Genomic DNA, 57,671 nt, shown 5'->3' with positions numbered 1-57,671 from the left:
ATCCTTGAATAAAGACAAGGCGTGCTCACCGATCATTCTATTCGTTTCTTCATCTTCACTTTGGATCGCGATAGCTTCTGTCAGCAGGGCAGCTTTGCTTTCCTCAAGAGACAACCCTTGCTCAATGTAGGCTGCTGCGGCAGCTTTCATGCGATCAAGCGCCCAGAACAAATTAACTGCTGTAGGTCGAGAGGTTGCAAGGTATTCCGCTTGTTTGTTTACTTGTGCAAGCCAGGCTTCAGAGGATTGCTCGTCGCGGCTGCCAAGCACTACGCCATAAGCGGCGGAGATGCCAATTGCTGGCGCTCCACGAACCTTCAGATGTCTTATCGCTTCCCATACGTCCTCTGCTGTTACTAGAGGTAAATATATGATTTCCTCCGGCAGTAGCCGTTGGTCTAATAGGTCAAGCTTGTCCTCTTTCCAAATAACGGATTGCAAGCCAGCGTAATTGGTCGTTGTCATGATGTTAGTTCCTTTCTGTCTTAAGTTATTTGCTTACTGCAGTAAAAGCAGCGTCGATAACTTCCTCAATGGATTGTGCTTGACGGTTCGTGCGAATAAGCGTCGTGCCGATAGCAATCGCTATACGCTGTGCTCTCTCGCGAGCGGCAGCGTCAGGAATACGGTCGATGTCGATAACATGCGATAAGCCTACGATGCGGCGCACGATTTTGCAGCCTGCAAAGCCAATTGTATCCTGCAGCAGGCGATTCATGTAATAGTCTTTATACCCAGGCGTTGAAGAAGCAATACGGTCAGTTCCATGCTCATCCCATAATGCTCGGAACTTCTTGTCGAATAAATTCCAGACATCGCGTACCGTATCTGTCAAATAACGACGGAAATCACTCCGTTTGTCCTCATCAGCATTCCAGTGCTCCTGACCAGCAAAGTTAAGCAGCAGATTTGCGATGACCGCGCCAATATCGTAGCCAATCGGTCCATAATAAGCAAATTCAGGGTCGATAACCTTAGTTGATTCAGGTGTTGCAAATACACTGCCCGTATGAAGATCTCCATGAAGCAAGGCTTGTGCATTAGTTAAGAACTTATCGCGCAGTATCGCTACTTCGAGATGAAGGTTATGATCCTGCCAAAGTGCTTCAGCAGCATCTCGTATCGCGGAATCAAAGCTGTTGTTAGGCGAGTCCGTATAAGGATCATCGAATATAAGATCCTCAGTAATTTTGCAGAGCTCAGGGTTGATAAACTCTTTTACAAGCAGCTTCTTGTCTTGTTGATTCATCCCCAGATCAGAGGTGAAGAACAATGTGCGTGCAGTAAAGGTAGAAATATCGTCTGCGAATTTAGGATAGCGCGTGCCTGCAATCAGACCTTGCCGCATAATAGTATGATCGCTGAGATCTTCCATAATCGTTAGGTAGAGCTCAGGGTCGTATTTATAAACGATTGGTACAAGGCCAGGAGCAAGCTTGCCTTCCAAAATAAGCTTTTCGCTCTCAATACGAGCACGGTCGAGCGTAAGCGGCCAAGACTCCCCTACAACTTTCGCATATGGCAATGCTTGCTTCATAATTAGGCTTTTGCCGCTGGCAGGGTCTTTGATATGAAAAACTAAGTTTAAGTTGCCGTCTCCAATTTCACTGCATGTCAAAGCAGCTCCCTCTTGGAAGAACCCGTCTAGCGTTAGTGCTATTCGAGTGGCTTCTTGTTCTGTTAATGGATGATATGCAGACATGTCTGTCCACCTCCGCTTTATAGTAGTAGGGCATCAATGCCCAGTATTCATCTCAACATAGTATAATGTATATTATTTCGCCTTGGAATACCTTCGTTTGATATAATATTATCTATTATAAACAAGTTTTATGGAGGATGCATAATGATGACACTAAATAATAGGCAGCCAGTCGCTCTGAAAGAGTGGGCGGTGAGTGTAAAAGCTCTTTTGGACGGTGACCAAATTATCGTGATGCGAAAAGGGGGCATTATTGAAGAAACGCGGGATTTTCAGTTAATTAGTCCAAGCTTTTATTTCATGCCTGCGTACGAGCATCAGAAAAAACATCTATTGAAAGAAAGTTTTGCAGATGCATTGGATGAGACACTTGCAGCAGCTACCATAGAGACTGTAAAACTCGAAGCGTATGCTGAGGTCGTTCAGGATATCGAAGTAACGGATCAAGAAACGTTGGATCGTTTGCGTGATCTGCATATCTGGACCGATACGTTTGCTGAGGAAAGATTGCGATGGAAAAAGACGAAGCCGCTTCATGTTCTGGTGCTTAGAGTATACCGTGTAGCGGAGCCGATAGAAATTTCGATGCGTCCTGCTTATAATGGTTGCAAATCTTGGGTAAGACTGGAAGAGCAGATAGATACTCCTCATCTGATTCAAGTATTGGATGAAGAAAAACTTCAAGCCGAAATTTTAAAAATCAAGCAGGCGCTCGAATAAGCGCGGTAAATGAGCTCTTTCGTTCACAAAAAAGGACATATTCAGCGAAACAGGGCTTCTCACATTGATTTATAACTAAAACTATATTAAAATGATTATTGAGAATCATTGAGAATCAGTCTATAATAGAAAGTCTATTCTATGTAGATATGACTAGGCGAATATAACCAACCTTGGAGGGATCAGCATATTATGGCAACACATTTTGTCATCGAAGGCCTGAAAGCGGCTATCGACGGAAAAGAGATTTTAAAAGGAATCAACCTTGACATTAAAGGCGGAGAAATTCACGCGATCATGGGCCCTAACGGAACAGGTAAATCTACACTGGCTTCCGCTTTGATGGGACATCCTAAATATGAAGTAACTGAAGGCACAGCATTATTGAATGGTGAAGACATCCTTGAAATGGGTGTTGACGAACGCGCGCTAGCTGGCTTGTTCCTTGCGATGCAATATCCAAGTGAAATTCCTGGCGTAACGAATTCCGACTTTCTTCGCAGTGCATTAAATGCACGTCTTGGTGAAGGAAACGAAATTTCGTTGATTAAATTTATTCGCAAGATGGAAGGCAAAATGAAGGAGCTTGAAATGAACGCTGAGTTCGCTCACCGTTATTTGAATGAAGGTTTCTCCGGCGGCGAGAAAAAACGTAATGAAATTTTGCAAATGATGCTGCTTGATCCTAAAATTGTCGTTCTTGATGAGATCGATTCGGGTCTTGACATTGATGCTCTACGCATCGTATCGCAAGGCGTAAACGCTATGCGTTCAGAAGATCGCGGTTTCTTGATTATTACTCACTATCAGCGTTTGCTTAACTATATTACACCGGATTTCGTACACGTAATGATGCAAGGCCGCATTGTAAAATCAGGTGGTCCTGAGCTTGCAGCGCGTTTGGAAAACGAAGGTTATGATTGGGTTAAAGAAGAACTTGGCATAGTAGATGAAACAGTCGGCCAGGCTTAAGCAGAGGAGGAGGCATAACGGATGAGTACACAATTAACGACTCCGACAAACCGTCAAGCTGCTGAAGCGCTGGCACGCACTAAAGGCGAGCCGAACTGGCTGGTTGAATTGCGCGGAGAAGCGGCTGAGCTTGCCGGAACACTCGGTTGGCCAAAGCCTGAAAAGGTTCGTATTGAACGGTGGAATTTGAACGCAGTAGGCAGCTATGAGCAGCCGACAGCGGTTGGAGCAATTAGCGAGCTTCCAGAGGTTGTTCGCGAATTGGTTACTGAAGGAACTGAAAATTTGCTTATACAACGGAATTCCGGCATCATCTGGAATCAGTTTTCAAGTGAATATGCTAGCAAAGGCATTATTTTCACAGATCTAGAAACAGCTTGCAGAGAGCATGGCGAGCTCGTTCAGAAATATTTGTTTCAAGCAGTAACGAAGGATGAAGATAAGCTGACGGCGCTTCATGCAGCAATTTGGAACGGCGGAGTTTTCGTCTACGTTCCAAAGGATGTTGAAGTAGAGCTTCCGCTGCAAGCTATTTTCTTCAATGATAATGCAGAAGCGACGTTTGCTCCTCATATTCTAATCGTTGCAGAAAGCAATAGCCGCGTAACTTATGTGGACTGTGTTGTATCCGAGCCAGGCGCAAGCAATGCGCCATTCGTTCATCCGTCAGTAGTTGAGGTGTTCGTGAAGCCAGGTGCTCATGTTCGTTTCAGCTCTATCCATCATATGGGCGAGACAGGCGTGGATATGTCCATTCGTCGCTCAGTTATAGAAAATGATGGCCAAATGGAATGGATTATTGGTGATTTGAATGATGGCCATACTTTGTCAGACACTAAATCCATCTTGAAGGGCAAAGGCTCTACATCGGATGCGAAGGTGATCAGCGTTGGCAAAAACGCACAGCAAAACAGCTTGACAACGCAGGCCGTTCATTTTGGCAAAAGCTCAGACAGCAACATGGTTACTCGCGCAGTTATGAAGGATTCAGCTTCCGCGATTATTAACGGTATTACGAAAATCGAGAAGGGTGCGACGAAGGCGAACGGTGTTCAAACCGAGAAGGTGCTCATGCTGAGCCCGAAAGCACGCGGCGACGCCAATCCGATTTTGCTTATAGATGAAGATGATGTAACTGCCGGTCATGCGGCAAGCGTTGGGCAAGTTAATCCTGAGCAGGTCTATTATTTGATGTCACGCGGTATATCTAAGCAAGACGCTGAACGTCTAATTATTTATGGCTTCTTAGCACCCGTCGTATCGGAAATTCCAGTCGAGGCGGTACGCGGTCAGCTTCAGCGTTTGCTCGAAAGGAAGCTAGAGGGATGAATATAAATGCGATACGGGAACAGTTCCCGATATTGCATCAAGAAATAAACGGGCATTCGCTCGTTTATCTGGATAGCGCGGCATCTTCGCAGAAGCCGCGCTCCGTTATTGATGCGGTTAATCGGTACTATGAGCTGGATAACGCTAACGTTCATCGCGGTGTGCACACACTTGGCTCCAGAGCGACTGACGCTTATGAGGGCGCACGCGAGAAGGTAGCGAAATTTCTGAATGCTGGAGCACCAGAGCAAATCATTTTCACACGCGGTACTACGACTGCACTGAATTTGGTCGCATCAAGCTATGCTCGCTCGATGTGCGGTGAGGGTGATGAAATTGTCATCACGCCGATGGAGCATCACAGCAACTTGATCCCGTGGCAGCAGGCAGCGAAAGCTACTGGCGCAACCTTGAAATATATTCCACTGCAGCCTGACGGCACTATTTCTTTAGAGGATGTAGAGAAGACCATAACACCGCAAACAAAGGTTGTTTCTGTATCCTACGTTTCTAATGTGCTTGGACTTATTAATCCAATAAAAGAAATAACGCAAATCGCTCATCGGAATGGTGCGATTATGGTTGTGGATGGAGCACAAAGCACTCCGCATATGAAAATCGATCTCCAAGATTTGGACGTTGATTTTTATGCTTTTTCTGGTCATAAAATGTGTGGTCCTACAGGCATCGGCGCATTATATGGCAAGAAGGCTTTGCTGAACAAGATGGAGCCAATTGAGTATGGTGGGGAAATGATTGATTTTGTTGATCTATATGAGTCGACCTGGAAAGAGATTCCTTATCGCTTTGAAGGCGGAACTCCAATTATTGCGGGAGCAGTTGGGCTTGGCGCTGCTATTGATTTTTTGCAGGAAATTGGACTTGACGAAATTGATCAGCATGAGAGACGTTTAGCTACGTATGCATATGAGAAGCTGTCTTCCATGGATGGGATTACATTGTACGGACCGAAGCAAAATCGTGTAGGGCTTGTAACGTTTAATTTGGATGACGTGCATCCGCATGATGTTGCAACCGTGCTAGATTCCAAAGGTATTGCAGTTCGGGCAGGCCATCATTGCTGTCAGCCTCTTATGCGCTGGCTGAATGTTTCAGCGACGGCAAGAGCAAGCTTTTATCTCTATAATACTGAAGATGAAATTGACCGCTTAGCCGATGCACTACTACAAACAAAGGAGTTCTTCGGTCATGCAATTGGATGATTTATATCGCAGAGTAATTATGGATCATTATAAAAGTCCTAGAAATCGTGGTACAATGGATAAAGAGTCGGTTACGATCGATCTTAATAACCCTACCTGTGGCGATCGCATTTCGCTTCAGCTTCAGGTTATTGAAGGTAAAGTTGTCGACGCGAAATTTAGCGGCGAAGGCTGTTCGATCAGCATGAGCTCTGCATCGATGATGACAGAAGCGGTTAAAGGCAAAACATTTGACGAGGCGCTTGCAATGGCTGAGAAATTCTCGGCCTTAATGAAAGGCGAACCGGTTGAATTTGATGAATATGAGGAACTGGATGCACTTTCAGGTGTAAACAAATTTCCTGCACGGATTAAATGCGCGACACTTGCGTGGAACGCCTTGCGCAAAGGAATTGAGCAGCAGCAAGAATCACATTAAAACGAGATTGATAAGGAGCGTGAATGACCATGGCTAAATCAATGCCGGAAATGGAAGATTATAAGTATGGTTTCCGTGACGAGCACAAAGCCGTTTTTGAATCTGGCAAAGGTTTAACGGAAGAAATCGTACGTACGATTTCGGATATTAAAGGCGAGCCTCAGTGGATGTTGGATTTTCGCTTGAAATCACTTGAGCAATTTTTCAAAATGCCGATGCCAAAATGGGGCGGCAACATGGATGATCTTGATTTTGACGATATTCAATATTATGTGCGTGCATCGGATAAGCAAGGCAAGACGTGGGAAGAAGTTCCTACCGAAATTAAAGAAACGTTCGACAAGCTTGGTATTCCTGAGGCTGAACAAAAGTTTCTAGCGGGTGTATCGGCTCAGTACGAGTCTGAGGTTGTATACCACAGCATGCAAGAGGAACTTGTGAAACAGGGTGTTATCTTCACGGATACCGATACTGCGCTTCGCGAATATCCTGAGCTTATGAAAGAATATTTCGGAACGATTATTCCTCCGAATGATAATAAGTTCGCAGCATTGAACAGTGCAGTATGGTCAGGAGGAAGCTTCATTTACATCCCTAAAGGTGTTAAATGTGAAGTTCCTCTACAAGCCTACTTCCGTATCAACTCGGAGAATATGGGTCAATTCGAGCGTACGCTTATTATCGCTGACGAAGACAGCTCAGTTCACTACGTTGAAGGCTGTACGGCACCGGTTTACAGTACAAACTCCTTACACAGCGCGGTAGTTGAAATTTTAGTTAAGAAAAATGCAAGCGTACGTTATACGACGATTCAAAACTGGTCATCGAACATTTACAACCTAGTTACGAAACGTGCTGTTGCGGACGAGAATGCAACTATGGAGTGGGTAGACGGCAACATCGGCTCGAAGCTGACGATGAAGTACCCAGCAGTCGTACTTCGTGGTCGCGGCGCGAGAGGCATGGTATTGTCAATCGCCGTTGCAGGTAAAGGTCAGCATCAGGATGCAGGAGCGAAGATGACTCACCTTGCACCAGATACGAGCTCAACTATCATTTCTAAATCAATCAGTAAGCATGGCGGTAAAGTAACGTACCGTGGTCTTGCTTCGTTCGGACGCAACTCTGACGGTGCAAAATCGAATATCAAATGTGATACGCTCATTCTTGATAATGAATCGACATCGGATACGATTCCTTATAACGAGATTTTGAACGACAACATCACGCTTGAGCATGAGGCTACTGTATCCAAGGTTTCTGAGGATCAATTGTTCTACCTCATGAGCCGTGGTCTAAGCGAAGCGGAAGCTACGCAAATGATCGTTATGGGCTTCATCGAGCCGTTCACAAAAGAGCTGCCGATGGAATATGCGGTAGAGATGAACCGCTTGATCAAATTCGAGATGGAAGGTTCCATCGGTTAATAATAGCATGAATAAGGTCTTGTGTACTGTGATGTATATCACGGTATGCGAGGCTTTTTTTTTTATACAGGAAAGTATAAGTTTCTTCTTATGTAATAGCGAAATATATCTAGCAGCATTGTGGGGCAGTGTGAAAAATGACTGATGTAATTATAAATCATCGTTGTGGGAGAAGCGAGCGAGGTTTGATAGGATGGTGGGTAGCAACTTAACGTTGAAAGTAGTGTACTTTGTACAACAGAATACGTGACAAAGCCCGTTTCACGGATCTACATTGTACAAAATACAATAGATTCACGCCATTATGGGTTAATTTAGCGCTAGGAGGCTGATTCTATTGCAGAAAGTACACTGTAGACTCTATGGAGCCGCTCAGGCGCCGGTTTCATTGTAAAAAGTGCAGCGTAGAAGTGACGGGTGACCATCCATACGAATAGTATAATATTTGCGCAATATGATTTCTTGATTAGCCTCATCATCTGTTTTTCTGCGCTATAGATAAACATCAAAAATATCCTTCACAACGATCAGGATCATCATGAAGGATAGTATTGAAGGATTAAATGTATACATGTTTAATTTCATAATTTCGCTCAAGCGTCATATCTATAAACTGGTCGTCAACTTGGACGAGCGGTCGGAAAAATTCAGTTGGATGAGTCATTACAATAATGCCGACCTCACCGCTGACCAGTTCGATTTTTTTGCCTATAAAGTTTGGCATCATATGTTTAATAAAGGTATGAGCTGTGAGCGGATCGAGTTCATTGAAGCTAAGTTTATAAAGCTCTTTAAGTACGAATAATAAGTCGCGCTCCTCTTGATAGACACGCTTTGAGATCATGGCACTATAAATGTCAACCACCGCAATAATCTTGGCTATCGGGTGGATTTGATCACCGGTAATTCCCTTGGGATAACCCGTACCATCATTTCGTTCATGATGCTGAAGTGCTCCAATAGCGAGATAAGGCTCATTTAAGGAGTTACTAATAATTTCATATCCGTATAAGGTGTGTTTTTTTACCTCTTCATATTCAGCCTCTGTTAGCTTGCCGGGTTTATTAATAATTTGCTCGTCAATTTGGCATTTACCTATATCATGCAAAAATCCTGCTTTGCCAATTTGGATGGATTCATCATTGGAATAACCAACCCAAGTCGCGAGATAATAGGAGAGCATGCCGACCTGCACAGAATGCTGATAGGTATAATCATCTTTTGTGTTAAGCAATAGGAGCATAGACACAACATCACGTTCAAGGCGAAGATTATTTAATAATGATTCAACGATGCTGCTAACTTCTTCCTCGGCAATCGTACCTTCATCATGCACCTTGTTATAAAGCTCTTCAAATTTTTTGACAGCGTTTTCGTAGATGGGCTGCACCGTAGGAAGCCATTTAGGATTGACAGTAGATTCGAGGGTGCGTGCACTTGGCTCGTTATTAGCTCTTTCCTCGATATTGACATAATCGATTTGATGCTGAAACAGTTTTGAAATTTCATGGCCGTTTAATATTGTTCCTTTAGATAGTACATGAAGTCCATAGACGTTAAACGTATCATTGCTTAACTGGTCTCCATTTAATAATTCAGTAACATGGACCCTCATGAAGACACCTCAATATATTGTAGTAACTAATGTACCTACAATACTAACAACCTTTGATCTAATTGGCAATAAGAGGGTATTGCAATAGTGACTAAATGCCTATTAATTCGACAAAAAACGATTTAATTTTTGAGCGGGATGTGGAGGGGAATAGTAAAAAAGACTATGCCGGTCCCATTCCGCCCATAGATGAGTAGGAAGAAGGAAACTAAAACTCGGATAGTTTCTCGATTGGATTCCAAGGTCCAAGCTGATGACCTTTCCACTCTGAGCCATCCTCCCAAATTTCTTTCTTCCATATCGGTACGATTTGCTTGAGACGTTCAATTGCGTACCTGCTAGCCTCGTAGCAGCTTTCTCGATGGGCTGAGGATACCGCGATGGCAACGCTAGTTTCTGCCAAGCCTACGACGCCAACACGGTGTGTGATGGCGCATAAGGCGCCCTGCCAGCGCTCGGCAATTTCATCGCCTATTTGCTGCATGGTTGCGATAGCCATAGGAGCGTAGGCTTCGTATTCAAGTCGCACAGTACGCTGACCGTGCGTCCATTCTCGAGTCGTTCCAACGAAGGTGAGCGCAGCTCCATGCTCGGGAACAATGACTTTCGCGAGCACATCATCGGCGCTTATCGTATCGGTCGTAATGACATACCGTTGTACCGACTCGGAAGCGGGCGAGGCCTGTCCCTCGCCGCCTGAGACAGGGGGCAGCAGGGCAAGCTCATCTGATGCATTGACGAGTATTTCATCGGCAGCGTAAGCCTGATTGCAGGCGATAAATGAAACGTGAATAATTGCGGCATGAGCAGGATATAAAGCAGATATAGCGGCTTTTAAATCAGCAACACTCATAGCTTCAGCATCGGATTGCATGTTTATAACGGTGGTACCTAGACGCTCAGGCAGCCCTGCAAACAATTGAATAGACCAGTTATATGTCATGGTATGTTACCTCTCATCATGTAGGTTTTTAGCTGCTTCTAGAATATCATAATTTAATAAAAAATGTTATGCTGATAAATAGACAGAAAGGGAGTGAGATTCATGCCTATATTGACGGATCGTTTTGGACGGGTACATGATTACTTGCGAATTTCAGTAACTGATCGTTGTAATTTGCGATGTTTGTATTGCATGCCGGAGGAAGGAATGGAATTCACTGAATCCGAAAATCTATTATCTTATGATCACATCGTCGAGGTAGTCGAGGCGGGCGCAGCGCTCGGCATTACGAAGCTTCGTATTACTGGCGGTGAGCCATTGATTCGCCCTGGCCTTGATCGTTTAATTAGCCGTTTATCTGCCATTCCTGGCATTCGAGATATAGCATTAACGACTAATGGAATTTTTCTAGCGAAGCAAGCTGAAGCGCTTAAAGCGGCTGGCTTGAATCGTGTTAATATTAGTCTCGATACACTGGACTCCTCAAGATTTCGCTTTATAGCAAGGCGCGGCGAGCTTAAAAAGGTTATGGAGGGCATCGAAGCAGCAGCTGCTGTGGGCTTTGAACCAATAAAGCTGAACTGCGTGCTTCTCAAGGAAGTCAACGAGGATGAAATTGCATCATTTCTTAAGCTTGCTTATGAGCAGCCTTTGCATGTTAGATTTATTGAATATATGCCGATTGGTCACGCGGATGAAAATTGGAAAAAGCACTATTTGTCACTCACTCGTGTGCTCGAGGTTGCTGGGCAAGAAGGATATGATATTAGCAGGAGAGCAAATGTACACGGTAACGGGCCTTCCGATGATTGGCAGATGAAGGGTGCACGCGGATCATTCGGACTTATACATCCTATAAGCGATCATTTTTGCAGCAACTGCAATCGATTACGCTTAACGGCAGACGGCTCGATTAAGCCTTGTCTTTATTGGGTCGATGAATTGAATGTAAAGGAAGCCTTTGGCCATCCGGAGGAAATGAAGCAATTGCTCCTTCGAGCGATGGACATTAAGCCGGAGAATCATGAAATGGCAGCGAAGCTCGCGGATGGTGAGCAATCTCACATCCCAACAGAGCGTCGAATGTCGCAAATAGGGGGCTAGCGATAGCCAGTTAGAATAGAAGCTGGGAGGCGTGGATGAACTTGACAGACAGCTTTCGTACACGGGTAGTGCTCCTTCATAGCAATGATATCCATAGTCGTCTGGAGCATGCAGCCAAAATCGCCTCTATTATATCAGAGGAGCGGCGAACCTACGGCAGTGATCGGGTGCTGGCCTTAGACATCGGCGATCATATGGATCGAATGCGGGTAGAAACAGAAGGCAGCGATGGAATAGTTAATGTGGAATTGTTGAACGATGCTGGTTATGAGGCTGTTACCCTTGGTAATAATGAGGGCTTGACCTACGCTTTTCAGACAATTGCGGACGCTTATACAAACCGTGCGAAATTTGCGGTAGTGTGTGCTAATATGCTGGAGACTGCAACACAAGAGCAGCCTGACTGGCTTCTTCCAAGCACCATCATTAATAAGGATGGGCTGCGATTCGGCATTATTGGGGTTACGGCTGCATTTACGGACTTTTATTCACTGCTTGGGTGGCAGGTTACTGATCCTTTTGAAGCGGTTAGGAGGCAAGCAGAGCAGCTGCGCGAGCAGGTTGATGTTCTTGTCGTGATGTCGCATCTGGGACTGTCTAATGACAGGCAAATGGCGGAGAGGATACCGCAGATCGATCTAATACTGGGTGCTCACACGCATCATTTATTAGAGGTGCCGATTGTAATCGGCAATACGACGATCTGTGCGGCCGGTAAATTCGGAGAGTATATCGGAAGAGTTGAAATCGGAATCGATTCGATCTCATCTCGTCCTATATTTCGAGCTGCATGCGTACCTACTGCCGCATGGGCAGAGCATCCTGCTGCTGCTGCGATCATCAGCAGCTACCGAAATACGGCTCAGCAGCGTCTGAGCCGTGTCATTGAAAGACTCGACAGTCCGCTGCCAGCCAGAGTCGAGAAAGAATCGCCGCTCGTCAATCTTCTGGCAGCCGGCTTGCGTTACTGGACTGATGCCGAGATTGGCATCGTCAACACAGGACAGCTGCTCGGCGGCCTCGCTAAGGGTGATGTAACGGAGGGAGAATTGCATGCCCTCTGTCCATCACCAATCAATCCCTGCCGGATAAGCATTGAAGGCATTGAAATAAGAATCGCGCTTGAGCAGGCACTGTTGCCTGAATTCATTCATAAGCCCATTAAAGGGTATGGATTTCGGGGCGAGGTGCTTGGCACGCTCGCGATTGACGGCATGCGGTTAACGTATGATTCCTCCCTTCCGCCGATGAGCAAAATCGTTTCTGTTGAAGTTAATGGCGATCCGTTAGTGGACTCACGTCTATATACGGTTGGCACGATCGATATGTTCAGTTTCAAGGCTGGTTATGAGACCTTGGCTAAAGCTGCTCAATTCACGTATTATTTGCCTGAATTCATTCGAGATGTCATTGCTTCCCAATTAAAAAATACGTCGGCTCTTATCGAATGCCACCAGCTGCGTTGGCGAGATGTTTCAGTTTAATCGAAAAATGTGACGGTTACCGACAATTTATGTCGAAAAAACACTAAAAAATGGTTGCGATTTTCTCGGTTTTCCCGTACATTAATATTACGAGCGACTTTTTCCGATGTAATATTTAGCATATCTTTTTATGGGGAAGGATCGAGAAAATGCGTTTGCTGCCAATATCGAGATGCAGGTCGGGCATGAAGCTGGCCAAAAAGATTTTTTCGCAAGAAGGTCTTGTCTTGCTTGGTGAGAATATTGAACTGACGGAACGACTAATTTTCCGCTTAGAGCAATGCGGAATACAATATGTTTATATATCAGATCCGAGAACGGATGATATTGTTCCTCCTTCTATTATTAGCGAGGATACGATGATGATTGCACTCAAAGAAATTCGTACCAGCTTTCGTGAAATGATGGATCGTCCTAAGCGTAAGAAGGGTACTACCTATCCTTATATAGCTCAGCCATTTAAGCAAATGATGAATATGATTATTGATGATTTATCTGGAAATGGTGATGCTATGATCATGCTGATGGATATGAGCTCAGTTGATCATTATTTATACCAGCATTCTTTGAATGTTTGTGTCTACACCACGCTGCTTGGCATGTCAAACGGCTATTCTAGAGATGAGTTGACTACGCTTGGCATGGGTGCGCTGCTGCATGATATCGGCAAAACACAGATTCCGGTTGATGTGCTGAAGAAGCCTGGATCTCTAACGAATGAGGAATATGAAGCGATCAAGCAGCACGCTAAAATTGGTTATGAGCTGCTCAAGGATGAGCCGAATTTGCCGCTTCTTGTTGCACATTGTGCTTTTCAGCATCATGAGCGTATTGACGGAAGCGGTTATCCGCGGGGGATCAAGGGTAATGAGATTCATGATTATGCGAAGTGGATTGGGCTGGTCGATTCGTATGATGCGATGACGACAAATCGTATATACAGCTCGCCGATGCTGCCACATCATGCGATTGAGCGGCTGTATGCGGGGACAGGAACACTGTATGAGCAGCAAATGCTGCAGTTGTTCCGTGACAAGGTGGCAATCTATCCTATTGGAATTACCGTAAAGCTGCAAACTGGCGAAATGGGCATCGTATCTGATCTTAATCATTCTTATCCGCATAGACCGATTGTCCGTGTATTGTATAATGAAGCAGGCGAGGAGCTAAAGCTCCCTTATGAAGTAGACCTATCGAAGCAGCTTACGGTGATGATTGTAAGCGTGAATGACGATATTACGGATATTCAGCGTGCGTCGGGCATATAGGGGTTTTTGAGCTGGGGAGCCGATAAGGCTCCTTTTTCTCGTTTTTTCTCGTTTTATTTGCTTACTTTGCACTCGAGCATTACAATAAATAAAGAATGATTTAATCCAGATATAAGTCAGGTGCTGAGAATAATGAACACAATTGATATTCAACAAACTACAAGACCGCTCTCGAAGCTGTCGCCGACGAATGATCCGTGGGATCCGATTCGCTCGCTTCAGCAATTCGGACGGCATCGTTTAACTAGCGTGGAAATGACGGTAACCAATCTATGCAATATGCGCTGCGAGCATTGCGCCGTGGGAGACACGCTCGTCATCTCGGAGCCTGCTAAGCTTCCACTTAAGCAAATGCTTGATCGTCTAGATGAGGTAGAGCATTTGGAGACCATTAGCATAACAGGTGGGGAGCCTACCTTCTCCGATCGAACGGTACGAGATTATATGGTGCCTCTGCTTCAATATGCGCGCAGCCGCGGCATTCGTTCGCAAATTAATTCGAACGTAACGCTTCCATACAAACGTTATGAGCAACTGGCTCCTTATCTCGATGTAATGCATATTTCTTTCAATTATACGTCGCCGGAGGACTTTCACCAAATTGGATTTGCGAAAGCAGGTCATCATGTGTCGCTTGAAGCGGCGACCAAGCTATATAATCGCATGATTGAGAATGCGAAGCTTCTAAGCGAGACAGGTGTTCTCGTTTCTGCTGAGTCCATGATCAATTACAGAACCTATGATAAAATCGATCAGATCCATGAGCTTATCGTTGAAATGGGCTGTCAGCGGCATGAGGTGCATCCGATGTATCCAAGCTCCTTTGCCAAGGATTTGCCAGTGCTGTCACGTGAGCAAATGTTGGAGGCTATCGACCGATTACTAAGTGCTAGAGACAAATCAGTATGGATGCTCTTCGGAACCTTGCCCTTCTATCAATGCAGCACCAATCATGCGGAGCGTGAGCTGTTAAGAAAATTGTTGAAGGAGCCGAATGTTACGGTTCGCAATGATCCTGATGGCCGCAATCGACTGAATGTTAATTTGTTTACTGGTGATGTTTATGTTACCGATTTCTCTGATGTCCCTGCCTTCGGCAATATTGGCACTGCTAAGCTGGAAGAGCTGTTCGATAAGTGGCTCGACCATTCGCTCGCTCAAAGCGTCAACTGTCATTGTCCAGCAGCGGCCTGCTGCGGACCTAATCTTCTTGTAAAAGATATGTACTATAAAGATGTCAATTTTCATGAACGCAGCGCTGTGCTCGAGTAAGAGGCAGGAAATTCAGGTTTAACAGCGGCATTAAGCGCATATAAAGTAATAGAGAGGAGGAGAAGCTATTGTCGATTAAGACAATAATATTCGTTGCTTTAGGATTGCTGCTGCTCTATTTGTTTTTTACTGTAGGAGCTCCTTTCATGCTTGCACTTGTTGTAGCTATATCTCTGGAGCCGCTTAATCAGCTGTTCATGAAAAGGTTTCGAATGAATAGGCTCCTAGCAGCTACCATATCAAGCAGCCTGTTTACAGTTATTATTATTGGTCTGATTGCCTTGCTCGGCGTCAAAATTATTGCAGAGCTTGTTGCTTTCTTCAAAAAAGTACCGAATTATTTTGAAAATGCTAATGGCTTGGTTGACGATTTGATGGTGAAGGGTCAATCACTTTATCAAAATTTACCGCCAGATACGATTGAAACACTGGAAAAGTGGTTAATGGAGCTAACGAGCACATTAACGAAAATGGTAGGGACATTATCGAATTCGGTCATCGCCTTCGCCTCAAGCATTCCAGGGATGTTTATCTTTTTTATTGTTTTCTTGGTCGCGGTTTATATGATGAACTACAGTCTGAATACGATGAAAGAAACCGTATTGTCCTTATTTGAGGAGAAATCGCAGCCACAAGTGAATGCGGTGCTGTATAATCTTAAAAAATCAATTTTTGGCTTCTTGCGTTCACAGTTCATTTTGAGTGCCCTTACATATATCATTTCTTTGGTTGGTCTGCTGGTGCTAAATGTGAAATATCCACTTGCAATTGCTCTGCTGATCATTATCGTAGATATTATGCCAATACTGGGTACTGGCTCGGTGCTCGTTCCATGGGGTACGTATTTGCTAGTGACAGGTGATGTCTACGTAGGTGTCGGACTTTTCATCCTGTTTCTTGTCATTACCGTATTCCGCCGTATTGTAGAGCCGAAAATTTTGGGCGATTCCGTAGGAATAGGCTCATTATCAGCACTTGTCAGCTTATATGTAGGGTTTAAGCTTGTAGGCGTTATCGGTGTTTTCATTGGACCGTTAGTTGTCATTATTTATATGGCAGCACGCAAGGCTGGATTATTTCAAATGAAATTCAAGCTGTAGGCTGGCTGGTGCCCTGTCAAAGCGAATGCTCAGAGCGTATGATACTGCAATATCGCAGATCATAAGGAGGCATTCGAATAGATGGTATCAATTAAGATGGCGATTGTCACCCCGGGCTCCTTTCCTATACCCTCGTCTAGAAGCAGCTCCGTAGAAAGGGTAATAGAGAAGTTTGCACCGCTCCTGTTACCGAGCGCAGAGCCTCGAATTTTTGGTAGATTAAGCAAGCGATTGTCCCGTCGCGGGAAGTTTAATGGCGTTGTTTGTGAACGGTTTCCAGCCGGTAACAAGCAGCGCTATATTTATAAGGTAGGACATGCGGTGCAGCGCTTTTCTCCTGATATTATTGATGTCGAGAACCGTCCTCAGTTTGTGATTACGATGAAGCGAATGAATCCAGACAAGAAGGTATGGCTTAGTTTGCATTCCTCTACTTTTATTTCATCCCCGTATATTTCTTCAGCCAAGCTGCATCAATGCTTGCAGGCATCGGATAAAATTATTGTAAATAGTGAGTTTCTAAGAACAATCGTCGTATCCAAAGTACCAGAGGCCGCATCGAAGCTCCGAGTTGTTTATCCCGGGGTGGATACATTACGGTTTCCCTCCCAATACTCTGTTGAGGGCGCGGCTATACGGGATAGTCTTCGCAGAAAAAGAGGCTTGAGCAATAAAAAGGTTGTGCTGTTCATGGGAAGACTCATTCCGCTGAAGGGTGTGCACCATTTGCTTAATATCGTGCCTCAGCTGGCCAAAAATCACCCTGAGCTTGTCGTTGTCATCGTTGGCAGCCCGTTTTATGGCTCGCATCGGAAAACCTCGTATGCTCGAAAGCTTGAGCATTTGGGACGGAAAAGTCCAGGCTATGTTCGATTTGTACCTTACGTACCGCATTCCGAGGTGCCCGGCTGGATGCTTGCTGCGGATGTTGTCGTTGTTCCATCAGGACAACGGGAGGCGTTTGGACTTGTTAATGTCGAGGCCATGTCATGCGGTGTACCTGTCGTAGCGACACGGGCTGGGGGCATGAAGGAAATTATCCGAGATGGTGAGACGGGTTATTTAATTAATGAAGAGAACATTGAAACGGAGATGCGAGAGAGGCTTTCGCAGCTGCTTCATGATAAGCAGCTAAGACAAATGCTAGGCGAGCATAGCCGTGAGCGAGTGGAGCAGACATTTACGTGGCAGCATACTGCAGATCAGTGGTTGGAGCTGCTAAAGGAAAGCGGCTTGTAGCCGATGTTTTTTAAAATATAGGAAAGGATATCATTTCGCCATACTCTTTCTATATTTTCCGGAGTCAAACGCGCAGCGCCGCCAAAACGGCGACAGCCGTTTCTTCTTACGCAGATCGTATTCAAGGCGGTAAGAGCATGATTTATAGCTGATACCGCCAAGCGATCATCGGAAGACCTAATAATTTAATTGAAATAACTATTAAAATCTGATATATTGAAAACGAGAATCGTTATCAATGTGTCAGGTTTTTTTAATATTATTACATAGTTATAGAATTAAGTATCGTTTTATTACCGTTTATTTCAATAAAAACGCTAACTAACAGTTTACGTACAGAAAGGTAGTTAACTAATGTCTTCTCCTTTGAAAGTGAATGCGCTGGAGGGTACTAAGCTGCGTTCACGGCCTTTATGGGCTACTATTATTTTGTTTGGTGGGATTGCTGGTCTTATATTGTCCTTGGCCTTATCGATATCGGTCGGTGCTGCTGACATAAGTCTATCTACAGTTTGGGAAGCAGTATTTCGCTTTAATAGTGATAATATTCAGCATCAAATTATTAAAGAGCTGCGGATGCCGCGTGCGGTTGCAGCAGCCCTAGTAGGTGCTGCTTTTGCAGTAGCAGGTTCTGTTATGCAGGGAATGACTAGAAACCCGCTGGCGGATTCGAGCTTGCTTGGCATTAACGCTGGTGCCGGTTTTATGCTAGCAGTCTGCTTCGCCTTTTTTCCATCCATATCGTATATGGGATTAATGGTGGTATGTTTTATTGGAGCTGCGGTATCAATGGGACTTGTATATGGTATAGGCTCACTTGCAAAAGGAGGCTTAACGCCTGTTCGGCTTACGTTAGCTGGGGCTGCTGTCGGAGCGTTATTGCTGGCTATTACAGAAGGTATAGCTCTTTATTATAAAATCGGGCAAGATCTGGCTTTCTGGTATGCAGGCGGAGTAGCCGGAACAAAATGGGTTCAGATTCAAATTGTTTGGCCATGGATTATCGGAGCCTTGTTAGGTGCGCTCTTATTATCACGATCGATTACATTGCTTAGCTTAGGTGATGATGTTGCTGCAGGGCTAGGTCAAAGAACGGGACTTGTAAAGGCTGCAGGAGTAATTATCGTTTTATTATTAGCGGGTACGGCGGTATCTGCGGTTGGGTCCATTGGATTCGTAGGTTTGATTATTCCACATATTTCAAGATTTCTTGTAGGTGTAGATTACAGATGGATTATTCCATGCTCGGCTATATTGGGAAGTCTGCTTATGGTTATGGCAGATATCGGAAGCCGAATTGTCAACCCTCCACAGGAAGTAGCTATCGGTGTTATTATTGCAGTTATTGGTGTGCCGTTCTTCCTCTATCTTGTCACTAGGATGAAGGGGGAATAGCGATGAATCATTTATTTGTTACAGCTACCGAGCAGCGTAGAAGAAAGCGTGCAATTCTTGTCATGTCAGTGCTGAGTACGCTTATTGTCATCTCGTTTATCATTAGTATGAATACAGGCTTTATTCGCTTAGCGCCACTCGATGTATTTAAAACGTTATTTGGTTCTGGAACCATCAAGCAGGAGCTCATTTTATTTGATTTTCGTCTGCCGCGTATTGTTATATCCCTATTGATTGGTGCCGGCTTTGCGGTTTCGGGCTGCATTATTCAAGGGCTTTCGCGCAATCCGCTTGCTGATCCGGGACTGCTCGGCATAAACGCCGGCGCAGGGCTTGCCGTTATTTTATTCATCTCTTTTTATCCAACGACGCAAAAGGGTTCGATCTTCTTAATGCCGTTTCTTGCGTTAATCGGTGCTGGGACGACAGCACTGATCATATTCGTGCTCTCTTACAAAAGACATCGGGGCTTATTGCCGACGCGGATGATATTAGTTGGTATCGCTGTGGCCGCAGGTATTAGCGCTACTATGCAAATATTAATTTTACGTCTTACGCCGGAAAAATATCAGTTTTTTGCCGTATGGATGGCTGGAAGCATTTGGGGAACGAACTGGAAGTATGTTCTTGCGCTTTTGCCATGGCTAATCATTATTTTGCCATTCGTACAGTATAAAGCGAAATCGTTAAATGCACTAAATCTTGGCGATCAGTTGGCTGTCGGGCTAGGCGCTGAGGTGAACAAGGAACGAGCATGGCTGCTTGCGGCGGCTGTAGGATTAGCTGGCTCCTGCGTCGCTGTTGGAGGTGGCATCGGGTTCGTGGGACTTATTGCTCCGCATTTGGCAAGACGTCTTGTAGGTCCACAGCATCAAGTATTGATACCGACATCGGCTTTCGTTGGAGCGTTGCTGGTTATTGTGGCTGATACGCTGGCACGCTGGGCGTTTCAGCCAAACGAGATTCCGACAGGGATCGTAGTAGCTGTAATCGGAGCTCCGTATTTTTTATATCTGTTATCAAGATCGAAATAAGGGAATGGATTGTTATTCAAAAACCGCGGAGAGCTGGATGCTCCTGCGGTTTTTTGTGTATTTATGAGCTTTGCAGCCACAAATGTCTTGTCTCCTAGTAGCCAGCCTACTGGTAAGTGCATATATTGCCTATGACATTTGAGGTGGAAGAAGGAGAGGACTATGACAAAAAGCAGAAAAGGGAAGAGCTCGAAAGGGCGAAAGCCACTTTTTTATGTTGATAATCCAAATGATTCCGAGTTAAAGTGGTTGGATGATCTGAACAAGAAGAAGGCATCCGTACAGGAACAATCGGCCAAGATTTCTATACAAATTGTGAATGATGAGGACGCTACAGCGAGTATTAATGGCGCGATTACTGTGCTTGAGCAACCAGTGGAGCAGCTGGAAACTGAACAGCTGGAAGTGAATGAGCAAGAAGAGCAGATGGAGCTGGAGGAGCAGGTTGAGCCAGAGGAGCTTACTCCGATGCTTAGTCTAGAGGAAAAGCTGGAGAAGCTCGAAGAGAGGAAGGAGCCGGAAGGCCCAATCGGCTTTATTTATACTGATGATTTGGTTGACTATGCTATAACATCGGAGAAGCTTGCACCAGGGTCCATAGATAGCAGCAATCTCAAAGCAGGCAGTGTGAAGTCAAGCGCGCTCGCTGATGATACGGTTCGAAGTGTTCATATAGTAGATGGAGCTGTTAACTCGTCCAAAATTGCGGATGAAGCGATAACTGCCAATCATCTGGCGAACCATTCGATTTCTGGTGATAAAATACAGGATAAATCTATAACCGGCAGTAAGCTTTGTGATGGAAGCGTTAGTTCGGAAAAGCTTGCTGATCGCACAATTAGCGCGGATAAAATTGCAGAGGGCTCGATTGAATCGAAGCATTTGCAAGAATTAATCATTACATCAGAGCTGCTTGCCGATCAATCGATTACTGCGGAGAAAATTAAAAGCGGTACGATACGTCCGGATCATTTGGCAAATGACATCATAAATGTTGCTAAGCTTGTCGATGGAGCCGTGACGAGCTCGAAACTTCGTGATGGTGCGGTTACGAGTGAGAAAATTGCTGCTGAATCGATTGAAGCGGAGCATTTAAAGCCAGGGATATTGCTCGCTGAGCATGTTGCTGATGGAATTATTCAAGGAAAGCATTTGGCCCTCGGCGAAATCGAAGCTGTACATCTTACAGCGGGAGCAATCGGAACAAGGGAGCTGCAGCAAAAATCAATTGAAGCCGAACAATTAGCGAACGGATCGGTATCTTCGTCTCACCTGCAAGCAGCATCTGTGCTGAGCACACACATCGGAGCAGGTCAAATCAAAAGCGAGCATCTCGCTGAGCATTCTGTCAATTCGGCGAAGCTTGCGGATCAATCCGTATCTACTATTAAAGTGGTTGATCATTCGATCACGGTATCGAAGCTGTCAGATCAAAGTGTGAATGCTCAAAAGCTGGCTAATGATTCCGTACTGAATCGCCATTTGGGGCTCGCTAGTGTAACAGCAGACAAAATCGCCGAAGCACAGATTTTACAAACACATTTGGCTGCAGCAGTGGTTTACTCAAGGCATATTGCACCAAAGGTAATCGAGAGGGATCATCTGCAAAATGGGATTGTGGACGAGGAAAAGCTCGCTCCGGAAGCGGTTAGAGAAGAGCATATTGGCATACAGGCTGTCGGCATGTCCCATTTAGCTGATGAATCGGTTTCAAGGAGCAAGCTAACGGAGGGCGCGGTTGATGGTACGATTTTAGCCAACGATGCGGTTGAAAAACGGCATTTGCAGGATGAGGCTGTAACCTTTCAGAAGCTGGCACCGGAAGCGATAAAATCGTATCATTTTTCGGCTAGTGCTGTAACTGGTGACGCTATATGTGCTGAAGCTGTGAGTGGCGAGCATTTGAAATCAGGAATTATTGAAAGCAAGCATCTTGCTGAGAATGCTGTAGATAACGATAAGTTGATGGAGGGCTCTGTTACGAGCAACAAGCTCGCTCAAGGTGCAGTGACGGAGCGCAATATTGGTCCTGGGGCGGTTTTTTCACATCATTTGTCTGATCACGTCGTGAATTCGCTCAAGCTGTCGCCCGAGTCAGTGACCACGGATAAGCTCACTGATTTGAGTGTATCGTCGGCTAAGCTTGCAGATAGCAGCGTTACTAGCATTAAGATTGCACAGCATGCTGTACAATCTGCTCATATCGCTGATAGGTCTGTACTAGGACAGCATATCCAGCTACATTCTATTGGCTCAGAGCACATAGAGGCGCAGGCAATTACAGCCAGCCATCTTGCTGAGAAGTCCATTGGGAGTGAACTGCTGAAGGACGGCAGCGTTACAGCTGAAAAGCTTGCCTTTGGCGCAGTACAGTCGAGGCAGATTGCTGATGAAACGATCCAAAGCCGTCATTTAGATGCAGCATCTGTGCTTGGTATCCATTTGGGAGAGAGCAGTGTGCAAACTGTACATTTGGAAGATGAATCGATTACAGCTGAGAAGCTTAGTGCAGGGAGCATCGGCTCTGAGCATTTGAGATACGGTTCAGTTGGAGCGGAAGCGCTCTGTATGGGTGCAGTTGGTTCGGAGCATATCGCTGAGGAAGGAATTTCATCTGATAAAATTGCTGATTTGTCAATTAGCTCGAATAAACTTCAGCTAGAATCTGTGCTCGCTGAGCATTTGGCACCACAGAGTGTTGGAGAGAACGCGCTGAAAAACGAATCGGTTACACAAATAAAGCTTGCCCAGGATTCGGTCTCTAGCGAGCATGTGCAGCTGGAATCGTTGGCAGGCAAGCATTTAAAATCGGATACGATTCAAGGGTACCATATCCGTAAGGGAACGATTACGCTTGCTCATTTGGCATCTGATGTGCTTGTTTTCGATAGAATTGCTGATGAGGGTATTTTGGGCAGCAAGCTGAAGTCAGGCTCGGTCAATAGCAAGCAATTATCTGTAAATAGCATAAGAACCGAGCAGCTAAATGATGGTGCTGTGACACGTGAGAAGCTCGCCATTGACATCATTGGCAGTGCTCAGATAGAAGCAGGAGCAGTAGGAACGGAGGAGCTGTTGGAAGGCAGCGTAACGACAGAGAAGCTCGCTCTCGGCAGCGTAGGAGAGGAGCAGCTGTCGGATGGAAGCGTGACGACAGGAAAACTAGCGCCAAGCAGCGTAGGAACGGAGCATTTGACTGACGAAAGCGTGACGACAGCGAAGCTTGCGCTCAGCAGCGTAGGAGAGGAGCAGCTGTCTGATGGAAGCGTGACGACAGAGAAGCTCGCGCTCGGAAGCGTAGGAGAGAATCAGCTGTCTGATGGAAGCGTGACGACAGAAAAGCTTGCGTTATGTAGCGTGGGAACAGATCAGCTGTCTGAAGGCGGCGTAACGACAGAGAAGCTTGCGCTCGGCAGCGTGGGGACGGATCAGCTGTCTGAAGGCGGCGTAACGACAGAGAAGCTTGCGCTCGGCAGCGTGGGAACGGATCAGTTGTCTGAGGGAAGTGTGACGACAGAGAAGCTTGTGCTAGGCAGCGTAGGAACGGATCAGTTGTCTGATGGAAGTGTGACAACAGAGAAGCTAGCGCTAGGCAGCGTGGGAGAGGAGCAGTTGTCGGAAGGCGGCATAACGAGAGGGAAGCTTGCGCCCGGCAGCGTAGGAACGGATCAGTTGTCTGAGGGCAGCGTAACGACAGGGAAGCTTGCGCTTGGCAGCGTGGGAGAGGAGCAGCTGTCGGATGGAAGCGTGACGACAGAAAAGCTTACACGATTAAGCGTGGGAACAGATCAGCTGTCTGAAGGAAGTGTGACGACAGGGAAGCTCGCGGCAGGCAGTGTAGGAACAGTGCAGCTGTCTGAAGACAGCGTAACGACAGATAAGCTCACGCGAGGCAGCGTAGGAACAGATCAGCTGTCAGAAGGAAGTGTAACGAAAAGGAAGCTCGCACAAGGCAGTGTAGGAATAGAGCAGTTGTCTGAAGGAAGTGTAACGACAGAGAAGCTAGCGCGAGGCAGCGTAGGATCGGATCAGTTGTCGGATGGAAGCGTAACGAGAGGGAAGCTTGCGCTCGGCAGCGTAGGAACGGATCAGCTGTCTGAGGGAAGCGTGACGACAGAAAAGCTCGCGTCAGGCAGCGTGGGAACGGATCAGCTGTCGGAAGGAAGCGTGACGACAGAAAGGCTCGCGCTCGGCAGCGTAGGAACGGATCAGCTGTCTGAGGGAAGTGTGACGACAGAAAAGCTCGCGTCAGGCAGCGTAGGAACGGAGCAGCTGTCTGAAGGAAGCGTGACGACAGAAAAGCTCGCGTCAGGCAGCGTAGGAACGGAGCAGCTGTCTGAGGGAAGCGTAACGAGAGAGAAGCTCGCGTCAAGCAGCGTAGGAACGGATCAGCTGTCTGAAGGAAGCGTGACGACAGAAAAGCTCGCGTCAAGCAGCGTAGGAACGGAGCAACTGTCTGAGGGAAGCGTGACGACAGAAAAGCTTGCGTCAAGCAGCGTGGGAACGGAGCAACTGTCTGAGGGAAGCGTGACGAAGGCGAAGCTCGCGCCAAGCAGCGTAGGAACGGAGCAAATAGCTTCTGGCAGCATTACAGCAGATAAACTGGCGGCAGGTATACTGCCTGATTATTCTATACTTGGTGCAATAGTGAAGCAATCTTCGTATATAGCCGATGACTCTATATCAGCTAGACATATCCAGCCGCATTCAATTGAGCTTTCAGCCTTGCAGTTTTCTCCAGTGATCGTCAGTGCAAGCAGCGGTATCGTTAAGCAGCAATTTGGGTTGCTTCCGTATAGCTTCAATGTTCAAGCGGAGCAGGTCGAATTAACGATTACGTTCGAGGAGCCTTTTGCAGACAATTGTTTTGTCTTGACTTTAACGACTGACAATCCGGCCTGTTATGCGATTGTTCATTCTAAGTCGGCCGATAAAGCGACTGTCATCATCATTCGTACACGTATCAGTCAAGAGCCTAGAGGTCATGTTAACTGGATTGCAATGGGTAAAGCACAGGTTTAGGCTGAAAGTAGAATGCCGTCCCGCAAGGTCTTTATTGACTGCGGGGCGTTTTCTTTGAAATATAGGAAGGTATAAGTTTCACCTTAACCTTTTTAAAAGCCATTCTTATTAAGCGGTACGCTCGCCGTTACATATAAAGCTGCCTGACATAAACTATGATGTTGAAAAGCACGATCACCTGACAGAATGGAGAGATTTCTGATGGGACGCAAAAAAAGACCTGTCCAACGTCTCAAAAGCAATACTGACTTGCGCAAAAATGCAGAAATGCGATTAGACAGATACAAGAAAGGTGTAAGTGAAGGCTATAAGCAGGGCTTACAAGCGGGTATGGAAAGCTATGATGCGCATTTTGAGGGAACGAGCATTATCATCCCAAGTGAAAACCAGCTGCAGTCGTTAAAAGCTTGCATTCAAGGTATTATGGATCAAACAGATCTTTCCTATGAAATTATCGTCATTGATAATAACTCGATCGATGGCACAGAGCAGTACTTAAAGCAATTGGACGGACAAGTGCGATATTGTATTTTAGACAAGTCATTAGGTGAAATCGGCGCAGTAAATAGAGGACTGATGATGGCCAAGGGAACGACGATTTTATTGCTCAGCAGTCAAATGTTGCCTACGAAAAATTGGCTCGAAAATTTGCTGTTATGCTTGTATAGCAAGACGAGCATTGGAATGGCAGGTCCGATTTCAAACGGTTTTAGCAATCATCAGCAAATGCATGAATTTGCGAGAGAAAATAATAAAAATGAATCTTCCAAATGGTACGAAGCAGAGCAGTTGTCTTACGGCTGCCTCTTATTTCGTCGAGAGCTGCTTGAAAGCGCAGGGTTTATGGATGAAGGCTGTCAGGAGGCAGCATTAAGTACAGAGGATTATAGCCTGAGGGTAAGATTGCAAGGCTATTCTCTAGCTTGTGCGAGAGATTCGTACGTACATGCTTCAGGTCCAATCTTCGCTGGAGCGGAACTGCCCAGTTCCAAAAGCTATTTTGCGAGTAAATGGCATACGGAAAATGATGCATTATTCGATTTAGATGCAATAGCGAAAGTGAACCGGGTGAGCAAGGACGAATCGCGGGAGAAAATCCATCAGCTCGGTGAAGCAGCATTTTATCCGCAGGCAGTAGCTGTAAAGGGATTAGCCGCTACGATTTATTGGATAGAAGAAGGTGTCAGAAGACCAATAGAGGGGCCTTGGGAGCTGCCTGTCGTCTCTTTATCACAGCTGAATCTATGGCGCTGGCCAATTGGAGAGACAATTTCCGCAGAGACCTTGCAAGCTAGCTTGAGTTCGTTGAGCAGCATGGAGAGGCCGGCCTCGGTAGATGGAGGGCTAGGCATAGGCTCCAAGGGGGAACGCTATTACTTTGAAGTTGGTAGAAAACGTCCACTGATCGGCAGGCATGCTGCTGAAAGCTGGGGGTTGCATGAACGTATACCGACTGCTTTGTCAGCGAAGGAGCTAAGTGGCATACCTGACGGACTGCCTATTGTTTCACCGATTAAGCTTCTCCAATCCTTGTAGCCTCTTTCGAGTACCATCCCTGCCGGGGGCGCATATGCTATAGAAGTAAAGGGAGGGTGCCATGCAGAATACGATAACGGAAATTATACAGCATATGTCTCATGCCAATGAGCAAATGGCAAGAATATTGGAAGCAGAGCGTCATGTGACAGTACGGCTATCTGAAATCGTATTAGCGCTTCCAGATGAGCACCCGAGCTTTGGAGGAATGTCCGGACTTTTGGAAAATACACAGGCGGTAGGGCAAAATATTGTTGCTTATTTAAATAGTATCGCTGATTTTCAAGAAATAATGGCTTCACAGCTTACCTTTGTTATTCGTGAGCTTAAGGAAGCTGATGAGGAAGAATGATTGACTGACAGGGAGGCTTTGATTGCGATGAATCGCGAACAAGCATATATGCGAATGCTCAGCTCAGCAGCGAACATGCAATGGAATATAGCTGCTATGCTGGAAGCTAAAGCGGCTGAAGCGGAGAAAATGAAGGGCTGGATTTGCAATCATTTGAATAGTCATGCCTTTAATACGCAGCAAGCACAAGTGGAGCAGTCGCTGCAGATGCATGATCAAGTGATTGAGGTTATTGATAGTATCTCCAAGCTGAATCAAGGCATCGTGTCGACCTTGAAGGCAGTGCTTCAGAAGGATCAAGAGGAATCGGAGGACTTTGGAAATGGACTATCCTCGTTTGGCCAAGGCATCCCCTTCGGCAACAAAAACTGATGGAAAATATGCTGACTGAAAAAGAGGCAAGAGTATCCTTTCTCGCGGCTCTAGCAAGAAGCCAGCAGGCGTTGGCGCGGATGCTCGAGAGTGTTGCTGATATCGTCGATTGTTCACCTGAGGGTGCTAAGCTGCTGCTTGATAATGTAAGGTCACTTACAGACATGAAGGAGGAGATTGCAGAATCAGTCACCATTCTTCAATGGCGCAGACGAGTGAAGCGAGTTGGAGTCCCAGCAAAGCCATGGCTTCAGCCAGCGCTTCCGTTATCTGCCATTAAAAGAAGTGGAGGAGGGGGAGAAGCTGGCAAACGATAAAAGAAAAGCATCCTCCAGCATGCATGAAACGACGAGAGGAACACGCAAAGGCGCGAAGCGAAGAGCGACAGCAGGCAAAAAGACGCTTCAGCGCCGAAAGCCGGTGCATAGGAAGCGCCTTGCTCAAAAAGAAAATGAACGAGCCGAGCTCGGCAAAATCTTTAATGACGGTTATAATCATGGATTTGCCAAAGGGTTTGAGGATGGTCATCATGCAGCATATGAAAAACGGCCTTAAGCTGCCAGTGCAATTTTAAGTCTTATATCTTTTATCGTCTGTCAGGGGAGCCTGAGCGATTAGATATAGGGCTTATTGTCGTTGTGTGGGAAGCGACCAGCGGAGAATGACTCCAGCTTGAGTCAGCCCTCCGCCAAACCCATACAGAAGCATGAGCTGCCCTTGCTTAACGGTACCGGCTTGGACGGCTTCATCAATAGCAAGCGGGATAGAAGCTGCTGAGGTATTTCCGTATTTCCTGATACTGGATAATGTCTGTGCTAGTGAAAAACCAGTTTTCTCGCATAGCGATTCAATAATGCGCATATTTGCACTGTGCGGAATAAACCAGTCGATATCGTCAGGCGTTAACCCGCTCCCCTCCAAGAGCTGCAGCACACCCTCAGCTACATGACTTACTGCCCAGCGATAAACTTCTCGACCATTTTGTACAATAAAGCCATTCGTCTGAATATCATGCTCGCCAATTGCGGAAGCTAAGCTGCTGCAATATAGATGGTGTCCGCGTGCACCATCGGTGTTCGAATACACGGCTTTAATATCACCCTGTCCGTCTACCGACGCTTCGATGAGTAATGCACCAGCGCCGTCCCCAAACAAAATACAGGATGTGCGATCTGAATAATCGGTAATTTTAGATAATGTCTCAGCGCCGATAACCAAAATTTTGTGATATGCGCCAGATAGCAGCAGCCCGTTCGCCAGCTGAATGCCAGCGGCAAAGCCTGCACATGCAGCTTGTATATCTATAGCTCCGGTGCTCGTGATGTTAAAATGCGCCTGTACCTGCGATGATACACTCGGAATGATACAATCCGGCGTGGAGGTAGCCACAATAATGTAGTCGACATCAGTCACTTGTACGTTGTATCGTTCGATCATATTATGGATCGCAGCAAAGCAAAGCTGACTCGTAAATTGATTATCCGCAGCGATATGACGCTCCTTGATGCCTGTACGCTGCATGATCCATTCATCGTTGGTATCTACAAGCTTCTCTAGATCGGAATTGGTTAATATTCGTTCAGGTACGTAAGTACCGATAGCGGTAATGACGGCATTCGAATGTACAGCAGCAATTTTTCTTTCATTCATAAGCAGCACACTTCCTTTCGAAATTAGTACCAAGTACTAGTATCTGTTACTAATTTACTTCAATCGATCTTCTTTGTCAATCGAATGAATAGCAAATGTAGAAAAAGCAAACGATACATAAAGGTCCGAGGCCTAATTATATTTAGTTGGAGGATGGATATATGCGCAAACAAATCGTAGCTTTGTCTGCAGGTGTGTTGCTAAGCACATTGCTGGCAGGCTGCATGGAAAAACACGGTGAGCTTGGGAATAAAGACATCCGGTCAAACAGCATAAGATACGATGCAAATGGCAATGTATTATTGAATAAACGGTTCGCAGATGATCAGATGAATGAACAGAACCGAATTAATGGACGCAGGCTGAACAGCAATAATATTATTGGTTCACATAAAAATTATCGGATGGAGATGAGTGAGAGCATTTCAAAAGGAATTACGGATTTGCCATCCGTAAAGTTAGCCTACGTTATGCTAACTGATCATAATGCTTACGTTGCCGTATCACTGGATGAGAATGAGCCGCAAATGGATGCTAAGCTAATGAGTAGAACGAACAGCGGTTATATGGGCAAAAAAGGCGTTGAGGCTAGCAGGCGCATGAGCAGTCTGTCAACAGGCCATCTCATGCTGACCGAAAAAATGAAGGATGAAATTGTTAATGAGGTGAGGCGTTTAAAGCCTGGTGTTGAGCATGTTTACGTTTCTGCTAATCCTGATTTTGTTGGACGGATGAACGCTTATATGAATGATGTAAAGCTTGGACATCCGATTCAAGGCTTTATTGCGGAGTTTAATGCGATGACAGAACGAATCTTTCCTGCAAAGCCTGGGGAGGATAGTATGAAGGGCAGAAGCATTAAGGACAAAAGAATGATTTATGATTAATGTCTAACGTATTTATCAATAACCAGATAACTTGAGCCTAAGGAAAAATATACTTGGGCTCTTTTTCTATTCTTGTCGATGAAGCTACGTTGCAGTTTATACAACGTAATCGCCGTTACTCGCCTAACTAGGGTACGTACACTATAGTTTGTGCAATAGAATGCCTATTCTAGGGCGATATTCGTAGGTTTGGAGCTCATTCTAGTGCAATCGTACAATGTAGCCGTCTGAAACAGCTCTCATGTGAGGTTTTCATTGTGCTTAGTGCAGTGTAGGCACTTCTCCTTAATCTAGCGGAGACTAGTGCATGATAGAGCAAATCTCGGTCGTACGCAGTAAGGATGGCTGCGCATTGGAGTCTAACCTATAAGTTTAACTTAAAAAATGAAGATTTAGCGAAGCGAGAAGATCGTTTTGGAGAAACGAAGTGTTCGTCTTTGCAGGTGGATTCTTACCTTTAAATGTCTTAGGAAATCAAAGAATCTAGCTGCAACAGCGATCGTAAGAATGATCTTCTCGCGCAGCGCCCAAACGTAGATTTCTAGTTTAACTTATTATAGTAAACGAAATCTAGACAAATACTAGCGTTCCTTATGAAGCGGGGCAATCATAGAATATGATAAGAGAGGAGCTGGTCTAACTATCATGAAAGACAATCGACTACGAGAGGATGGCAGGTGAGAAGCAGTATGATAATAGGTACTGTTGCGAGTGCCAGAGATTTGCCAGTGGCCATTCGAATGGCTCAATCGGTAAAGCAGCATATGCCAAGCAGCAAGGTTGTTTGCGGCGTCATGGAGGCATCCATGCCAAGCGAAGCGTTTCATTGTCCTTATTTTGATGAAGTTATTTTGATGCAAGATACCGGCGCTTTTGCTGATATGCAAAAATTTTTTTTCCAATATACAGTCCAAGAAGCAGCTCAAGCTTGCAAGTCGTTATTAGTGAAGTATATGTATAGTAAATATATAGATGATAATCTTATTTTGTATATGGATGCGGAAACGCTGATTATCTCTCCTTTGGAGGAGCTTATTGCAATCTCGGAGAAGCATCCGATTATATTGATTGGGCAAATCATTGATCCAGAAGCGCTGGATATGGATAGACTGCTCAGTCTTCGACAAAGCGGAATTTATCACTCAGGGTTTATGGCCTTCAAAAGACATTCGAGCACGGAGCAGTTTCTACGGTGGTGGTGCAGAATTTGTGAAAATAGCTGCTGCTATGACGAGAGCAGCAAGCAATTCGCAGATCAAGACTGGCTTGATCACTCCCATACGTTGTTTGATGATGTCTACTCTTTGCGTCATCCAGGTTATTTTGTAACTGCTGAAAACCTCATGGAGCGCTGGAATATTACGCTGACGCCACACAGCGGTTATTGTATTGATGGCTTGCCGCTGCGAGCTTTGCGGCTGTCAGGCGACTTTTTGGAAGCGGCTGCTTGGATAGAAATAGAGAATGCTGAGCTGTATCAATCCTTATTTCGGAAATACAGCAAGGAACTCCCAAGTGTAAATGATGGTGCAGCTTGGAGCTATAGCTTATTTGCCAGCGGAGAAGTTGTGTCTAATCAGACGAAAGGGCTGTTTCGTCGCTGCTACTACGAGAATCCGAACTTAGACAATCCATTTTTACTATCCAACACATTTTTTAATCCAGACGATTCAAGTGAGACAGAAGATACTCCTTCTAGCTATCCTCGCATAAACAAGACTCAGCCAAAGCCGTTCAGAGCAGCTCCCGCCAAAAGAAGAAGAATCTCCGGGAGGAAGAGCAAGCGGACTCGTCATAAATCAAGGTGAAACGACTGTCGCCGTCCATTGGCGGCGCGGCGCGTTTCATTCTGAGAAATATAGGCGGAGTATAAATGTGAAACTTATACTTTCCTATATTTGAAAAAAGTCGAATAGGTAAAAATGGTCGATTCGCAAAAAAACAGACACCTATCTTAATCGGAGTAGGTGTCTGCACGTAAGCTAGATTTTTTTAGATCCGGATGGATTTGTCGTTTCAACGGTTTGTCAACATACTTTTTAAAGTCATCGGTATGAATCACGATAGCCCTTTTACTTAATAATAAATCTTTATCTCTCACCTTCCACGTATGGGACAACCGGTTTTCTCTACGAAATGCGACGAAATTATAAGGGGAAGTCGTAAATACACGAAATCCTTTTTTTATACAACCCTGAACAAAACGGACATCAGTTCCTTGACGCAGCTTCGTGGAGAACTGAACCTCTTTAAAAACGTTTTTGTGAAACATAATCGTAGCTCCAGCTATTTTCCTGCAACGGCTGTTGAAGGGTACAGAGGTTTTGCGAAGCAGCAGCTTGGAGAGATGTGGGAAATAGAAATAGCAGGAGCGCTTGCCCACGATCTCTGCGTTTGTGTTTAAAAACAGCTGCATGGCTTCCTCGATATAATAAGGGGAGTAATAATCATCATCGTCAAGCTTCGCTATATAATTGTAGCTGGCGATGGAGGTTCCATAATTCAAGCATTCTCCTAAATTTTTGTCCTGATCCACGCGGTACACGTACACATTTGGGTACTGCTCTGCCTTCTGCTTGTAGGGATGTAAGTGAATATGATTTCGGTTAACGATGATGATAAGCTCTTTTTTCATCCAGGTTTGGCGATCATAGTTCTGAAAAATATTTTTAATAAAATCTGCTCGGATGGTCGCCGTAATTATCGTTACACCTTCAACTGCGAGGTTTATCATAGGTCGTACCAGCTCGTGTTTTTTAAGAGCTTATATTTGTTTTTTTTTATAATTTTTTTGTATAGCTTGAGAAATTTACTGGTCATGACACGGTCTGAAAAATTAGCTTTAACGTAGCGTCTGCATCTGTTGGCAGAGGGGAACTTTTTCTGATGCTTTACTTTTGAGATCATATTCTTTGTATTTTTGCAGATAAGCACTGGCAGTCCGCTCAGAACCTCCGGTACGGCACCGCCTTTCTTGAAGCCAAGTACAGGCGTTCCACTTGCCAGCGCTTCAATAAGGACTAGTCCAAACGGCTCATCCCAAGTGGAGGTAAACAGCACGCAGCTCGCCTCAGACAGCAGTTTCTGCTTCTTGGTGCCGCCAACTGGACCTACAAATTGAATACGCTTATTCAAATGCGGCTTAATTTTAGACTTGAAATATTTTTTGTCATGAACCGGGCCAGCGAGGATAAGGTTGCTATTTGTTTTTTTAGCAACCTTAATCGCGAGATGAACACCCTTTTCTTTCATGATCCGGCCTAAAAAAAGAAGATAGTTTTTTTTCTTTTTTCTGAATTTATAATCCTTTAATCTAATACCGTTATGCACGTAAAAGCCCTTGTTTTCACCATATTTTTTTAATATTGTTTTACTTACATAAACGGGGAGCTGTACGTCCTTAACTCCCTTTGAATGAGAGCTACGGATCGTTGGGATTGGCGGATTCGCATTTGCGACAATGCCGTGATGGTCGTGAATGAAATCGATACGTCTTGGAAGTTTTTTTTTGATAAATGCTAGCTGCTCTTTTGCGTTGTCAGTGGGATATTCAAAGGTTTTGGTAGAACGGGCAGTCGATCCTTTTTTAGCAAATAAAAAAACCTTATGCCCGCGTCTGAGCAATTCTTCGGTTAAATAATAGACCTCGCGCTGTGTGCCGCCGTAATCTTTAGGAGGAACGGTTATCGTATTGTTTGAAATTTGAGCAATCCTCAAAGTCGCTCAGCTCCCCTTATCATAAAAGAATTCAATTATGAAACGTACCGTCGAAATTTACGCGTATATCGAACTAGCTTGCAGTGGGACATATACCGTCTTGTGCTCTTTTTTTGCGTATGGGAGCTCGTGTTTTTACGTCTGACACAAACATAATGTTTTTTGGATACAGAATATATTTTATAGCCTCTTCTTCGACATCTACCGGTCCAGCTGGAATCAGTGCCTACTTTCTTATTTTCCGGAAATTTCACTTTCCTCCACACAGACTTTCTAAAGAGAAGCGTTCCCCCCTTGACCGATCTCCGGTATTTCCACTCTCCGCCTCTGCGAAATACCATGAGCGCCTTCTTTCCTTCGAAATAAAGGTAAGAGGTATGCTTGCCGATAATTTTGGCTTTCCCTCTTTTAAGCGCTCGGGCAGATTCTCTTAAATATTTTGGCCCATAATAATCATCATCGTCGAACTTAGTTATGATGCCTTCCTTTGCTCGTGCTATTGCATAGTTCAGACATTTTCCGAGCTTGTATTTTTGCGGGAGCTTAAATACGCGGACTTCACCTTTAGGATATTTTCTCGCTCTTTCTTTCCATGCTTTAATATCCATATTATTTTTGTTGAGCACGATGATCATCTCTTTATCCTTCCAAAGCTGCCGGTCGTAATTGGCGAATACATTGTCCATAAACGAGGTTCTCATTGTACAGGCAATAATGGTTATCATGGATGTATCTCCTCCTGCATTTTAACTATTTTTGCTTTACGCTTATTCCAGGTTGATTTTTTGATCAGCTTGTATTTTTTTTCTTTGATGATTTTTTTATAGAGCTTTAGGAAATTGTCGGTCATGACGCTGTCTGAGAAATTCTCCCTCACATACCGCCTGCATTTATAGGCAGAGGGAAACCGTTTAGCGTGTCTAATTTTCGAAATCATATCTCTTGTGTTAGAACACAGCAGCTGCGGCAAGCCCTTAAGAACCTCGGGAACCGCTCCTTTCCTGAAGCCAAGCACGGGAGTTCCGCTTGCTAAAGCTTCAATGAGAACGAGTCCGAAAGGTTCATCCCAGGTCGAGGTAAAAAGCACGCAGCTCGCTCCCGACAGCAGCTCCTGCTTCTTTTTGCCGCCCACGCTCCCTACATATCGAATGCGTTTATTTAAATGAGGCTTAACCTTTGAATTAAAATATTTCCTATCGTTAACCGGACCAGCAATGATGAGCTCTTTTCCGGTTTTTTTGGCGATTTTGATAGCGAGATGAACGCCCTTTTGCTCCATCATCCGACCCATGAAGAGAAGATAGTTGCTTTTCTTTTTTTGAAAAATATAGTCCTCGACTCGAATGCCGTTATACACATAATAGCCTTTGTTTTTTCCGTATTTTCTCAATATCGTTTTGCTTACATAGACCGGAATTTGTACACCGCGCACTCCTTTGGAATGGGAGTTCCTTATCGTCGGAATAGGTGGATTGGCCTTTGCTGCAATACCGTAATGATCATGAATGAAATCGACATCATCCGGCAGGTTTTTAATGATGAAATCGAGTTGTTTTTTCGGATTGTTGGAAGGATATACAAAGGTCTGGGTAGCTTGCGATGAAGAGCCTTCCTTGGCGAACAAGATGACCTCGTGTCCGCGGCGAACCAATTCCTCAGTTAGATAATGAACGTCACGCTGCGTGCCGCCGTAATCTTTTGGGGGAACAGGTAGAGTATTTGTTGAGATTTGAGCAATCTTCAATTTCACACAGCTCCCTTAGGTTAGTATCTATGGGCATTTCTTGATAGGATATGAGCGGTTTTCAGAAGGCGACACGGCGCTTTCATTAGTTGGGCGAAGAAAGTTCCGCTGTATTCACTCTCGCATGAGCAGCTCGGCCCACACCAATCTTGCAGCAATTTAATAGATTAATAGAAACTGATTTTTTAGGGGAGATGCGAATTGAAAGGACTTATCCTATGTGCGGGTAAAGGGACGAGATTGTATCCGATCACTTTAAATTTTCCAAAAACACTTATTCCTGTAGCCAACATTTCTATTCTGCAAGCTTGCATCGAGAAACTGACTGAGCTTGCCATTGTGGAAATCGGAGTCGTTATCCATCCGTGGCAGGAAGGCTTCATTCGCGAGCAGGTTGGTCATGGAGAAGCTTGGGGAGTCGCGATCACATATATTTACCAATATGAAGCGAGAGGCATCTCAGACGCGGTCAGGCAAGCTCAGACGTTTGTCGGAGAGGAAGCCTTTCTGCTTCTGCTGGGAGACAATTTAATTTCCCAAAGCCTGACAGAGCTGAAGCTCGATGTGGAGGAAAGAGGCAGTCAGGGCTCCTTATTGCTTGCAGAGGTTGCGAATCCTCGGGATTATGGCATTGCAGAAGTGATGGAGGGACGCATCGTGCAGCTGGAAGAGAAGCCGAAGGCACCGAAGTCCAAGTTTGCGGTTCTGGGCGCTTATGCTTTTGACAGTACCATATTCGAAGCTGTGGATCATATTAAGCCATCACCTAGAGGGGAATATGAGATTACCGATGCGATTCAATGGTTGATTGAGCATGGCAAGCAGGTAACCTACCATGTGACCGAGCAGCTCAATATGGATGTCGGAACGGTGGGGCGTTGGCTGGAGGCGAATCGTCAAATGCTGGGGGTACTCCCGCCTCAGGGAGCCATTCATAAATCCGTTGTTGTAGAGAACTGTACGATCGTAGCTCCAGTGTCCATCAATCAAGGCTGCGTCCTTAAAAACTGCGTGATCGGACCGTATGTGTCGATTGGTGCAGATTCGAATATTGAGGATTGCCGTATAGAAAACAGCATTCTGCTAAGCGGCGTTCATTTGAAGCATATTCCTTACCCGCTGAAAGATACGGTGATTGGGCGCCAATCTGTTATGACGGGATTACAGGCACAGAAAGAAGGGGGAAACGAATGAAAATATTAGTGATCGGGACCGGCTATGTCGGTTCAACGACGGCTATGGTGTTTGCCGAGCTTGGCTGGAAGGTGACGGGGCTTGATACAGACGTTCACAAAATCAGACAGCTTAGACAGGGTCTGCTGCATTTCCATGAGCCGGGCTTGGAGGATTTATTGAAGAAGCATATCCAAACGGGCCAAATCAGATTTACAACGGACAAAGACAGGGCCATTCAAGAGAGCGATGTCATCTTTATCTGCGTTGGAACGCCGTCGCTGCCGGACGGCAGCGCCGATCTTCTCTTCGTTAAGCAGGTCGCCTCGGAGATCGGCCAGAAAATGAATGGCTACAAGCTGGTCGTAACCAAAAGCACGGTTCCAGTCGGGACGCAGGAGCTGGTCAAATGCTGGATTGAGGCTGCGCAGGAGCATTTCTACCCCTTCGACGTAGCGTCTAACCCGGAATTTCTCCGTGAAGGAAAAGCAGTGACAGATGCATTGAATCCGGATCGTATTGTCATTGGATCAGAGAGCAAGCGAGCGACGAATCTGCTCAAGTCGCTTTACCATTCTGCGAAATGTCCCTTTGTGATCACGACTCCTCGAACGGCAGAGCTTATTAAATATGCTTCAAATGCGTTTCTAGCTACCAAAATATCCTATATCAACGAGCTCGCTAGGCTTTGCGATGAGCTAAACGTCAACGTGAAGGATGTAGCAGGAGGAATTGGCTTGGATCCGCGTATTGGCTCAAGCTTCTTGCAAGCAGGAATCGGTTATGGGGGATCATGCTTTCCGAAGGATGTATCTGCTTTAATCCTGACGGCAAGGCAGAACAACATCGAGCTGAGCGTGCTGGAGAAGGTCGTGAAGGTCAACCAAACGCAGCATAGTTATTTGACGGACAAGGCCAGAGCGCGGCTCGGAAGCTTTTCGGGTAAAAAAATAGCGATTTTAGGCTTGGCGTTTAAGCCGGATACGGATGATATAAGGGAAGCTCCTGCTCTTCGCATCATCGAGAGTCTCTTAAATGAACGAGCCCAATTGAGGCTGTACGACCCTATTGCGATCCTTCCGAACGATGCGAAATATGAATCCGTAGCGGTATGCCTGGAGGTGGAGGAGGCGTTGCATGAAGCAGATGCGGTTTTTCTTTGCACGGAATGGCCAATCATTCGGGGAATTGATTGGGCCCAGATGAAGCATGTGATGTCGCATGGCAATGTATTCGACGGCAGGAACATCCTGAATGCGCAGGACATGCAGGCGATGGGTTACTATTATCAGAGCATTGGCAGCAACGATTAGCCGCAATTTGTCCAATCATTTCCTATGACGCTTTCATATACTATTTCAGTTGACTATTGCAAATAGAAAGAAGGCGAGAACATAGAGTATGAGTATGGAAGCAGGCATTTGGTCTCCAAGCGAGCAGCGAACGGTAGCTATTGTAGGGCTTGGTTATGTGGGTCTTCCGTTAGCGCTGCTGTTTGCCGAGAGAGGTTTTCATGTCCTTGGCATTGATTCGGATAAGCAGAAGATCGACAAGCTTAGCATAGGGAAAAGCTATATTCTAGAGGTGCAGGACGATGAGATTCAAGCAGCGATAGCTTCAAAGCGTTTCGTTCCATCGGATCAGTACAGCGAGCTGGGGTCGGCCGAAGCGGTTATGATTTGCGTCCCGACTCCGCTTACTGCTTACGGGACGCCGGATCTAAGCTTTCTTACGCAGGCGGCTAGGGAAATCGGCTGCCGGCTAAGAAAGGGACAGCTTGTTGTTTTGGAAAGCTCGACGTATCCGGGAACGACGCGTGAGGTGCTGCTCCCTCTATTAAGCGCTTTTGATTGGAAGATCGGCGAAGACGTCAATTTAGCCTATTCGCCGGAGCGGGTCGACCCAGGCAACACGGATTACCGAGTCGCACAAATTCCGAAGGTGGTCAGCGGCATTACGCCGAGCTGCTTGAGCAGGATTGTTGAGCTGTACAGCGGCGTATTCAATCAAGTGCATAGCGTTTCTTCAACGGATGCCGCTGAAATGACAAAGCTGCTGGAAAATTCATATCGTCTTGTCAATATATCCTTTATTAATGAGCTGGCAATGATATGCGATGTGTTGGAATTGAATTTGTGGGAAATCATTGAAGCAGCCAATACGAAGCCGTTTGGCTTTAAGGCATTTTATCCCGGTCCTGGGGTCGGCGGCCATTGCATCCCGGTTGATCCTTCGTATCTGGCATGGAAAATCAAGCAATATGGCATCAAATCGGATTTCATTCAAATTTCAAACACAGTCAACCGCATCATGCCGATGTACATTACGCAGCAGTTGAAATTGCATTTGGCGCCAAAGCTGTTGTCTAGCGCGCGAATCTTGGTTTATGGAGCTGCTTATAAGCGGGATATTGCCGACCATAGGGAATCAGCCTCGATCGAGCTTATTCATATGCTTCAGCTCGAGGCGGAATGCGTGATGTATCATGATCCTTATGTCCCTTCCATACAAGTCGGAGGCGAGAAGCTCATGAGCGTGGAACTGGATGAAGCTGTACTAAGCGGGCTGGATTGTGTCGTGATTGCGACGGATCATTCGAGCCTGCCGCTGCAGATGCTGCTTGAGCATGCTTCGTTTATTTATGACACTCGCAATGTGACTGGCGGGGCGGAAGGCAAAGCCAAGGTCGTGCGGTTCGGCGGAGGCTGGAGCTGACACAGCGGTTGGATGGATTTGACGCAAAAACAAGGATGGCCGCGGCCATCCTTGTTTTTGTACACACACATTAGAGGGATTCTTGGACAACGAATTTGCGATAATCGTCAGTCTGAGCAATGAGGATGCCGGTACTAAGGAAATATTCCTTTGCAGGCTTCCAGGTGTGAAGATTTGGATCCGCTCTGCGGTTGCAAACATAATTGTAACGGTTTGTTGTGAAAATTTTGAAATTCGATAAACGGCAATCTCTTAGAAAAGCAACGTCCTCGCCAAGGGAAATAGGTTGGAAACGCACCCTTTGGAATACTTTTTTGCGAAACAGCAGTGTTGCTCCGGCAATTTGTTTCGTATACGTGTTTTCTCTATTGGGAAATCGAAGGGATAAAGCCCGGTCCTCTTCCAAATAAGTGTGATACGCACTTTTTCCGATAATATCCGCTTTTGTCGTGTGCAGCGCATGAATCGCTGAGCTAACATAATAGCGTGAGTAAAAATCATCGTCATCGAATTTAGCCAGCACATTGAACCGGCTCCGTTCAGCAGCGAAATTCAAGCACTCGCCTAGACTTGCAGACTCGGGCAGCTGGTAGACGGAAATATTGGGATAGATAGCAGAGCGCTCCTGCCAATCAGCCAAGCTGAGCTGATCATTGTTCAAAATAATGATCAGCTCTTTGTTCTCCACGATTTGCCTGCCGTAATTGTTGAATATATTGTACATATACGGCAGCTTGTTCGTGCAAGTAATAATCGAAACGCCAATATCGGTCGCAGCCTTCCTTTTCTTCTTGTTCGTTTTCACCAAGCACACCACCTAGGTTTGTTCGTTAAAGTTTGCTTTCCCCTCATTTCTAATCGTATTAAATGAATTTCCCTTTTCTTAACAAGGTCTCAATCTCGTCATAGGACATTAGGTCTTGGTCGGACTGGAAGTACGGGAAGGTTACTTTCGGCAGATGGTTGTATTGATTATAGAGCTGCTCCGTTGGATGCGAAGGGAGGATGACATAATATTGCTCATCATACTTATAGGAGTAAGGCGATTCGGATTGCGAGATTAATACCTCGTGCAGCTTCTCGCCTGGTCGAATTCCGATGTCCTTGATCGGCAAGTTTGATCCTCCGAAAACATTTTTTAATACCTGAATAAGATCGATGATTTTGCATGCCGGCATCTTCATAACAAAGGTTTCGCCCCCAACGGCTACCGCAGTAGCCTTCAGCAGCAGTTGAATGGCTTCAGGCACGGTCAGAAAGAAACGTGTCATGTCGATATCGGTAAGCGTAAGCTCTTGACCGTCGATGATTTGCTGTTTGAATAAAGGAACAACGCTGCCGTTCGTTCCGAGCACATTGCCGCCGCGTATACAAACAAAGCGTGTTTTCTCGCTTAAATCATTGGCTTTAATAATGATTTTCTCGCCGATTGCTTTGGTCATTCCATAGAAGTTGATAGGATCTACCGCTTTGTCGGTCGAGACATCGATTACCTTCTCGACGCCCTGCGCGATACTTGCGCGGATAATGTTCTGGGTGCCAAGCACATTTGTTTTGAGCGCTTCGTAAGGCTGGAATTCGCAAATCGGCACATGCTTCAGGGCGGCAAGATGGAAGACGTAATCTACGTTTTGGCATGCTTCATAGACAGCATCATAATCGCGTACGTCACCGATAATGAAATTAAGCTTCGGGTTGTTGAATTTTCTTTTGAGATCGACCTGCGTAAATTCATTGCGGGAGAAGATACGAATTTCCTTCGGATCAGATCCCAATAGGTTTCTAGTCAGCTCTTGTCCCCACGAGCCGGTACCGCCCGTAATTAATACCGTTTTATTTGTAAACATGTGTCACCCTCCTCAGATACTTATGCCTGGCTTCGTGCTGCATGATCGCTCTTCTTTTACTTGCTTCTACTTATTCCAGATGACTCTATTAACGATTTTGGTATAGCTCTGAATAATTTTGACAACCTTAATGGAAACATTCGTATCCTGATAATCTGGAACCAATGGGTTTACGTGAGTGTTACTGGAGTAAATGCCAACCGCGAGTCGAATGGATTCCAAAATATCATGACCGGATACGCCTCCAATAACGACGGTCCCTTTATCCAGCACCTCCGGCCTCTCCGTACTGGTTCGAATTAATACGCCGGGGAAATTGAGAATGGCAGATTCTTCGCTTAACGTTCCGCTGTCGGAGAGAACACAGTAGGCATGCTGCTGCAGGTGGTTGTAATCTAGGAAACCAAACGGCTGGTGAATACGAACGAGGGGATGGAGCTGCAATTGCTTATCCTGCAGTTTTTTGAGCGATCTAGGATGGGCGGAATAGATGACGGGAAGCTGAAGATTCTCGGCAACGTAGTTAATGCCTTCAATCAGGGAGGTAAAACGCTCATCAATATCCAAATTTTCCTCACGGTGCGCGCTGAGCACGATATATTTCTGCTGCTCCAAGCCGAGCTGGGATAAAATATCTCTGTTGTCCACTTCATGCTTGAATTGAGCGAATACTTCGGGGAGCGGGGAGCCTGTCACAAAAATATGTTCCTTGCGAACGCCCTCTGCGAGTAAATACCTTCTGCTATGCTCCGTATAAGGTAAGTTCACATCACTGATGTGATCGACAATCCGGCGGTTTGTTTCCTCCGGAACATTCTGATCGAAGCAGCGATTGCCCGCTTCCATATGATAGATCGGAACTTTCAATCTTTTGGCGGAAATCGCGCTCAGCGCACTATTTGTATCGCCTAACAGCAGCACGGCATCCGGTCGTACCTGTACCATCAAATCGTAGGAGTGTGAAATAACGTTGCCGATTGTTTCTCCTAGATTTTTGCCGACTACGTTCAAATAATAATCGGGTTTTCTAAGCTGCAGATCTTCGAAGAAAACGTCATTGAGCTGGGGATCCCAGTTTTGGCCCGTATGCACAAAGACATGATCAAAGTATAGATCGCAGGCTTTGATGACCGACGCCAAACGGATGATCTCCGGCCTCGTGCCAAGGATCGTCATTACTTTCAATTTGTTCACCGACTACCGCCTCCGGGTAAAATATTAGTCTAAAACTCCTCCTAGCCAAGTGCATCTTCTAGATCCTTACATTAGAACTCACCTCCTATAGAGCGACTGCACGTCTATGGCTTCTGCGAACATTACTCTATTGTATTCGACCGGACTGCTAGCCGCGTCGGTCATTCAACCAACTTGAGAGAGATTTAGTTCATAGACTAGAAGATATCAGCCTTATTTTGAAAATAGACTCGCATTGCGTGGTAACGAACATATACTAGACAGAGGATTTTTCGAGTTGAACATGTCGGAGAGGGGAACGTTATGAGAAATATTCTGGTTACAGGCTCTAATGGGTTTATTGGCAAAAATCTGATAGAAGGATTATTACAGCTGCCGGATGCGGCTGTGCTATCGTGCAGCAGAAGCACAAGCAGCGAGGAGCTTCAGCAGCAATTGTCAAAGGCGGATGTCATTTATCATTTGGCGGGTATTAATCGGCCTGAGCGGCCGGAGGATTACCGTGGCAATGTTGAACTGATGCAGCGAATCATAGATGGATTGAACGCAATGACCAACAGGCCAAGGATCATATTTGCATCGACCATCCATGCAGCAGCCGACAATCCTTATGGGAGAAGCAAAAAGGAAGCTGAGGATTTACTGATTCAATATGCGAAAGAGACTTCGACAGCCATTCATATATGCAGGCTTCCGAATTTGTTCGGCAAATGGTGCAAACCGGAATACAACTCCGTTGTCGCTACTTTTTGTCATCATATATCCAGAGACTTAGAGATCAGCATCTCGAATCCCGATCAGCAGGTTGAGCTTGCTTATATCGATCACGTCATAGAGCGGTTCATGGCTTTGCTCGCACAGGATGAACCGACTGAGGATGTGTATTGCAATATAGAAACTACCTTTTCTGTCACGTTAAAGGCTTTGGCTGACCAAATCTATGATTTTAAAGCGATACGCACGCATTCAATCCTTCCCAATTTGTCGGATCCGTTTACGAAGTATTTATACTCCACTTATTTGTCCTATTTGGACCGCTCCGATTTCGCCTATGCTCTCCAAACCTTTCATGATCATAGAGGAAGCTTGTTCGAAACCGTTAAATCTCCCTACGCCGGACAGCTTTTTGTGTCGACAACAGTAAAAGGAGTGGAGAGAGGGCATCATTATCACAATACAAAGGTTGAGAAGTTTTGCGTCATTAAAGGGAAGGCAGTGGTGAAGTTCAGACATATATTCGAACAGGATTCCTTTTCCTACACGCTGTCAGACGAAAAAATAATGATTTTGGATATTCCGCCTGGTTACACTCATGCGATCGAAAACGTTACAGACGGTGAATTGATTGTGTTGTTCTGGGCAAATGAAATATTTGACGGAAACAAGCCTGATACGTACGGGAGCAAGGTATAAAAAGGAGCGGAGAGTTTATGAAAAAAAGGACGGTAAAACGTAAAGTTATGGCCAAAAGAAAGAAGACGGCAATTCGTCGAGGGACCATAAAGAAGAAAGCGAAGAGCGTGGGCTTGAAAAGGAGAGCAACGAAGCCAAGGGCGCTAAAGCTTAGAAAAAAATGGAATAGAAAAAAAGGGAATAGAAAAAGAACGTCCATAAAGAGGAGATCGGTTCCGGCAAGCCGGGAAGAACAGCTGCATGAAGGAAATACCCGCTTGATCGTCTATATCCCTTTTAATAATCTAAACGTAAGGGAAACGTTGCCGACCTCTGTCTCAGCGCTCACTTTGCCCGAGGCTAACACTCAGTTCACGGAAGCTTGGATTAATAAGAGAGTCGAAATCTTTATGAATTTCACGTTAAAGAGCCTGCTGAATCAAACCAATCCACATTATCTTGCTTATATCGTCTATCATGACAGCTCGAGGTTTTATATTGAGAATGCGCTTCTAGGCTATCCTGCACTCCCCTCTAACATCCGATTTATTTCAAGCAGTGAATACGAAGCTGAGGTTATCAGGCAGCTAGAAGGCTATAAGTACTGGTATGAGCTTCATCTTTACAGTGATGACATGTATCACAAGGCATATATCGATATGCTGTATAATTACCGGCCGAGACGGGAGACGAAGGTTCTAATCTGCCAGAATGGGTATATTTACAACTCAGTATCGAATATATTGGCCAAATATTTCAATTTCTCAAGCTCCTTTAACTGTCTGATCTATAAAGTCAGCGATTATATCAAAGGTGTGAGGCATAATATATTTCAGCCGTCGGAAACGGGGGTATGGACAGGAGCTATTCAGCTTGAGCATGAAATCATGCCATATCCGGCCTATATCAATCACGGGCATGACGCGAATACGGCGTTTTTCTTTGCACAGGAAGTACAAAACAATGCCGCTCAGGACGTTTGGACGAACAATGCAGGTTATTATTCATTGTTTGGGGATATCATCTACGATCCGTATATGAAGCAAAGGATTTTGGAAGATTTCCTTGGTGCCCCGGCACCAGTTCCGTTTCCATCGTATATGTCGGTTTAATGCAAGCAAAAAGACTGATTCTGCAGGTTGCGGACCTTGCTTGGATCAGTCTATTTGCTTGCAAACAAATGAAGAAAGGATACGGAAGGAAACGCTAATCAGCCGAGCAGGAGTCGGTATCCTGTTCGGCTGAATTTTCAAGCATTTGTTCGGTTGGATTGTTGAGCGGGTCTCATGTCGGGACAATTGAGCCGGTATGATACAGCTGTAGAAACTGGGGCGATGACGGATCATAATTTGCGATGGGGATGCTGTAGAGCATTTTATCGAGATGATAGATGTCCGGCAGCGGCTCCTCTGTGCGGTAGAGCATGAAATACGGGGTATCGGCCTGCTTCAATCCTTCTGCGATGACCTGCTCCCTCGTTCCGTTTGGTATCCAGAAATATTTGGTGCGGGAGTCGGGGTTATCCGCAATAATAGGAATGATAGATTGGTCGGGGGTTACGTCAAATAGCAATACTTTGTAGTTTGAAATATTCGATTCATATAGCGTTTCAAGAATTTGCGTGAATGATGCCGAACCTTCCGATCCATACATGATAACCGTCACGAGCGGACTAATATTTCTCCGTAAGCGTGCTTGGTGCATAACATGGTACATGATGTAGCGGCGGTTGCGTTTCTTTTCGATGTTGTTCTCGATCTGCACCGAATTGCTGTGTGGCGTTGTAAGCATGAAATCCATGAGAATCTTTGGAACATAAACCATATCGCAAATTTCGGTAAGGCGCAGGAAGTAGTCATAGTCCTCAACAGGCGTATACTGCCAGCCTGCGATTTGCATTGAATATTCTTTTTTGTACATGAAAGAGTAGCCGATGAAATAGAAATCGACGAGTCTTTCTTTTGGCTGGTCCTGCCAGATCAACCAGGTTTTCGTCGTATCTAGTCTTCTTCCGCCCCTGATTAAGCCGAAGCTTCCATAAGCGAGTCCGACATTCGGAGGGGAATATTTGAGCTTATTCCGCAGAACGCCGACAAAATTGCGATAATAGTAATTATCACTTGAAACCCATGTTAAATATTTGATTCTCGGCATGCTTTGCAAAATTTCAAAACCAACGTTCAGGGCGGTCGCGGTGCCTTGGTTTTCTTTCCTTGGAATGACTCGAACCCGCTTATCCCTGCGAGCGTAGAATCTAGCAATTTGGAGAACGTTAGGCGTAACGCCGTCAATTACGATAAGCAATTTAAAATTTCTGTATCTTTGATTCAGAATGGATCGTATCGCTCTCCTAAACAACCTGCTGTCTTGTGTATACACAGGCATAACTATACCTACATCTGCCATTGCGGAACATCACTCCCTTATATCTAGTTACCCATTTCATTGTATTCCGAGGTTCGTGTTCAGCCACGGCACCATCCTAGTAGGAATATGGAAATGGGCATAGATTTTCATTAGAATACGGCTGCGGGAGCAGATAGTAGAGTATGAGATAGACATGCAACTAGAGAGGCGCGTTTTTCGTTATTATCATTGACCATGCGGGTATTATCCTTTAAAGTTAATATGTCATTATGGTTGAATAATCCAGAAAAGATAGGCGTTTGAAGCGTTTGACCGATGTTCCAATGAGCCCTAACTAAACTTAATTCGAGGTGAGTAAAAGAACGATGATAAATAAGTTTAGTCGCGCTATGATAACCATCCTTCTGCTGACTCTTCTTTGGCCAGCTTCCCTGCAAGCGGCGAGCAATCTGCTCGTTAACGCAGGGTTTGAACAAGTTGCTGACAATGCCCCGGCGCAATGGCAGCAAGACGCTTATTTGAAAGAAGAGCACATCACCTCATACACGATATCGAGCTCAGAAGCCCACACGGGCACGTATTCGGCCGTTCTGGAAAATAAGGAAGCGAACCATTCGCGTTGGACCCAGACCATCAAGGTCAAGCCGAAAACAACCTATAAGCTGTCAGGTTATATTAAAACCGAACAAATCGGCGCAGATGCGACCGGTGCTCACTTTTTCGTAGACGGCGTGGCTGTTGCATATCCCGAAATCAAGGACACGAACGGCAAATGGGCGTATGTCCACTTTTATGCAAAGTCAGGAAAGGATCAGAAGAGCATTACTTTCGGCGCAAGTCTCGGTGGTTATGGAAGCATCAACACCGGGAAGGCCTATTTCGATGATGTCAGCGTGGAGAAAGTATCGAAGGCCCCTGGAGGGATGGAGGTATTCAGCCTTGTTGCAACAGAAACCGGACAAGCTGCCGATCCTGATGCTGCAGTTGTGCCTGTCTTGCCGCTGCTTCTAATCGCTGGACTGTTCAGCCTGCTGTTTGCTGTGATTTATAAGAAGCTTCTGCGGCAAAGGAGCTGGCTGGACGAGAAGACGCATTCGCAGGGGTTAATTCTTGCCATCGTATTTGCCGCCGCACTGGCGCTGCGGCTATGGCTGGCAGTTACGAATAAAGGTTATGTCAACGATATTGCATTGTTTATGGCATGGGCCGATCAGGCTGCAAAGCAGGGGCTTGGCGCCTTTTACCATTCGGAGATGTTTGTAGATTACCCGCCAGGCTATATTTATATTCTATATATTCTCGGTTTGATCAAGGACTTTCTCTCATTAGACGGTGCCTCAAACGCTGCGCTGCTGCTGTTTAAGCTGCCAGCCATATTGGCGGATCTTGCCGCTGCTTATTTTATCGTGCAGGCGGGCAAAAAAACAGCAGGATATTCGGTATCGCTAGGACTGGCTTTGCTGTACTTATTCAATCCAGCAGTAATTGTGGATTCGGCGGTATGGGGGCAGGTTGATTCGATTTTCGCGCTTGCACTCGTGCTGTCCATTCACGGCCTTGCACAGAATAAGATTGAGCGCGCTTCGGTGTGGTACGCAATTGCAGCGCTTATAAAGCCGCAAGCGTTTATATTCATGCCCGTGCTGCTGCTTTGGTTTATTTGCCGGAAGGAATGGAAGAAAGTTGCCATTAGCGCCATATACGGCTTTGCAACGTTTATTGTGCTCGCGCTTCCGTTCTTCTGGGAAAATGGCGGGTTATCGGGCCTTTTTCAGCTCTATAAAGGAACCCTGTCGTCTTATCCGTATGCTACTTTAAATGCGTTCAACCTTTATACGCTTACCAATGATAATTGGAAGCCGATTACGGACACTTGGCTTTTATTCTCATTTCAGACATGGGGCATGATTTTTATAGCTGCTGCTGTCGCTTTGGCTGCTTTCTTCGCACTGAGAAAGCGTGATGCTGCGGCGTCGAGCCGGGTGTATTTTATCGCTATGGTTCTGATTGCGGTCGTATATATCGGCGTGACCAAAATGCATGAGCGTTACTTGTTCCCTATTCTTCTGCTCGCAGTGCTGGCATTCCTGCAATCGTTAGACAGAAGGATGCTGTCTGTGTTTTTGGGATTCAGCCTCACAAACTTTATCAACATCACCTATGTGCTCGATTACAGCACGATTACGACGAATGTCCCATTTAATGGAATCGTGCTGCTGTGCTCACTGGCAAATATCGGGTTGCTGCTATACTTGCTTTATATCGGATATGATACTTATATAAGCGGAAGGATCAAACCCGTTGAGCCGCTGCTTCCAAGCGAAGTCGAGAGGGAGGATCACGAAGCATTATCCGCCTTCAAGACCGGAGCCATGTCACGTGTGAAGCAAAATTCGAATCGCTTTGTCCGCAAGGATTGGTTGTGGATGGGTGCAGTCACGCTTATCTATGCTGCCGTTTCACTTTACCAGCTAGGCGAAATGAAAGGCCCTGAAACCGCATGGCAGCCTGCAGCGGTCGGACAAAGCTTTTTCGTTGATTTAGGCGAGGTAAAGCAGCTCGATCGTATCAACAGCTTTGGCGGTGTAGGAACAGGCAAATACAAATATGAATTCAGTCAAAACGGTACCGACTGGGATAACGTCATGGAGATCGACAGCAGTCATGTTGCTGTATTTAGATGGAACAGTCAGCCAGCAGCGCTGCAGGCGCGTTATATCAAGCTGACGACGGTTCAGACCGGATTCTCTATGCACGAAATAGCGATTTATGAGCAAGGCAATGAAACTCCGCTTTCCATTGTGGGCATTCAGGATGAACAGGCGAAGGATGCTAAGAGAGGCAGCGTTTCATTGTTGTTCGACGAGCAGCAGCTTGCCAAATATAAGGCGACGTATATGAACGGCTCTTATTTTGACGAGATTTACCATGCGAGAACGGCGTCTGAACATATTGAGCATATTGTAGCTTATGAAAATACACATCCACCGCTCGGAAAAATTATTATTGCCATCGGCATTAAGCTGTTTGGACTGAATCCATTTGGCTGGCGCATAGCGGGCACGTTATTTGGCATTGCGATGCTGCCTTTATTGTATCTGCTCGCTAGAAGGCTGTTTAAAAGCAGCTTGTACGCAGGAATTGCCGCAGCCTTGTTCGCTGCAGATTTTATGCATTTTACACAGACGAGAATAGCGACTATTGATGTTTATGGCGTATTTTTCATTATGCTGATGTTCTATTTCATGCAAAAATATTATTCCTTAAGTTTTTACCGGGTTAAGCTGAGCGTCACGCTTCTTCCGTTGTTTTTGGCAGGGCTGTTTTTCGGAGTGGGGGTTGCATCCAAGTGGATTGTGCTCTATGGAGGAGCGGGACTCGCGGTTATACTCGGATTATCGTTATTTGAGCGTTATCGTGAGTATGCTGCGGCCAAACGTATTCTCCGTAAGGGCAAGGAGCTAAGCTCGTTGTTCAGCAAAGACAGTCTGCAGCATATCGTAACCGTCTTTCCTCGGTATACGATTGCTACGCTCGCGGTTTGTCTCGTGTTTTATATCGTCGTTCCAATCGCTATTTATGCGTTGTCCAACATTCCAGTGCTGACCGTCATGGATGAAGGCTATACGCTGAGGAGCTTAATTGATTATCAGAAGCATATGTTCAGCTATCATAGCAAGCTTGTATCGACACATCCATTTGCCTCTACCTGGTGGGAATGGCCGTTTATGAAGAGGCCAGTCTGGTATTATTCAGGCGATAATATGGCAGCAGGCATGAAATCAACCATTGTTGCAATGGGCAATCCGCTTATTTGGTGGGCTGGAATTTTTGCAATGGCGGCAACGATTTGGATCAGTATTAAGCGAAGAGACAAAGCGATGTATATCATTTGGATCGCTTTCCTTGCTCAATACGTTCCTTGGATGCTCGTTTCTAGACTTACGTTCCTTTATCATTACTTTGCAATGGTTCCGTTTATTATTTTGAGCTTAGTTTATATGTTCAAAGTAATGGAAGAGAAATGGCCGAGCTTTAAGCTCGTGCGAAATCTTTTCTTGATCGGCTCGATTGTATTGTTTGTTCTATTTTACCCTGCACTCTCTGGCATGACTGTATCCAGCTGGTATGTTGAGCATGTTCTACGCTGGTTTCCAAGTTGGCTATTTTAAGAAAGGAGCATAGCGATGAACCAATTGGCACTGAAATACAGCGTTATCGTTCCGATGTACAACGAAGAAGAAGTGATTGAGCATACGTATGAGCGGCTTAAGCTGGTGATGGATAATACGGGCGAGGCTTATGAGCTTATTTTCGTCAATGATGGAAGTAAAGATCGTACCGTTGAATTAATAGCTATGATATGTGATTTTGATCCGAATGTCCGTCTCATTAACTTTTCGCGAAATTTCGGTCATCAAATCGCGATTTCCGCAGGAATGGATTATGCACAGGGCGATGCAATTATCGTTATAGACGCAGATTTGCAGGACCCGCCTGAGGTTATCCTTGATATGATCGCGAAGTGGAAGGAAGGCTACGAGGTTGTATACGGCAAGCGGCTAAAGCGCAAGGGCGAGACGGTATTTAAAAAGCTTACTGCTAAGCTGTTTTATCGTACGCTGCGCAGCTTGACTAACGTTGATATTCCTGTTGATACCGGAGACTTCCGATTAATTGACCGGAAGGTATGCGACGTGCTGCGCGGCTTGAAGGAGAAAAACCGTTTCGTGCGCGGCTTGGTCAGCTGGGTCGGCTTTCGCCAGACGATGGTCGAATATGAGCGCGAGGAGCGATTTGCAGGCGAGACCAAATATCCATTAAAGAAAATGATCGCTTTTGCCATCGACGGCATTACATCCTTCTCTTACAAGCCGCTCAAAATTGCAACCTATATTGGCTTTACTTTATCTCTAACAAGCTTCCTTTATCTATTGGTCGTTATTTTCCAACGGATGTTCACGGGGACGACGATTACAGGCTGGGCATCGATTGTCGCCGTTAATCTGCTGTTCAACGGCATCATTCTTATGCTGCTTGGCATTATTGGCGAATATATTGGAAGAATCTACGATGAGTCCAAGAATAGGCCCCTTTATATTGTACGCGAGGTTCAGGGGTATAAGGAGCAAGGCAGCCAACACCTTGCTGCTGCCAATGAATTAGAGTTAGATCGGATGAAAGAGCATGCCTAAAGAGTCGTACAAGAAGCTGCTTGTTCAATTCATTACTTTTAATTTAGTAGGTTTATTGAACACAGCGATTGATTTTATTATGTTTTCTTTGCTAATTTGGATAGGCACCTATTATTTAATTGCTCAAGTTATCGCATATAGTGCAGGAATGCTTAATAGCTTTGTACTGAATAGCCGATATACCTTTAATAAGGTCAAAGGTGAGCCGGCAGTTTCGAAGCCGAAGCAGCTAGAAACGAGCGTAAGGTTTGTCATTTGGAATGGCATATTGCTCGGCATCACGCTGCTGCTGCTGGCAGCTCTCACGCAGTGGTGGGGCTTAAATGAGCTTCTCGCCAAGCTAATCGTGACGGTAGTAACCGTTGTGCTTAATTTTTACGGCAGTAAAAAATGGGTGTTTAAAGCAAACAAGCCGCAGATAGAGAGCAGCTAGCGGAAGGCGGGGAATATGAAGAAAATATGGTCTTATACTTTAGTAGTCATTGGGATTTTAATTTTACTTTATCCTAAGGCAAGTGAATGGTATGACAGTCATAAGCAAGAAAAGTTGATGGCGGAGTGGGAAGAAGCAAGCTTCGATGAAACAGCCGAGGAGCAGGCACAGCAGCAGTATGAGCGGCTCACAGAGCTCTTTTATGAGGAAGCTGTTGCCACGGAGCCAGCGGTCGTCAGCACGCCAACGGAAGCACCTACAGCGGCTCCTGTTGTGCAAAAAATTGCCTCCATCGCTACCATAAAGATCGACAAAATAAAGCTTAAGCTGCCTGTCGTAGAGGGTGCAACTCAGAAAAACATGAAATCCGCTACGGCGCATTTGAAAGAAACAGCAGCGATAGGCCAGGTCGGCAATGCGGCCATTGCCGGGCATCGCATGCGTGCGAAGGGCAGATTGTTTAACCGGCTGGGAGAAGTAGCGGTTGGCGATAAAATCGTCGTAGAGACAAAGGATGAAACCTACAGCTACACCGTGTATAAAGTTTCCATAGTCGAGCCTACCGATGTATCCGTACTCAATTACAACGATAAAGATAAGCTGCTTACTCTAATTACCTGTGATCCTATCGTAGATCCTACCCATCGCTTAATCATTCACGCTAAGATGTAAGCGGTGGGCAGTGCCCATTTTCTCCGCGTAACAGCACCAATGGTATCGCCCCTTCATAGTATAAGTTGACTGTATCCCTTAACCTTGTTAAACCATAAAAACCCGCGCAAGGAGGGGTGACAAACATTGAAAGGTAGCGACCATAAGAGCAAGTTTTTATTGACCAATCGCGAACGCGAGGTATTTGAACTGTTAGTACAGGATAAGACAACTAGAGATATTGCACAACAATTATTCATCAGTGAAAAGACCGTCCGCAACCATATTTCTAACGTCATGCAAAAGTTGAACGTAAAAGGTCGTTCACAAGCGGTTGTCGAGCTTATTAAGCTTGGTGAGTTACAAATCTAACATAGCACTTCAATGGACAGCATAGCGATATGCTGTCTTGTTTTGTTGTTAAGCCGGATTGTTGTGTACGTGGTGACAAACATTGAAAGGTAGCGACCATAAGAGCAAGTTTTTATTGACCCATCGTGAATGCGAGGTATTTGAGCTGTTAGTATAGGACAAGACAACTAGAGATATTGCACAGCAATTATTCATTAGTGAAAAGATCGTCCGCAACCATATTTCTAATGTCATATGGTTTGAAACACACTTGATGAGGTGCAGTTGATTCTGAAAAAGCTGTTATCTGAGATAATAGCCAGTCGTAATGGTGATATTAAGGTTGTAATGACCTGCGGCTTTCATTGGAGGAATTGGAGCAGGAAATCACGGTTGGCAACATTTAGTCTAATTTTCAAGCTCGATATTCATAGTTTCGAAATTCACCTTGCATTTGGCTCTCATCATAAAATCAATGCGCAAAACGATGGACTGACCATTCTGAGCTATGGTCAAGGAAACGATTGGTAAGCCGTGCTGGATTCCTAATTTCATGTCCGCTGCCGAACTCCTGAAAAGAACTCCTCCACTACTTCTATATCACTTCTGCTCGTGTGGAATACATACAACTCACGTGTCGGATGCAGCTTATGCAGCTCCTTATAGCCGCTCCAAGCTTCTTGCGGATTAGTGTAGTCCTGAATGACTGCCATATTCTCTAACTGACGCACACGGTTTATGGAGCTTGCCTTGATTGCTTCCACTAGCACAAAACGACCTGGATGCAAATTGGTAATCTCTCCCCATTTCATCGGCTTCACCTCGTTTTGAACGTTATATATCTATTATAGCATAGTTGCCCAAGAATGATGGAAGTGAGTGTGGATCATGTACTTTGAGTTTGACGGGGAAATAAGTACAGATACGTTTGACATATTGGAACAAATGCACAAACAAATTGTTTTAACAAATTACTCTATCAATGAAGAACTAATCACTAGTGTTGCATTAATACTCTCTGAATTTTCGAAACTTTCTGTATTTAAGTGATTCAAACAAAAAAAGATCTTTTACAATGGAATGGCAGGTAACTCCTGTCCATAATCCACTAAAAAGGGCCAATCTCATGGAAAAGAATATCCTATTTTCTTCATTTGGTAAATGGCTAGCGCCAATTTGTACGAAAACGTTCATAGATCGAGTGACCCATGCTGGTCAATATAAGTGCATCAAGAAGCTCACGACATTAGCTTACTTCAAACTCTTTCTTCATGCTGAACTGCAAGGACGAGACGAACTTCGAGACATAGCTGATGATGTCTTATGTGAAGATATTCAGAAGGAGCTTGGGCTGGAAACGATCTCGGCTGCTCAGCTATGCCGGAAGCAAAATCAAGTCGATCCCGCATTGCTGGAACAGGTTTTTGCATCGTTGGTAGAGCGTATTCACTCCCAATCTTCCTCTTCTATCTTGCGAAGGACTTTCAAAATTATAGATTCCACCACGTTCGGCAAGACAAAGTCTGGTAGTAAGATTCATACGCGAATCGCTTTCGTGAATGAGGATGACGTTGTTCAGACAAAGCCACCATTACGGTGGCAAAGACAATGATCAGACACAGATGGATGCACTTATAGATGAAGAAGGAATTACCTATGTGTTTGATCACGGATACGTGGATTACACCGCCTATGATCGCTATTGTGAGTATAACATCTTCTTCGTTACATGTCTGAAGAAGAACGCCGTGATTGAGCCTTTATCTACGTATGAATTACCGCAGGACAGCAAGGTTTCGTTTGATGAAAAGGTGCGTATTGGAACACACAAATCACAGATGAAGCATTCCCTGCGTATGGTGCAAACGGAATATTCAGAAGGGAATATGTTATTTCTACTCACGAATCGCTTTGATCTATCGGCCAATAAAGTAGGTGGAATGTACCGAAGCCGCTGGGTCATCGAAACCTTCTTCAAGTGGATGAAGCAGCATATTAAGATTAAAACGTTTTATGGCACAAGCGAAAATGTGGTAATGAATCAAGTCTGGATGGAGCTCATTTCATATTGTTTACTGACACTCATCAAGCAAGAAACCGGAATGAAGCATAGATTGCTGCAGATTTATCGATGGCTCAAAGTGTTTCTGTGAGATACCTATGACATGTGGCTTACACAAATGAACCGCAAACCAAGCCGCACATCAGCTGGACGGAAAAAGAAAGAGATACCGTGAGCATTAAAAAACTGCAACTAACGTACATTTATTCAAAAATTACCAAGTTAATAGGATGACCTTTAAGAGGTGCTCGAGCTTTTGGCTTTTTGGATCAAATATTGTTTGCTTAATTTTCTGACTTTTCATTTCCGAGCTTTATGAAACGCAAGTGATCCGAGATAAATACAATAACAATCGTATTGAGGTTCAACATAACCAAGTGGATGAATTCACCAAATTCATAAAAAAATCGTTTGAAACAGAAATGACCAACCCCCAAGAGTTGGTCATTTTATTAGACTGCCAGCAAACGATTTTATTTTTGAAATAGGGAAACGGTCTCATTAAGCTCGCTAATATGCTTCGTTAGAATATCTGATGAGGCCGCCACCTGCTTAAGCGCTGTTACTTGCTCTTCCTCCATCGAGGAGATTTCATCGATATCCTGTTTGATGCGCTCAGCGCGAATTTCCACTTCTTTCACGAGATGGTGAATTCGATTCACTCGTTCGCCGCCATTGCTCATTTCCTCAGTAATCGTTTGGATTTCGGCTTGTACGGTGACATTTGCTTCATGGATAGATCGATAGCCTAACTGAGCCTTCGTTGCAACCTCTTCTCCAAGCTCCAGCTGTTCGATGCTTTCTATCATTCGGATTTGAATCGTTTGTACGGTGCGTCGAACGTCAGCCATTTTCTCATCGATTTGCACAGATAGATTCTCGGTTTGGCCAGCGAGCTGCTTGACTCTGCCTGCTATAACCGCAAATCCTCGTCCATGCTCAGAAGCTCTTTGAGCTTCAATGGATGCATTGAGGGCTAGGATGTTAGTCTCGGATGAGATTTTGCGAATGTTCTGAAGCATCACGGCCATCTCATTAGAAAGCTGGTAGAGCAGTTTAGCATCTTGGTTGACAGATGATACAGTCATTTTGAGTTTAGCGAATTGTTCCATAAAGCTCTCGATATGCTGATTTCCTTCTTCGGCGATATGGAGCGAGTCGAATGCTTTTGTGTTAATTTTGTGCGAATTTGTCGTGATCGTTTGGAATAACCGCACGAGCTCATCGAATTCTCGTACAGATAATTGAACATATTCATCATGCTCATATAGAGATTGAGAGACCTTCATTGTAGCGGTTGCGATGTCTTCACCGGCTTGCTTGTTCTCATGGAGACCGGCGTCCATTTGATGGGAAGAGGTGACAACTTGCTCATTCGTTTCTCGTACTCTGTCGATGATTGTGCGCAGCGTTTCGGACATCATGTTAAATGAGTCGCATAATTTTCCGATCTCGTCGCGATTGCGGCTGAAGACAGACTCTACCGAAAGGTTTCCTTGCGCTAATTGTGAAATATTTATACTTAATTTACGAATGGGTACCGCGATTTCACTGGAGATCTTCCATGCGATGAGGAGAGAAACGATGATGCCAACAATAAAAACGGAACTATAGATGAGAATATTCTGTTGAAACTGCGATGTGATCAAGTCCTTTTCGGATGAATTGACGATTAATTTGGCGCGAATAAGCTGATCCAAATCAGACTCGACAAGACTCGAAATCAATACTATATTTTCGAACGCAGCTGTCTGTTCATCGACCGTTGCTTTGTCAATAATCAACTGATTCAGCTTGTCCAATTGAGATTTTAGAGAATCCAACGTTTTATTAGTAGCATCAATTTTCTCTATGATAGAGGATGCGCTTTCATTTTGTTTTAATTCAATTAATTGATCTTCAATGTAGGTGACCATCGCGTGATGTCCGCTTTTCTCGAAGGTTTGCCGGCCATTCACGATTCTTTCGATTTCAGGATCGAACTCGGATTTGAGTGAGCCTGTCAAGGCGTTCGCCTTTTCAATTGAAACGAGCATGGAGTTGTATTTGTCTATATATTTGTTGAATACAAACATCTGCGCCCCGCTTACCGTCCCCATCAATAATAACACTAGAATAAACGCGATAATCAGTTTGCTTCTAATGGGTTGGTGCCTATACCCGCTAATAATATTCATTCAATTTCCCCCTTGGAAGATAATTCATATAAAAGATACTATGAAACCCATAAAAAGTATTTAGTATTTTCAGTTATTTTGTGTAATGTTCTGACTTTATGGAAGCGATCCATAAGCAGTCTTTCTTAATAGCCGAAAAGTATATAAAAAGACAGTTTATTATAAATACTAGTCCAACTACTATCCTTTATAATGAATAAATCATGACCGGATAGTCCGTGAGGAGTGTCATGAACAGGCTTATGCCATGTGAATTATTTCAAACATGGTACACTATCAAATATTTTCAGAGGAGGAAAAAAGCATTGAGAAACTCAGCAGCAGGCAGGAAAAAATCACTGCGTAAAGCTTTGGCGTACATACTATGCGTTAGTATGTTGTTCTCATTCATACCGCCAGCAATGATTTCGGCAGCAGAAGTTACGTCAACAGCAGATACGCCGCTGAATGTGTTCCATGAAGACTTCAATGACGGGGATTCCGTTGGCTGGAGTACTTATGAATCAGCAGATGCAGCATTTCGCGGCGTTTGGTCAGTCAATGCACAGAAGCAGTATCATGTCACAAATGCTCCTGGTGCTAAAACAGT

General features: G+C 45.1%; 51 protein-coding genes and 1 pseudogene (2 of these 52 running past the window's edge). 36 read left to right on the top strand and 16 right to left on the bottom strand.

Annotated features, from left to right (window positions below):
• Positions 1-465 carry the 5' portion of an S-methyl-5-thioribose-1-phosphate isomerase gene (gene mtnA, locus MHI37_RS21840; RefSeq protein WP_076337279.1) on the bottom strand. It extends 597 nt beyond the left edge of the window, so only the first 465 of its 1,062 coding nucleotides appear in the window; its start codon is at positions 463-465; the stop codon falls past the left edge of the window.
• Positions 466-490: 25 nt separating this feature from the next.
• Positions 491-1,702 carry an S-methyl-5-thioribose kinase gene (mtnK, locus tag MHI37_RS21835; RefSeq protein WP_076337280.1) on the bottom strand — a complete coding sequence of 404 codons (1,212 nt, stop codon included), beginning with the start codon at positions 1,700-1,702 and terminating at the stop codon, positions 491-493.
• 144 nt (positions 1,703-1,846) lie between these two features.
• Here mtnK and MHI37_RS21830 point away from each other — a divergent pair, with 144 nt between their 5' ends.
• The 6 genes from MHI37_RS21830 to sufB all read left to right on the top strand — a co-directional run bounded on the left by MHI37_RS21830 (position 1,847) and on the right by sufB (position 7,791).
• Positions 1,847-2,422 carry a DUF1802 family protein gene (locus MHI37_RS21830; RefSeq protein WP_306010675.1) on the top strand — a complete coding sequence of 192 codons (576 nt, stop codon included), beginning with the start codon at positions 1,847-1,849 and terminating at the stop codon, positions 2,420-2,422.
• Between the two features lie 192 nt (positions 2,423-2,614).
• Entirely contained in the window at positions 2,615-3,394 is a 780-nt protein-coding gene (gene sufC / locus MHI37_RS21825) for a Fe-S cluster assembly ATPase SufC (RefSeq protein WP_076337281.1), read from the top strand.
• 21 nt (positions 3,395-3,415) lie between these two features.
• Positions 3,416-4,723, top strand: coding sequence for a Fe-S cluster assembly protein SufD (gene sufD, locus MHI37_RS21820; protein ID WP_076337282.1), 1,308 nt, complete (start codon positions 3,416-3,418; stop codon positions 4,721-4,723).
• The gene (locus tag MHI37_RS21815; RefSeq protein ID WP_076337283.1) at positions 4,720-5,946 is read left to right on the top strand and encodes a cysteine desulfurase; all 1,227 of its coding nucleotides are present in this window, start codon (positions 4,720-4,722) and stop codon (positions 5,944-5,946) included. Before sufD ends, MHI37_RS21815 begins: the two co-directional genes overlap by 4 nt.
• Positions 5,933-6,364: a Fe-S cluster assembly sulfur transfer protein SufU gene (gene sufU / locus MHI37_RS21810; protein ID WP_076337284.1), complete on the top strand. Its 432-nt coding sequence runs from the start codon at positions 5,933-5,935 to the stop codon at positions 6,362-6,364. Before MHI37_RS21815 ends, sufU begins: the two co-directional genes overlap by 14 nt.
• A gap of 29 nt (positions 6,365-6,393) precedes the next feature.
• Positions 6,394-7,791 (top strand): Fe-S cluster assembly protein SufB, encoded by a 1,398-nt coding sequence (sufB, locus tag MHI37_RS21805; RefSeq protein ID WP_076337285.1) that lies wholly within the window; start codon positions 6,394-6,396, stop codon positions 7,789-7,791.
• Positions 7,792-8,350: 559 nt separating this feature from the next.
• Here the strand turns inward: sufB and MHI37_RS21800 are convergent.
• Together MHI37_RS21800 and MHI37_RS21795 are read right to left on the bottom strand one after the other, a co-directional pair.
• Positions 8,351-9,406 carry an HD-GYP domain-containing protein gene (locus MHI37_RS21800; protein ID WP_076337287.1) on the bottom strand — a complete coding sequence of 352 codons (1,056 nt, stop codon included), beginning with the start codon at positions 9,404-9,406 and terminating at the stop codon, positions 8,351-8,353.
• Positions 9,407-9,614: 208 nt separating this feature from the next.
• A complete protein-coding gene (locus tag MHI37_RS21795) occupies positions 9,615-10,349 on the bottom strand; it encodes a molybdenum cofactor biosynthesis protein MoaE (RefSeq protein ID WP_076337288.1) in 735 nt (244 codons plus the stop codon).
• 102 nt (positions 10,350-10,451) lie between these two features.
• Between MHI37_RS21795 and moaA the strand changes: the two genes are divergently transcribed.
• The 14 genes from moaA to MHI37_RS21725 all read left to right on the top strand — a co-directional run bounded on the left by moaA (position 10,452) and on the right by MHI37_RS21725 (position 28,082).
• Positions 10,452-11,453: a GTP 3',8-cyclase MoaA gene (gene moaA / locus MHI37_RS21790; protein ID WP_076337289.1), complete on the top strand. Its 1,002-nt coding sequence runs from the start codon at positions 10,452-10,454 to the stop codon at positions 11,451-11,453.
• A 35-nt stretch (positions 11,454-11,488) separates the two neighbouring features.
• Positions 11,489-12,937 (top strand): bifunctional UDP-sugar hydrolase/5'-nucleotidase, encoded by a 1,449-nt coding sequence (locus MHI37_RS21785; RefSeq protein ID WP_306010676.1) that lies wholly within the window; start codon positions 11,489-11,491, stop codon positions 12,935-12,937.
• Positions 12,938-13,086: 149 nt separating this feature from the next.
• Positions 13,087-14,205: an HD-GYP domain-containing protein gene (locus tag MHI37_RS21780; protein WP_076337290.1), complete on the top strand. Its 1,119-nt coding sequence runs from the start codon at positions 13,087-13,089 to the stop codon at positions 14,203-14,205.
• A gap of 132 nt (positions 14,206-14,337) precedes the next feature.
• Entirely contained in the window at positions 14,338-15,477 is a 1,140-nt protein-coding gene (gene yfkAB / locus MHI37_RS21775; protein ID WP_076337291.1) for a radical SAM/CxCxxxxC motif protein YfkAB, read from the top strand.
• A gap of 68 nt (positions 15,478-15,545) precedes the next feature.
• Positions 15,546-16,577 (top strand): sporulation integral membrane protein YtvI, encoded by a 1,032-nt coding sequence (ytvI, locus tag MHI37_RS21770; protein WP_076337292.1) that lies wholly within the window; start codon positions 15,546-15,548, stop codon positions 16,575-16,577.
• 81 nt (positions 16,578-16,658) lie between these two features.
• Complete coding sequence (locus tag MHI37_RS21765) at positions 16,659-17,816, top strand: glycosyltransferase family 4 protein (protein WP_076337293.1); 1,158 nt, start codon at positions 16,659-16,661, stop codon at positions 17,814-17,816.
• A gap of 354 nt (positions 17,817-18,170) precedes the next feature.
• On the top strand, positions 18,171-19,211 hold the full coding sequence (locus tag MHI37_RS21760; RefSeq protein WP_076337294.1) for an iron ABC transporter permease: 1,041 nt from the start codon (positions 18,171-18,173) through the stop codon (positions 19,209-19,211).
• A gap of 2 nt (positions 19,212-19,213) precedes the next feature.
• A complete protein-coding gene (locus MHI37_RS21755) occupies positions 19,214-20,245 on the top strand; it encodes an iron ABC transporter permease (protein WP_076337295.1) in 1,032 nt (343 codons plus the stop codon).
• 162 nt (positions 20,246-20,407) lie between these two features.
• Positions 20,408-25,267 (top strand): WIAG-tail domain, encoded by a 4,860-nt coding sequence (locus MHI37_RS21750; RefSeq protein ID WP_076337296.1) that lies wholly within the window; start codon positions 20,408-20,410, stop codon positions 25,265-25,267.
• Positions 25,268-25,468: 201 nt separating this feature from the next.
• Positions 25,469-26,803, top strand: coding sequence for a glycosyltransferase (locus MHI37_RS21745; protein WP_076337297.1), 1,335 nt, complete (start codon positions 25,469-25,471; stop codon positions 26,801-26,803).
• Between the two features lie 61 nt (positions 26,804-26,864).
• A complete protein-coding gene (locus tag MHI37_RS21740) occupies positions 26,865-27,155 on the top strand; it encodes a nucleoside-diphosphate sugar epimerase (RefSeq protein ID WP_076337298.1) in 291 nt (96 codons plus the stop codon).
• Between the two features lie 27 nt (positions 27,156-27,182).
• Positions 27,183-27,527: a hypothetical protein gene (locus tag MHI37_RS21735; protein ID WP_076337343.1), complete on the top strand. Its 345-nt coding sequence runs from the start codon at positions 27,183-27,185 to the stop codon at positions 27,525-27,527.
• A gap of 8 nt (positions 27,528-27,535) precedes the next feature.
• The gene (locus MHI37_RS21730; protein WP_144023697.1) at positions 27,536-27,844 is read left to right on the top strand and encodes a hypothetical protein; all 309 of its coding nucleotides are present in this window, start codon (positions 27,536-27,538) and stop codon (positions 27,842-27,844) included.
• 19 nt (positions 27,845-27,863) lie between these two features.
• Positions 27,864-28,082, top strand: coding sequence for a hypothetical protein (locus tag MHI37_RS21725; RefSeq protein WP_076337300.1), 219 nt, complete (start codon positions 27,864-27,866; stop codon positions 28,080-28,082).
• A gap of 72 nt (positions 28,083-28,154) precedes the next feature.
• On the opposite strand, the gene MHI37_RS21720 is transcribed toward MHI37_RS21725, so the two are convergent.
• On the bottom strand, positions 28,155-29,177 hold the full coding sequence (locus MHI37_RS21720) for a ketoacyl-ACP synthase III (protein WP_076337301.1): 1,023 nt from the start codon (positions 29,175-29,177) through the stop codon (positions 28,155-28,157).
• 161 nt (positions 29,178-29,338) lie between these two features.
• Between MHI37_RS21720 and MHI37_RS21715 the strand changes: the two genes are divergently transcribed.
• Both MHI37_RS21715 and MHI37_RS21710 read left to right on the top strand, forming a co-directional pair.
• On the top strand, positions 29,339-30,064 hold the full coding sequence (locus MHI37_RS21715) for a YhcN/YlaJ family sporulation lipoprotein (protein ID WP_076337302.1): 726 nt from the start codon (positions 29,339-29,341) through the stop codon (positions 30,062-30,064).
• 689 nt (positions 30,065-30,753) lie between these two features.
• Entirely contained in the window at positions 30,754-31,872 is a 1,119-nt protein-coding gene (locus tag MHI37_RS21710) for a hypothetical protein (RefSeq protein ID WP_076337303.1), read from the top strand.
• A 146-nt stretch (positions 31,873-32,018) separates the two neighbouring features.
• Here the strand turns inward: MHI37_RS21710 and MHI37_RS21705 are convergent, their stop codons facing one another.
• Genes MHI37_RS21705 through MHI37_RS21690 form a run of 4 tightly spaced genes read right to left on the bottom strand, consistent with a single transcriptional unit; the run spans position 32,019 to position 35,525 of the window.
• On the bottom strand, positions 32,019-32,798 hold the full coding sequence (locus MHI37_RS21705; protein WP_076337304.1) for a glycosyltransferase: 780 nt from the start codon (positions 32,796-32,798) through the stop codon (positions 32,019-32,021).
• The gene (locus tag MHI37_RS21700) at positions 32,795-33,781 is read right to left on the bottom strand and encodes a glycosyltransferase (protein WP_076337305.1); all 987 of its coding nucleotides are present in this window, start codon (positions 33,779-33,781) and stop codon (positions 32,795-32,797) included. Before MHI37_RS21700 ends, MHI37_RS21705 begins: the two co-directional genes overlap by 4 nt.
• A 35-nt stretch (positions 33,782-33,816) precedes the next feature.
• A complete protein-coding gene (locus MHI37_RS21695) occupies positions 33,817-34,506 on the bottom strand; it encodes a glycosyltransferase family A protein (RefSeq protein WP_083676298.1) in 690 nt (229 codons plus the stop codon).
• Positions 34,503-35,525, bottom strand: a complete 1,023-nt coding sequence (locus MHI37_RS21690; protein ID WP_076337306.1) for a glycosyltransferase family 4 protein — start codon at positions 35,523-35,525, stop codon at positions 34,503-34,505. Before MHI37_RS21690 ends, MHI37_RS21695 begins: the two co-directional genes overlap by 4 nt.
• Positions 35,526-35,726: 201 nt before the next feature.
• Between MHI37_RS21690 and MHI37_RS21685 the strand changes: the two genes are divergently transcribed.
• The 3 genes from MHI37_RS21685 to MHI37_RS21675 all read left to right on the top strand — a co-directional run bounded on the left by MHI37_RS21685 (position 35,727) and on the right by MHI37_RS21675 (position 39,413).
• Positions 35,727-36,719 (top strand): sugar phosphate nucleotidyltransferase, encoded by a 993-nt coding sequence (locus tag MHI37_RS21685; RefSeq protein WP_076337307.1) that lies wholly within the window; start codon positions 35,727-35,729, stop codon positions 36,717-36,719.
• The gene (locus tag MHI37_RS21680; protein WP_076337308.1) at positions 36,716-38,011 is read left to right on the top strand and encodes a UDP-glucose/GDP-mannose dehydrogenase family protein; all 1,296 of its coding nucleotides are present in this window, start codon (positions 36,716-36,718) and stop codon (positions 38,009-38,011) included. Before MHI37_RS21685 ends, MHI37_RS21680 begins: the two co-directional genes overlap by 4 nt.
• 88 nt (positions 38,012-38,099) lie before the next feature.
• Positions 38,100-39,413, top strand: coding sequence for a nucleotide sugar dehydrogenase (locus MHI37_RS21675; protein WP_076337309.1), 1,314 nt, complete (start codon positions 38,100-38,102; stop codon positions 39,411-39,413).
• A 70-nt stretch (positions 39,414-39,483) separates the two neighbouring features.
• Here the strand turns inward: MHI37_RS21675 and MHI37_RS21670 are convergent, their stop codons facing one another.
• The 3 genes from MHI37_RS21670 to wecB form a co-directional block, all read right to left on the bottom strand.
• Positions 39,484-40,218, bottom strand: coding sequence for a glycosyltransferase (locus tag MHI37_RS21670; RefSeq protein ID WP_076337310.1), 735 nt, complete (start codon positions 40,216-40,218; stop codon positions 39,484-39,486).
• Between the two features lie 58 nt (positions 40,219-40,276).
• Positions 40,277-41,260, bottom strand: a complete 984-nt coding sequence (locus tag MHI37_RS21665; RefSeq protein ID WP_076337311.1) for a UDP-N-acetylglucosamine 4,6-dehydratase family protein — start codon at positions 41,258-41,260, stop codon at positions 40,277-40,279.
• A 66-nt stretch (positions 41,261-41,326) separates the two neighbouring features.
• Positions 41,327-42,454 (bottom strand): UDP-N-acetylglucosamine 2-epimerase (non-hydrolyzing), encoded by a 1,128-nt coding sequence (gene wecB, locus MHI37_RS21660; protein WP_076337312.1) that lies wholly within the window; start codon positions 42,452-42,454, stop codon positions 41,327-41,329.
• A gap of 303 nt (positions 42,455-42,757) precedes the next feature.
• On the opposite strand from wecB, the gene MHI37_RS21655 reads away from it, so the two are divergent.
• Complete coding sequence (locus tag MHI37_RS21655; protein WP_076337313.1) at positions 42,758-43,867, top strand: NAD-dependent epimerase/dehydratase family protein; 1,110 nt, start codon at positions 42,758-42,760, stop codon at positions 43,865-43,867.
• Between the two features lie 17 nt (positions 43,868-43,884).
• Positions 43,885-44,958, top strand: a complete 1,074-nt coding sequence (locus tag MHI37_RS21650; protein ID WP_076337314.1) for a hypothetical protein — start codon at positions 43,885-43,887, stop codon at positions 44,956-44,958.
• A gap of 172 nt (positions 44,959-45,130) precedes the next feature.
• On the opposite strand, the gene MHI37_RS21645 is transcribed toward MHI37_RS21650, so the two are convergent.
• The gene (locus MHI37_RS21645) at positions 45,131-46,252 is read right to left on the bottom strand and encodes a glycosyltransferase family 2 protein (RefSeq protein ID WP_076337315.1); all 1,122 of its coding nucleotides are present in this window, start codon (positions 46,250-46,252) and stop codon (positions 45,131-45,133) included.
• A gap of 326 nt (positions 46,253-46,578) precedes the next feature.
• Here MHI37_RS21645 and MHI37_RS21640 point away from each other — a divergent pair, with 326 nt between their 5' ends.
• The 6 genes and pseudogenes from MHI37_RS21640 (at position 46,579) to MHI37_RS21615 (ending at position 53,132) form a co-directional block, all read left to right on the top strand.
• Positions 46,579-50,385: a phospholipid carrier-dependent glycosyltransferase gene (locus MHI37_RS21640; RefSeq protein WP_083676299.1), complete on the top strand. Its 3,807-nt coding sequence runs from the start codon at positions 46,579-46,581 to the stop codon at positions 50,383-50,385.
• 15 nt (positions 50,386-50,400) lie between these two features.
• Complete coding sequence (locus MHI37_RS21635; protein WP_076337316.1) at positions 50,401-51,408, top strand: glycosyltransferase family 2 protein; 1,008 nt, start codon at positions 50,401-50,403, stop codon at positions 51,406-51,408.
• A complete protein-coding gene (locus MHI37_RS21630; protein WP_076337317.1) occupies positions 51,401-51,841 on the top strand; it encodes a GtrA family protein in 441 nt (146 codons plus the stop codon). The genes MHI37_RS21635 and MHI37_RS21630 overlap by 8 nt, the downstream gene beginning before the upstream one ends.
• Positions 51,842-51,856: 15 nt before the next feature.
• Entirely contained in the window at positions 51,857-52,513 is a 657-nt protein-coding gene (locus tag MHI37_RS21625) for a class D sortase (RefSeq protein ID WP_076337318.1), read from the top strand.
• A gap of 126 nt (positions 52,514-52,639) precedes the next feature.
• Positions 52,640-52,864 carry a response regulator transcription factor gene (locus MHI37_RS21620; RefSeq protein ID WP_076337319.1) on the top strand — a complete coding sequence of 75 codons (225 nt, stop codon included), beginning with the start codon at positions 52,640-52,642 and terminating at the stop codon, positions 52,862-52,864.
• An 82-nt stretch (positions 52,865-52,946) separates the two neighbouring features.
• A pseudogene (locus MHI37_RS21615) lies at positions 52,947-53,132 on the top strand (helix-turn-helix transcriptional regulator).
• 119 nt (positions 53,133-53,251) lie between these two features.
• Here the strand turns inward: MHI37_RS21615 and MHI37_RS21610 are convergent.
• Positions 53,252-53,398 (bottom strand): hypothetical protein, encoded by a 147-nt coding sequence (locus tag MHI37_RS21610; protein WP_179090228.1) that lies wholly within the window; start codon positions 53,396-53,398, stop codon positions 53,252-53,254.
• A complete protein-coding gene (locus tag MHI37_RS21605) occupies positions 53,395-53,655 on the bottom strand; it encodes a hypothetical protein (RefSeq protein ID WP_076337320.1) in 261 nt (86 codons plus the stop codon). The genes MHI37_RS21610 and MHI37_RS21605 overlap by 4 nt, the downstream gene beginning before the upstream one ends.
• Before the next feature lie 263 nt (positions 53,656-53,918).
• On the opposite strand from MHI37_RS21605, the gene MHI37_RS21600 reads away from it, so the two are divergent.
• Together MHI37_RS21600 and MHI37_RS21595 are read left to right on the top strand one after the other, a co-directional pair.
• Complete coding sequence (locus tag MHI37_RS21600) at positions 53,919-54,455, top strand: DUF4372 domain-containing protein (RefSeq protein WP_144023698.1); 537 nt, start codon at positions 53,919-53,921, stop codon at positions 54,453-54,455.
• Positions 54,415-54,996 carry an IS4 family transposase gene (locus MHI37_RS21595; RefSeq protein WP_179090229.1) on the top strand — a complete coding sequence of 194 codons (582 nt, stop codon included), beginning with the start codon at positions 54,415-54,417 and terminating at the stop codon, positions 54,994-54,996. Before MHI37_RS21600 ends, MHI37_RS21595 begins: the two co-directional genes overlap by 41 nt.
• A 382-nt stretch (positions 54,997-55,378) precedes the next feature.
• On the opposite strand, the gene MHI37_RS21590 is transcribed toward MHI37_RS21595, so the two are convergent.
• Complete coding sequence (locus MHI37_RS21590; RefSeq protein ID WP_076337321.1) at positions 55,379-57,082, bottom strand: methyl-accepting chemotaxis protein; 1,704 nt, start codon at positions 57,080-57,082, stop codon at positions 55,379-55,381.
• 305 nt (positions 57,083-57,387) lie between these two features.
• On the opposite strand from MHI37_RS21590, the gene MHI37_RS21585 reads away from it, so the two are divergent.
• Positions 57,388-57,671, top strand: the 5' portion of a protein-coding gene (locus MHI37_RS21585) for a family 43 glycosylhydrolase (protein ID WP_076337322.1). It continues 9,442 nt past the right edge of the window; only the first 284 of its 9,726 coding nucleotides appear in the window; it begins with the start codon at positions 57,388-57,390; its stop codon lies off the right edge, out of view.

The organism is Paenibacillus sp. FSL H8-0548 (genome assembly GCF_038630985.1).
In the GTDB taxonomy this organism is placed as follows: Bacteria; Bacillota; Bacilli; order Paenibacillales; family Paenibacillaceae; genus Pristimantibacillus.
This window is presented reverse-complemented; position numbering and strand designations above follow the sequence as displayed.

What these genes read in the sequence shown, in the direction of transcription:
- yfkAB (WP_076337291.1), top strand. Translation starts at nt 14,338, where the DNA reads ATGAACACAATTGATATTCAACAAACTACAAGACCGCTCTCGAAGCTG.
- MHI37_RS21780 (WP_076337290.1), top strand. Translation starts at nt 13,087, where the DNA reads ATGCGTTTGCTGCCAATATCGAGATGCAGGTCGGGCATGAAGCTGGCC.
- sufD (WP_076337282.1), top strand. Translation starts at nt 3,416, where the DNA reads ATGAGTACACAATTAACGACTCCGACAAACCGTCAAGCTGCTGAAGCG.
- MHI37_RS21695 (WP_083676298.1), bottom strand. Translation starts at nt 34,506, where the DNA reads ATGATAACCATTATTGCCTGTACAATGAGAACCTCGTTTATGGACAAT.
- MHI37_RS21680 (WP_076337308.1), top strand. Translation starts at nt 36,716, where the DNA reads ATGAAAATATTAGTGATCGGGACCGGCTATGTCGGTTCAACGACGGCT.
- MHI37_RS21675 (WP_076337309.1), top strand. Translation starts at nt 38,100, where the DNA reads ATGAGTATGGAAGCAGGCATTTGGTCTCCAAGCGAGCAGCGAACGGTA.
- MHI37_RS21655 (WP_076337313.1), top strand. Translation starts at nt 42,758, where the DNA reads ATGAGAAATATTCTGGTTACAGGCTCTAATGGGTTTATTGGCAAAAAT.
- MHI37_RS21625 (WP_076337318.1), top strand. Translation starts at nt 51,857, where the DNA reads ATGAAGAAAATATGGTCTTATACTTTAGTAGTCATTGGGATTTTAATT.
- sufB (WP_076337285.1), top strand. Translation starts at nt 6,394, where the DNA reads ATGGCTAAATCAATGCCGGAAATGGAAGATTATAAGTATGGTTTCCGT.
- MHI37_RS21715 (WP_076337302.1), top strand. Translation starts at nt 29,339, where the DNA reads ATGCGCAAACAAATCGTAGCTTTGTCTGCAGGTGTGTTGCTAAGCACA.
- MHI37_RS21600 (WP_144023698.1), top strand. Translation starts at nt 53,919, where the DNA reads ATGGAATGGCAGGTAACTCCTGTCCATAATCCACTAAAAAGGGCCAAT.
- MHI37_RS21610 (WP_179090228.1), bottom strand. Translation starts at nt 53,398, where the DNA reads ATGAAATTAGGAATCCAGCACGGCTTACCAATCGTTTCCTTGACCATA.
- moaA (WP_076337289.1), top strand. Translation starts at nt 10,452, where the DNA reads ATGCCTATATTGACGGATCGTTTTGGACGGGTACATGATTACTTGCGA.
- MHI37_RS21720 (WP_076337301.1), bottom strand. Translation starts at nt 29,177, where the DNA reads ATGAATGAAAGAAAAATTGCTGCTGTACATTCGAATGCCGTCATTACC.
- MHI37_RS21745 (WP_076337297.1), top strand. Translation starts at nt 25,469, where the DNA reads ATGGGACGCAAAAAAAGACCTGTCCAACGTCTCAAAAGCAATACTGAC.
- MHI37_RS21665 (WP_076337311.1), bottom strand. Translation starts at nt 41,260, where the DNA reads ATGTTTACAAATAAAACGGTATTAATTACGGGCGGTACCGGCTCGTGG.
- mtnK (WP_076337280.1), bottom strand. Translation starts at nt 1,702, where the DNA reads ATGTCTGCATATCATCCATTAACAGAACAAGAAGCCACTCGAATAGCA.
- MHI37_RS21765 (WP_076337293.1), top strand. Translation starts at nt 16,659, where the DNA reads ATGGTATCAATTAAGATGGCGATTGTCACCCCGGGCTCCTTTCCTATA.
- MHI37_RS21755 (WP_076337295.1), top strand. Translation starts at nt 19,214, where the DNA reads ATGAATCATTTATTTGTTACAGCTACCGAGCAGCGTAGAAGAAAGCGT.
- MHI37_RS21795 (WP_076337288.1), bottom strand. Translation starts at nt 10,349, where the DNA reads ATGACATATAACTGGTCTATTCAATTGTTTGCAGGGCTGCCTGAGCGT.
- MHI37_RS21740 (WP_076337298.1), top strand. Translation starts at nt 26,865, where the DNA reads ATGCAGAATACGATAACGGAAATTATACAGCATATGTCTCATGCCAAT.
- MHI37_RS21735 (WP_076337343.1), top strand. Translation starts at nt 27,183, where the DNA reads ATGAATCGCGAACAAGCATATATGCGAATGCTCAGCTCAGCAGCGAAC.
- MHI37_RS21800 (WP_076337287.1), bottom strand. Translation starts at nt 9,406, where the DNA reads ATGAGGGTCCATGTTACTGAATTATTAAATGGAGACCAGTTAAGCAAT.
- MHI37_RS21730 (WP_144023697.1), top strand. Translation starts at nt 27,536, where the DNA reads ATGCTGACTGAAAAAGAGGCAAGAGTATCCTTTCTCGCGGCTCTAGCA.
- MHI37_RS21785 (WP_306010676.1), top strand. Translation starts at nt 11,489, where the DNA reads ATGAACTTGACAGACAGCTTTCGTACACGGGTAGTGCTCCTTCATAGC.
- MHI37_RS21605 (WP_076337320.1), bottom strand. Translation starts at nt 53,655, where the DNA reads ATGAAATGGGGAGAGATTACCAATTTGCATCCAGGTCGTTTTGTGCTA.
- MHI37_RS21830 (WP_306010675.1), top strand. Translation starts at nt 1,847, where the DNA reads ATGATGACACTAAATAATAGGCAGCCAGTCGCTCTGAAAGAGTGGGCG.
- MHI37_RS21640 (WP_083676299.1), top strand. Translation starts at nt 46,579, where the DNA reads ATGATAAATAAGTTTAGTCGCGCTATGATAACCATCCTTCTGCTGACT.
- MHI37_RS21760 (WP_076337294.1), top strand. Translation starts at nt 18,171, where the DNA reads ATGTCTTCTCCTTTGAAAGTGAATGCGCTGGAGGGTACTAAGCTGCGT.
- sufU (WP_076337284.1), top strand. Translation starts at nt 5,933, where the DNA reads ATGCAATTGGATGATTTATATCGCAGAGTAATTATGGATCATTATAAA.
- MHI37_RS21710 (WP_076337303.1), top strand. Translation starts at nt 30,754, where the DNA reads ATGATAATAGGTACTGTTGCGAGTGCCAGAGATTTGCCAGTGGCCATT.
- MHI37_RS21590 (WP_076337321.1), bottom strand. Translation starts at nt 57,082, where the DNA reads ATGAATATTATTAGCGGGTATAGGCACCAACCCATTAGAAGCAAACTG.
- MHI37_RS21705 (WP_076337304.1), bottom strand. Translation starts at nt 32,798, where the DNA reads ATGATAAACCTCGCAGTTGAAGGTGTAACGATAATTACGGCGACCATC.
- MHI37_RS21630 (WP_076337317.1), top strand. Translation starts at nt 51,401, where the DNA reads ATGCCTAAAGAGTCGTACAAGAAGCTGCTTGTTCAATTCATTACTTTT.
- MHI37_RS21650 (WP_076337314.1), top strand. Translation starts at nt 43,885, where the DNA reads ATGAAAAAAAGGACGGTAAAACGTAAAGTTATGGCCAAAAGAAAGAAG.
- sufC (WP_076337281.1), top strand. Translation starts at nt 2,615, where the DNA reads ATGGCAACACATTTTGTCATCGAAGGCCTGAAAGCGGCTATCGACGGA.
- MHI37_RS21750 (WP_076337296.1), top strand. Translation starts at nt 20,408, where the DNA reads ATGACAAAAAGCAGAAAAGGGAAGAGCTCGAAAGGGCGAAAGCCACTT.
- MHI37_RS21645 (WP_076337315.1), bottom strand. Translation starts at nt 46,252, where the DNA reads ATGGCAGATGTAGGTATAGTTATGCCTGTGTATACACAAGACAGCAGG.
- MHI37_RS21815 (WP_076337283.1), top strand. Translation starts at nt 4,720, where the DNA reads ATGAATATAAATGCGATACGGGAACAGTTCCCGATATTGCATCAAGAA.
- MHI37_RS21725 (WP_076337300.1), top strand. Translation starts at nt 27,864, where the DNA reads ATGCATGAAACGACGAGAGGAACACGCAAAGGCGCGAAGCGAAGAGCG.
- MHI37_RS21635 (WP_076337316.1), top strand. Translation starts at nt 50,401, where the DNA reads ATGAACCAATTGGCACTGAAATACAGCGTTATCGTTCCGATGTACAAC.